Annotated in this window: 48 protein-coding genes and 1 pseudogene (1 of these 49 running past the window's edge); 40 read left to right on the top strand and 9 right to left on the bottom strand. The window is 67.5% G+C overall.

Annotated elements, in window-relative coordinates:
• Both secF and J1902_RS10815 read left to right on the top strand, forming a co-directional pair.
• Positions 1-693, top strand: the 3' portion of a protein-coding gene (gene secF / locus J1902_RS10820) for a protein translocase subunit SecF (RefSeq protein WP_207616263.1). Its footprint begins 312 nt before the window's first position; 693 of the gene's 1005 nt are visible here — the last part of the coding sequence; its start codon lies off the left edge, out of view; its stop codon occupies positions 691-693.
• Positions 694-842: 149 nt separating this feature from the next.
• Entirely contained in the window at positions 843-3236 is a 2394-nt protein-coding gene (locus J1902_RS10815; protein WP_207616262.1) for a RelA/SpoT family protein, read from the top strand.
• A 44-nt stretch (positions 3237-3280) separates the two neighbouring features.
• Here J1902_RS10815 and J1902_RS10810 read toward each other — a convergent pair whose 3' ends face one another.
• The 3 genes from J1902_RS10810 to J1902_RS10800 form a co-directional block, all read right to left on the bottom strand.
• A complete protein-coding gene (locus J1902_RS10810) occupies positions 3281-3871 on the bottom strand; it encodes a hypothetical protein (protein WP_207616261.1) in 591 nt (196 codons plus the stop codon).
• Positions 3872-3998: 127 nt separating this feature from the next.
• Positions 3999-5537, bottom strand: a complete 1539-nt coding sequence (locus tag J1902_RS10805) for a DUF349 domain-containing protein (RefSeq protein ID WP_207616260.1) — start codon at positions 5535-5537, stop codon at positions 3999-4001.
• A 67-nt stretch (positions 5538-5604) separates the two neighbouring features.
• Positions 5605-6393, bottom strand: coding sequence for a peptidylprolyl isomerase (locus J1902_RS10800; protein WP_207616259.1), 789 nt, complete (start codon positions 6391-6393; stop codon positions 5605-5607).
• Between the two features lie 203 nt (positions 6394-6596).
• Between J1902_RS10800 and hisS the strand changes: the two genes are divergently transcribed.
• The 3 genes and pseudogenes from hisS to J1902_RS19815 all read left to right on the top strand — a co-directional run.
• The gene (gene hisS / locus J1902_RS10795; RefSeq protein ID WP_207616258.1) at positions 6597-7946 is read left to right on the top strand and encodes a histidine--tRNA ligase; all 1350 of its coding nucleotides are present in this window, start codon (positions 6597-6599) and stop codon (positions 7944-7946) included.
• A 147-nt stretch (positions 7947-8093) separates the two neighbouring features.
• Positions 8094-9857, top strand: coding sequence for an aspartate--tRNA ligase (aspS, locus tag J1902_RS10790; protein WP_207616257.1), 1764 nt, complete (start codon positions 8094-8096; stop codon positions 9855-9857).
• Positions 9858-10335: 478 nt separating this feature from the next.
• Positions 10336-10614 (top strand): annotated as a pseudogene (locus tag J1902_RS19815) (GNAT family N-acetyltransferase); the annotation flags it as partial.
• A 22-nt stretch (positions 10615-10636) separates the two neighbouring features.
• On the opposite strand, the gene J1902_RS10780 reads toward J1902_RS19815, so the two are convergent.
• The gene (locus J1902_RS10780; RefSeq protein WP_307794429.1) at positions 10637-11317 is read right to left on the bottom strand and encodes an acVLRF1 family peptidyl-tRNA hydrolase; all 681 of its coding nucleotides are present in this window, start codon (positions 11315-11317) and stop codon (positions 10637-10639) included.
• Positions 11318-11359: 42 nt separating this feature from the next.
• Between J1902_RS10780 and J1902_RS10775 the strand changes: the two genes are divergently transcribed.
• The 14 genes from J1902_RS10775 to nusB all read left to right on the top strand — a co-directional run bounded on the left by J1902_RS10775 (position 11360) and on the right by nusB (position 24874).
• Positions 11360-12805 (top strand): replication-associated recombination protein A, encoded by a 1446-nt coding sequence (locus J1902_RS10775; RefSeq protein ID WP_207616255.1) that lies wholly within the window; start codon positions 11360-11362, stop codon positions 12803-12805.
• A gap of 211 nt (positions 12806-13016) precedes the next feature.
• Positions 13017-13637, top strand: a complete 621-nt coding sequence (gene rpsD, locus J1902_RS10770; protein ID WP_207616254.1) for a 30S ribosomal protein S4 — start codon at positions 13017-13019, stop codon at positions 13635-13637.
• A 141-nt stretch (positions 13638-13778) separates the two neighbouring features.
• Positions 13779-14153: a DUF948 domain-containing protein gene (locus tag J1902_RS10765; RefSeq protein ID WP_207616277.1), complete on the top strand. Its 375-nt coding sequence runs from the start codon at positions 13779-13781 to the stop codon at positions 14151-14153.
• Between the two features lie 40 nt (positions 14154-14193).
• Positions 14194-14406, top strand: a complete 213-nt coding sequence (locus J1902_RS10760; RefSeq protein ID WP_207616276.1) for a hypothetical protein — start codon at positions 14194-14196, stop codon at positions 14404-14406.
• Positions 14407-14522: 116 nt separating this feature from the next.
• Entirely contained in the window at positions 14523-17201 is a 2679-nt protein-coding gene (gene alaS / locus J1902_RS10755) for an alanine--tRNA ligase (protein WP_207616253.1), read from the top strand.
• A gap of 14 nt (positions 17202-17215) precedes the next feature.
• A complete protein-coding gene (ruvX, locus tag J1902_RS10750) occupies positions 17216-17794 on the top strand; it encodes a Holliday junction resolvase RuvX (RefSeq protein ID WP_242701876.1) in 579 nt (192 codons plus the stop codon).
• Complete coding sequence (gene mltG, locus J1902_RS10745) at positions 17791-19473, top strand: endolytic transglycosylase MltG (RefSeq protein WP_207616251.1); 1683 nt, start codon at positions 17791-17793, stop codon at positions 19471-19473. Before ruvX ends, mltG begins: the two co-directional genes overlap by 4 nt.
• Positions 19470-20324 (top strand): shikimate dehydrogenase, encoded by an 855-nt coding sequence (locus J1902_RS10740; protein WP_207616275.1) that lies wholly within the window; start codon positions 19470-19472, stop codon positions 20322-20324. The genes mltG and J1902_RS10740 overlap by 4 nt, the downstream gene beginning before the upstream one ends.
• A gap of 27 nt (positions 20325-20351) precedes the next feature.
• Positions 20352-21551, top strand: coding sequence for a chorismate synthase (aroC, locus tag J1902_RS10735; RefSeq protein WP_207616250.1), 1200 nt, complete (start codon positions 20352-20354; stop codon positions 21549-21551).
• Positions 21551-22117: a shikimate kinase gene (locus tag J1902_RS10730; RefSeq protein WP_372434462.1), complete on the top strand. Its 567-nt coding sequence runs from the start codon at positions 21551-21553 to the stop codon at positions 22115-22117. The genes aroC and J1902_RS10730 overlap by 1 nt, the downstream gene beginning before the upstream one ends.
• Entirely contained in the window at positions 22114-23205 is a 1092-nt protein-coding gene (aroB, locus tag J1902_RS10725) for a 3-dehydroquinate synthase (protein ID WP_207616248.1), read from the top strand. The genes J1902_RS10730 and aroB overlap by 4 nt, the downstream gene beginning before the upstream one ends.
• Entirely contained in the window at positions 23202-23723 is a 522-nt protein-coding gene (locus J1902_RS10720) for a tetratricopeptide repeat protein (RefSeq protein WP_207616247.1), read from the top strand. The genes aroB and J1902_RS10720 overlap by 4 nt, the downstream gene beginning before the upstream one ends.
• Positions 23724-23900: 177 nt before the next feature.
• A complete protein-coding gene (efp, locus tag J1902_RS10715; protein WP_207616246.1) occupies positions 23901-24464 on the top strand; it encodes an elongation factor P in 564 nt (187 codons plus the stop codon).
• Positions 24464-24874: a transcription antitermination factor NusB gene (gene nusB, locus J1902_RS10710; RefSeq protein ID WP_207616245.1), complete on the top strand. Its 411-nt coding sequence runs from the start codon at positions 24464-24466 to the stop codon at positions 24872-24874. Before efp ends, nusB begins: the two co-directional genes overlap by 1 nt.
• A 146-nt stretch (positions 24875-25020) precedes the next feature.
• Here the strand turns inward: nusB and J1902_RS10705 are convergent, their stop codons facing one another.
• Positions 25021-26277 (bottom strand): PrsW family intramembrane metalloprotease, encoded by a 1257-nt coding sequence (locus J1902_RS10705; RefSeq protein ID WP_207616244.1) that lies wholly within the window; start codon positions 26275-26277, stop codon positions 25021-25023.
• A 203-nt stretch (positions 26278-26480) separates the two neighbouring features.
• Between J1902_RS10705 and pyrR the strand changes: the two genes are divergently transcribed.
• The 13 genes from pyrR to J1902_RS10640 all read left to right on the top strand — a co-directional run bounded on the left by pyrR (position 26481) and on the right by J1902_RS10640 (position 41622).
• Positions 26481-27065: a bifunctional pyr operon transcriptional regulator/uracil phosphoribosyltransferase PyrR gene (gene pyrR / locus J1902_RS10700; protein WP_207616243.1), complete on the top strand. Its 585-nt coding sequence runs from the start codon at positions 26481-26483 to the stop codon at positions 27063-27065.
• Positions 27062-28075 carry an aspartate carbamoyltransferase catalytic subunit gene (locus tag J1902_RS10695; protein WP_207616242.1) on the top strand — a complete coding sequence of 338 codons (1014 nt, stop codon included), beginning with the start codon at positions 27062-27064 and terminating at the stop codon, positions 28073-28075. Before pyrR ends, J1902_RS10695 begins: the two co-directional genes overlap by 4 nt.
• The gene (locus tag J1902_RS10690; RefSeq protein WP_207616241.1) at positions 28075-29442 is read left to right on the top strand and encodes a dihydroorotase; all 1368 of its coding nucleotides are present in this window, start codon (positions 28075-28077) and stop codon (positions 29440-29442) included. The genes J1902_RS10695 and J1902_RS10690 overlap by 1 nt, the downstream gene beginning before the upstream one ends.
• Positions 29442-29960, top strand: a complete 519-nt coding sequence (locus J1902_RS10685; protein WP_207616240.1) for a PH-like domain-containing protein — start codon at positions 29442-29444, stop codon at positions 29958-29960. The genes J1902_RS10690 and J1902_RS10685 overlap by 1 nt, the downstream gene beginning before the upstream one ends.
• Positions 29941-31182 (top strand): glutamine-hydrolyzing carbamoyl-phosphate synthase small subunit, encoded by a 1242-nt coding sequence (gene carA / locus J1902_RS10680; RefSeq protein WP_207616239.1) that lies wholly within the window; start codon positions 29941-29943, stop codon positions 31180-31182. The genes J1902_RS10685 and carA overlap by 20 nt, the downstream gene beginning before the upstream one ends.
• A complete protein-coding gene (gene carB / locus J1902_RS10675) occupies positions 31182-34511 on the top strand; it encodes a carbamoyl-phosphate synthase large subunit (RefSeq protein WP_207616238.1) in 3330 nt (1109 codons plus the stop codon). Before carA ends, carB begins: the two co-directional genes overlap by 1 nt.
• Positions 34504-35370 (top strand): orotidine-5'-phosphate decarboxylase, encoded by an 867-nt coding sequence (gene pyrF, locus J1902_RS10670; protein ID WP_207616237.1) that lies wholly within the window; start codon positions 34504-34506, stop codon positions 35368-35370. The genes carB and pyrF overlap by 8 nt, the downstream gene beginning before the upstream one ends.
• Positions 35371-35546: 176 nt before the next feature.
• Positions 35547-35864 carry an integration host factor, actinobacterial type gene (mihF, locus tag J1902_RS10665; RefSeq protein ID WP_207616236.1) on the top strand — a complete coding sequence of 106 codons (318 nt, stop codon included), beginning with the start codon at positions 35547-35549 and terminating at the stop codon, positions 35862-35864.
• A 30-nt stretch (positions 35865-35894) separates the two neighbouring features.
• Complete coding sequence (gmk, locus tag J1902_RS10660) at positions 35895-36467, top strand: guanylate kinase (RefSeq protein ID WP_207616235.1); 573 nt, start codon at positions 35895-35897, stop codon at positions 36465-36467.
• Positions 36468-36507: 40 nt separating this feature from the next.
• Positions 36508-36768: a DNA-directed RNA polymerase subunit omega gene (rpoZ, locus tag J1902_RS10655; RefSeq protein WP_207616234.1), complete on the top strand. Its 261-nt coding sequence runs from the start codon at positions 36508-36510 to the stop codon at positions 36766-36768.
• 26 nt (positions 36769-36794) lie between these two features.
• Complete coding sequence (gene coaBC, locus J1902_RS10650) at positions 36795-38066, top strand: bifunctional phosphopantothenoylcysteine decarboxylase/phosphopantothenate--cysteine ligase CoaBC (RefSeq protein WP_207616233.1); 1272 nt, start codon at positions 36795-36797, stop codon at positions 38064-38066.
• A 77-nt stretch (positions 38067-38143) separates the two neighbouring features.
• Positions 38144-39370, top strand: coding sequence for a methionine adenosyltransferase (metK, locus tag J1902_RS10645; protein WP_207616232.1), 1227 nt, complete (start codon positions 38144-38146; stop codon positions 39368-39370).
• 152 nt (positions 39371-39522) lie between these two features.
• Complete coding sequence (locus tag J1902_RS10640; RefSeq protein WP_242701874.1) at positions 39523-41622, top strand: primosomal protein N'; 2100 nt, start codon at positions 39523-39525, stop codon at positions 41620-41622.
• 12 nt (positions 41623-41634) lie between these two features.
• On the opposite strand, the gene J1902_RS10635 is transcribed toward J1902_RS10640, so the two are convergent.
• From J1902_RS10635 to J1902_RS10620, 4 genes are read right to left on the bottom strand one after another with little or no spacing between them, the layout of a single operon-like run.
• Positions 41635-42729, bottom strand: a complete 1095-nt coding sequence (locus J1902_RS10635) for a glycosyltransferase family 4 protein (protein ID WP_207616230.1) — start codon at positions 42727-42729, stop codon at positions 41635-41637.
• Entirely contained in the window at positions 42726-43673 is a 948-nt protein-coding gene (locus J1902_RS10630; RefSeq protein ID WP_207616229.1) for an alpha/beta fold hydrolase, read from the bottom strand. Before J1902_RS10630 ends, J1902_RS10635 begins: the two co-directional genes overlap by 4 nt.
• A 26-nt stretch (positions 43674-43699) precedes the next feature.
• Positions 43700-44581 (bottom strand): aldo/keto reductase, encoded by an 882-nt coding sequence (locus J1902_RS10625; protein WP_207616228.1) that lies wholly within the window; start codon positions 44579-44581, stop codon positions 43700-43702.
• Positions 44582-44614: 33 nt separating this feature from the next.
• A complete protein-coding gene (locus tag J1902_RS10620; protein WP_207616227.1) occupies positions 44615-45577 on the bottom strand; it encodes a sugar-binding transcriptional regulator in 963 nt (320 codons plus the stop codon).
• Positions 45578-45702: 125 nt separating this feature from the next.
• Between J1902_RS10620 and J1902_RS10615 the strand changes: the two genes are divergently transcribed.
• The 8 genes from J1902_RS10615 (at position 45703) to holA (ending at position 57631) form a co-directional block, all read left to right on the top strand.
• Positions 45703-47499 carry a glycerol-3-phosphate dehydrogenase/oxidase gene (locus J1902_RS10615; RefSeq protein ID WP_207616274.1) on the top strand — a complete coding sequence of 599 codons (1797 nt, stop codon included), beginning with the start codon at positions 45703-45705 and terminating at the stop codon, positions 47497-47499.
• A gap of 172 nt (positions 47500-47671) precedes the next feature.
• Positions 47672-48421, top strand: a complete 750-nt coding sequence (locus J1902_RS10610) for an MIP/aquaporin family protein (RefSeq protein ID WP_207616226.1) — start codon at positions 47672-47674, stop codon at positions 48419-48421.
• Between the two features lie 51 nt (positions 48422-48472).
• Entirely contained in the window at positions 48473-49987 is a 1515-nt protein-coding gene (gene glpK / locus J1902_RS10605) for a glycerol kinase GlpK (RefSeq protein WP_207616225.1), read from the top strand.
• 285 nt (positions 49988-50272) lie between these two features.
• The gene (gene leuS / locus J1902_RS10600; protein WP_207616273.1) at positions 50273-52801 is read left to right on the top strand and encodes a leucine--tRNA ligase; all 2529 of its coding nucleotides are present in this window, start codon (positions 50273-50275) and stop codon (positions 52799-52801) included.
• 57 nt (positions 52802-52858) lie between these two features.
• Positions 52859-53965 carry a DegV family protein gene (locus J1902_RS10595; RefSeq protein WP_207616224.1) on the top strand — a complete coding sequence of 369 codons (1107 nt, stop codon included), beginning with the start codon at positions 52859-52861 and terminating at the stop codon, positions 53963-53965.
• A gap of 49 nt (positions 53966-54014) precedes the next feature.
• Positions 54015-54893: a ComEA family DNA-binding protein gene (locus tag J1902_RS10590; protein WP_207616223.1), complete on the top strand. Its 879-nt coding sequence runs from the start codon at positions 54015-54017 to the stop codon at positions 54891-54893.
• Positions 54894-56696, top strand: coding sequence for a ComEC/Rec2 family competence protein (locus tag J1902_RS10585; protein ID WP_207616222.1), 1803 nt, complete (start codon positions 54894-54896; stop codon positions 56694-56696).
• A complete protein-coding gene (holA, locus tag J1902_RS10580; RefSeq protein ID WP_207616221.1) occupies positions 56615-57631 on the top strand; it encodes a DNA polymerase III subunit delta in 1017 nt (338 codons plus the stop codon). The genes J1902_RS10585 and holA overlap by 82 nt, the downstream gene beginning before the upstream one ends.
• Positions 57632-57671: the final 40 nt, after the last annotated feature.

Below are 57671 nucleotides of genomic sequence, written 5' to 3'. Positions count from 1 at the left end.
AGCGAGGACGAGACCATCCGGGTCAAGGAAGGCCTCACCAGCGCCTACGGCGTCACCGACAACGAGGTCACCTCGACCTTCATCGGACCCACCTGGGGACAGGACGTGACCAAGCAGGCCCTGATCGGCCTGATGGTCTTTGTCGGCCTCGCCGCCGTGCTCATGGCCCTGTACTTCCGGACCTGGAAGATGTCGCTTTCCGCCCTCGTGGGCATGCTCGTCACGATGTTCACCACGGCCGGCGTCTACGCCCTCAGCGACTTCGAAGTGACGCCGTCGGCGATCATCGGCTTCCTGACCGTCCTGAGCTACTCGCTGTACGACACCGTGGTGGTCTTCGACAAGATCCGCGAGAACACTGCGGACGTCACCACCTCCAGCCGGCGCACCTTCGCCGAAGAAGTCAACCTCGCCGTCAACCAGACGCTGGTCCGGTCCATCAACACCATGATGGTCGCCGTCCTGCCGGTTGCCGCGATCCTCTTCATCGGAGCCGGACTCCTCGGCGCCGGCACCCTGCGTGACCTCTCGCTGGCACTGTTTGTGGGCATCCTGATCGGCACCGCCGCCACGATCTTCATCGCGGCCCCGCTCTACGCCTGGCTGCGGCAGGGCGAGCCGGAGCTGGTCAAGCAGGCCAAGAAGGTGGCCCAGCGCCGTGCGGATGCTGCCTCCGAGGCAGCCACCGTCTAGCGGACACCGCAATGCAAGGGCCGGCCCCCGCCACCACGGCGGGGCCGGCCCTTGCCGTTGGCGCGTTCGTCATGGTGCCGTCCGGTTGTTGGAGTGTTAACCTGCGGGAATAGACTGGAAGAATTAAGTCAGTCGTGAGGGGTGCTTCTGTGGAAGAACGTGCGACGTCGGCGCCACCGGCGGGCGGGGATGACGGTTACAGCAGTGTGCCCGGTACGGGGTCAATGGACACGGGCCACGCCTCCGGCGCGGTGCCCTTGGATAGTCCTGGCGTGCGCCCCACCTTCCCCGGACGCCGTGAACGCACCCGTTCGCGGCTCGCCAGGCTCACAGGCCGTGGCGTGACGCCCTATTCGCCGATCCTTGAGCCGCTGCTGCGGACGGTACGTGCCAACAACCCCCGGGAAGATCTGGAGCTGATCCAGCGGGCGTTCACCGTCGCCGAACGCAGCCATCAGGGGCAGAAGCGCAAGAGCGGCGATCCCTACATCACCCACCCCGTTGCCGTCGCCACCATCCTGGCGGAACTGGGGATGACGGGGACCACCCTGGCGGCGGCCCTGTTGCACGACACCGTCGAGGACACGCCCTACACGCTGGCAAACCTGACGGCGGACTTCGGCCCGGAAGTGGCCATGCTGGTGGACGGCGTGACCAAGCTCGACAAGGTCAGCTTCGGCGAGGCAGCGCAGTCCGAGACCGTGCGCAAGATGGTTGTGGCCATGGCCAAGGACATCCGCGTGCTGATGATCAAGCTCGCCGACCGTCTCCACAACGCGCGCACCTGGCGCTTCGTTTCGGCCGAGTCCTCGTCCCGCAAGGCCCGCGAAACCCTGGAAATCTTCGCCCCGCTGGCCCACCGCCTCGGCATGAACACCGTCAAGTGGGAGCTCGAGGACCTTTCCTTCGCAGCCCTGTACCCCAAGGTGTACGAGGAAATCGTCCGCATGGTGGGGGACAGGACGCCCGAGCGCGAAAAGAGCCTCAGCGTCATCCGCAACCAAATCGCGGACGACCTGCGCGCCTCCCGCATCAAGGCCACCATCACGGGCCGGCCCAAGCACTACTACTCGATCTACCAGAAGATGATCGTCCGGGACAAGGACTTCGACGACATCAACGACCTCATGGGCGTGCGCGTCCTGGTGGATTCCGTCCGCGACTGTTACGCGGCCCTCGGCACCCTGCATTCGCGCTGGAACCCCCTGCCCGGGCGGTTCAAGGACTACATAGCCATGCCGAAGTTCAACATGTACCAGTCCCTGCACACCACAGTCATCGGTCCGGGCGGCAAGCCCGTGGAGATCCAGATCCGCACCCACGAAATGCACCGCCGGGCCGAATACGGTGTGGCGGCGCACTGGAAGTACAAGGACCAGCCGAACCGCACCGCGGTGGGTCCCGGCAGCCCGCGCGACGGCGACATGGGCTGGCTGCGTTCCCTGGTGGACTGGCAGCAGGAAACCTCCGATCCCGGGGAATTCCTGGACTCGCTCCGCTACGAGATCAACGCCCGCGAGGTGTTCGTGTTCACGCCCAAGGGTGAGGTCATGGCCCTGCCCGCGGGTTCGACCCCCGTGGACTTTGCCTACGCAGTCCACACCGAAGTGGGCCACAGGACCATCGGTGCCCGGGTCAACGGCAAACTGGTCCCGCTCAACAGCGAACTCAACCACGGCGACTGGGTGGAGATCTTCACCTCCAAGGCCGAGGGTGCAGGCCCCAGCCAGGACTGGCAGCATTTCGTCAAGTCCGCGCGTGCACGCAACAAGATCCGGCAATGGTTCACCAAGGAACGCCGCGAGGAAGCGATCGACCGCGGCAAGGAAATGCTGACGCGCGGGATGCGCAAGCACAACCTTCCGCTGCAGAAGCTCATGACGCATGACGCCCTGTCCAAGGTGGCGGAGGATTTCCACTACGTCGACATTTCCGGGCTCTACGCCGGCGTCGGCGATAACCACACCTCCGTACAGTCCGTGATGGAAAAGCTCATGGAGCATCTCGGCAGCAAGGAGACTCCGGACGAGGACCTCGACGAGGTCAGCATCCCCACCCAGGTGGCGAAGTCCAAATTCGCCGACTCCGGTGTGGTGGTCCGCGGCGTTGACGACGTGTGGGTGAAGCTGGCCCGTTGCTGCACGCCCGTCCCGCCCGACCCCATCCTGGGTTTCGTCACCCGTGGCGCCGGCGTGTCCGTGCACCGCACGGACTGCACCAACGTTTCCGAACTGCGGGACCAGCCGGACAGGATCGTGGAAGTCGAGTGGGCGCCCACGCAGTCCAGCGTCTTCCTGGTTGAGATACAGGTCGAAGCCCTGGACCGGAAGTCGCTGCTTTCGGACGTCACCCGGGTGCTGTCCGAAAACCACGTCAACATCCTGGCCGCCTCGGTGCACACCTCCAGCGACCGCGTGGCGATCTCCAAGTTCGCCTTCGAAATGGGCGACCCCAAGTACCTGCACCACGTGCTCAGCGCGGTGCGCAGGATCGACGGCGTGTTCGACGTCTACCGCACCACCGGGAACCGCCGGCGCGGCTAGGCACAGCCTTCCTCGCAGACGCACGTCCTGCGAGGCAACACGCATCAGGCGAGTACTTTCAGCTTGGCCAGGGCCGCCTTCTTGTGGGGCACCCTGGGGGAGGCCTCGACGGCCAGGGTCAGCAGGCGCAGCCGCACGCCCAGGTCTTCGTGCGCAAGCAGCAGTCGCAGGACGGGCAGGGCGCGTTCGGCTTCCACATGCAGGGCCACATCCACGGCCGTGCGCAGCGGGCTGGTGACGAGCATTCCGCCCATGCTCACGACGTCGAACTTGCCAAGCTTGACTTCATGGAGCATGCAGCCGCGCGTGGAGCGCAGGCTGGAGATCCGGTGCTTGGCATCCACCAGCAGAGACAGCCGGTCCGGTGGCTCACCGCAGCCGTAGATCCACGCCGCCGTCATGCGGCCGGCCACCACCTTGGTCCGGATCTTCTCCGGCACCGTCAGGGCCGCAGCACGGGCACGCAGCCGCGGTGTCACGCTGACGCCCGGGGCGGTGAAGCTGCGGCCGTACAGGGGCTGCAGCACGCCGTCGGCAGCCATTGACTGCAGTTCCGCCCAGCTGAACAGCGGACTCGGAGCGTAGAGCTCCAGGCATTGGGCTTCCTGCTGTTGCGGCGGGGACTCGTTGACCATTCAGCCATCTTTTCCTGCCTGCCCCAACGAGTACAGGCCCCGTCGCGGTTATGTGGATAACCGCGACGGGGCCTGTACGTGAAGAGCAACGCCTCAGAAGGAAGCCTTCAGCGGCGGGTGGTCCGGCCTAGGCGAGGTCACTGGCCGAACGCTGGATCTGGTCGAGCCAGGATTCGCGGGCTTCGAGTGCTTCGCGGGCTGCCTTGATGCGGCGCTGGTCGCCGGCCTTTTCGGCCTTCTCCAGGTCGTCCCGGAGTCCGGCGATGGCCGATTCCAGCTGTGACAGCGCGCTGTTGGTGCGGGCCTTGGTCTCCGGGTTGCTCCGGCGCCACTTGTCGTCCTCGGCCTCGCGTACGGCGTCCTCCACCTTGCGCAGGCCGGCTTCGATGCGTCCCATGTCTGCACGCGGGACCTTGCCGGCTTCTTCCCAGCGTTCACGGATGGACTGCAGGGCCTTCTTGGCGGCGTTGAGGTCCGTGACCGGCAGCAGGGCCTGGGCCTCAACCACGAGCTGTTCCTTGACGGAAAGGTTGGCCGTGTACTGCTGGTCGATCTCGTCATTGGCAGCCTGGCGGTTGCTGAAGAAGACATCCTGGGCGGCACGGAACCGGGTCCACAGGGCATCGTCATCCTTGCGGCTGGCGCGCGGGGTGGCCTTCCACTGGTCCATGAGGCGGCGGTATTCGCCGGCCGCATAGCCCCAGTCAGTGGAGGATGAGAGCGCCTCGGCCTCGGCGATCAGGTTCTCCTTGGCCGACTTCGCAGCCGTGTTGGTGCTGTCCAGCTGGGAGAAATAGGCGCGGCGGTGACGGTCGAACACGGTCCGTGCGGAACGGAACCGCTTCCACAGGGCGTCCTCGTTGCTGCGGCCCAGGCGGATGCCGCTCTTCTGGGCGACCTTCCAGGTCTCGAAGAGCTCGTTCATCCGGGCGCTGGACGTCTTCCACTGGATCTGGGAAGGATCCTGGGCGGAGATGGCTTCAGCCTCGGCCACAATGGCCTCGCGTGCTGCCAGCTCGGTGGCACGGACGGCGTCGTGGGCAGCCTTCTCGGACTTCTCCAGTTCGGCGATCCTGACGGACAGCGACTCAAGGCGGGCCTCGGCGGAGCGGATGTCGCCCACCATGCTGCCCTCGGCCAGCTGATCGCGCAGATGGGCCACGGTCTTCTGCATGTCGGTGGCAGGAGCCTTTGACTCCACCCGGTGCTCCATGAGGACAACCTGGGCGATGACGTCGTCGAACTTCCGGGCGAAGTAGCCCAGGGCTTCCTCGGGGCTGACCCCGGGGTACTGGCCCACGGGCCGTTCGGCGCCGTCGATGGTCAGAAAGACGTGCCCATCGCCTTCGGCGCGCCCCCACTTGGCGGCCTCGGCCAGCGAGGCTGCCGATACTGCCGGGGCGGCGGGAACAACACCAGCTGCGGCCTTGGGCCGGGCGGCGAAAGCCGAAGGGGAGGGGGCCGGTCGCGGCGCTGCCGGAGTCGCGGGGCTTGCCTCCGGAGCCGCCGGGGGCTCTGCCGCCGGGCTTTCCGCGGGTGCTTCCGTCCCGGTGCCGTTCTCCTCGGGAGCCGTTGCCGGGGTCCCGGGCGCTGCTGCCTCGGGGGCCTCGACTGCTTCATCGTTGGCCACTACTGCTGTTTCGTCGGATTTCTGACTGTCTGTCACCGCTAAAAGTCTTTCGCTTGGAGGGACTGCTAAGGCAATGCGCCGCGGACCGTGGGCCCGGAGCAAGTTACTTCAGAGAGAACGAGTCTATCGTGACAGGTGCCACAGGGGCGCCGTCGGAAGGGCTGTCGCCGGGAGTGATGCCTGCTGCGGCGATCGTGGTGATGACGTCCAGTCCGCTGGTGACCTTGCCGACCACTGAGTAGCCGCCGGCCTGGTCGGCCGGGATGACAGTGTCCTTGTAGACGATGAAGAACTGGTGGCCGTTGCCGTAGGCATTCCCGGAGGTGCGCGCCACGGCGATGGTTCCGGCCGCGTATTTGTTGTCCGCCGGGGTGTTCTCCAGGGGTCCCCAGCGGTAGGCGGGATCGTCCGAGCCGTCCGGATTCCTGGCCCCGCACTGCAGCAGCCCGAAGGTATCCCCGGTGGTCAGGCGGTGGCAGTTGGCCCCGGTGTAGTAGCCGGCGTCGCTCAGCGACTTGTAGACGGCCGCCGCCTGGGGCGCCGTGTTTCCGTCAAGTTCGACGCCAACCACGCTGCCGTTGAGCTTGAGCTCGCCGGTGAAGGTCTTTCCTGCCGCGGTGTCCGGCGCGGGAATGTCCGGTCCGTTGGAGGGCGACGGCGACGGCGACTTCAGTCCCGCTTCGGTCGCGGCGAACTCCTCTTCCGTGGGGTTGGAGCTGAAGACTGTCAGTTGCAGGACGACGGCGAGAACCACCGCAATGGCACCGGCACCCGCTGCCAGGATGTTGTCACGGCGGCGCCGCTTCCCCTGTTCCTGCCGCAGTTCGCGCTTGGCTTCCATCTGCCGGATGCGCCGTCTGGCTTCGCGGTCATCCCGCGACCTTGTTGCCAAGAGTCCTCCTGATTGTGTGGACGTATTCCATCGCCGGCAGCAGAACGCGGGCACGGCCCATTAGATGTGCACGCGCCGAAAGCATAAACTGGCTGCCGCACATAGTTTATGCATGACTGGCTGGACGCCCGCCCACAAACGCCACCGGCGTCGAGCGCGGCGCGATTGTCCGGGCCGCGCAATCTTGAGGAGAAAATTCCACCATGGCACGTACCGCCTCCTTGTCCGGATTCCCCGAGTGGCTTCCCCAGGAACGGTTGGTGGAGCTGCACGTGCTGGACACGCTGCGGAAGACCTTTGAACTGCACGGATTCTCCTCGATTGAAACGCGCGCCGTGGAGACCGTCGGACAGCTGCTGCGCAAGGGCGAAATCGACAAAGAGGTCTACGGCTTGAGCCGCCTGCAGGATGACGAGGCCCCGGACGCCAGCACCTTAGACAAGCACGACCCCCACGCCCTGGCCCTGCACTTCGACCTCACCGTGCCGTTTGCCCGCTACGTGGTGGAAAACGCCGGATACCTCGCGTTTCCGTTCCGCCGTTACCAGATCCAGAAGGTCTGGCGCGGGGAGCGCCCGCAGGAAGGCCGCGCCCGGGAATTCACCCAGGCGGACATCGACGTCGTGGGCGACGGCGAGCTGCCGTTCCGCTACGACGTCGAGATCGCCCTCGTCATCGCCGAAGCGCTCAGCGCTCTCCCCATCCCGGACTTCCGCCTGCGGATCAACAACCGCAAGCTCGCCGAAGGCTTCTACCGCGGCATCGGCCTCACGGACACGGCAGGTGTCCTGCGCAGCATCGACAAGCTCGAGAAGATCGGCGCTGCAAAGGTCGCCGAACTTCTCAAGAGCGAGCTCGGCGCCAGCGATGAACAGGCCGCCCTGGCCCTCCAGCTGGCAAGCATCCGCACTGAGGACACCTCCTTCGTGGCCCAGGTCCGCGCCCTGGGCGTCAGCGATGACCTTCTCGAGGAAGGCCTCAGCGAACTCGAACAGGTCATCGAAGCCGCCGTGCACCGCGCGCCGGGCAAGGTCATCGCCGACCTCAGCATCGCGCGCGGCCTGGACTACTACACCGGCACAGTCGTCGAAACCGTCCTGGTGGGCCACGAGCAGCTCGGCTCCATCTGCTCCGGCGGCCGCTACGACGCCCTGGCCAGCAAGGGCAACCGCACGTTCCCCGGCGTCGGCCTGTCCATCGGCGTGACCCGCCTGGTCTCGCGCATCCTGAGCCAGGAACTCGCCACGGCGTCCCGCTCGGTGCCCACCGCAGTTCTGGTGGCCCTGAACGATGACCAAAGCTGGTCAGCAGCGCAGGACGTCGCGGCGCAGCTGCGCGGACGCGGCATCGCCACCGAAGTGGCTGCCAAGGCCGAGAAGTTCGGCAAGCAGATCAAGTTCGCCGACCGCCGCGGCATCCCCTTTGTCTGGTTCACGGACGACGACGGCAAGCACCAGGTGAAGGACATCCGCTCCGGCGAGCAGGTGGACGCCGACCCGGCCAGCTGGGCGCCGTCCGCGGAAGACCTGCACGTCCGCGTCACCACGACCTGAACCGCGACCTGTGCCAGGGCCTGAACCGCGGGCCCGGCAGGGGCACGGACCCCGTCCAGTGGCGGCGAGCCGCTGCGGGGGCGGGTAAACTCGGACGGGATCGTTTTTTGCAATGGTCCTATGAAACTTCATGCTGAAAGGAATGCTGTGCTGCGCACACATGACCTCGGATCACTTCGCTCCGAGCACATTGGACAGACCGTTACCCTGGCCGGCTGGGTGGGCCGCCGCCGCGATCACGGTGGTGTCGCATTCGTTGACCTGCGTGACGCCTCCGGTGTGTCCCAGGTGGTTGTCCGCGAGGAAGAGGTCTTCCACGGACTGCGGAACGAGTACGTGCTGCAGGTGACGGGCACCGTCAGCAAGCGTCCTGAAGGCAATGAGAACGCCGCCCTCGCCACCGGCGAGATCGAGGTCATTGCCGAGAAGGTCGTCATCCTCAACACTGCGGAACCCCTGCCGTTCCAGATCGATGAGCACGTCGAAGTGGGCGAGGAAGCCCGCCTCAAGCACCGCTACCTGGACCTGCGCCGCCCCGGCCCGGCCCGCAACCTGCGCCTGCGCTCCGAGGCCAACCGCGTGGCCCGCGAGCTGCTCCACCAGCGGGGCTATGTGGAAATCGAAACCCCCACGCTGACCCGCTCTACCCCGGAAGGCGCCCGCGACTTCGTCGTTCCCGCCCGCCTGGCTCCCGGCTCCTGGTACGCCTTGCCCCAGTCCCCGCAGCTGTTCAAGCAGCTGCTGCAGGTTGGCGGTTTCGAGAAGTACTACCAGATCGCCCGCTGCTACCGTGACGAGGACTTCCGCGCCGACCGCCAGCCGGAATTCACCCAGCTCGACATCGAGGCCAGCTTTGTGGAGCAGGACGACATCATCGAGCTCGGCGAGAGCATCGTGAAGGCACTGTGGCAGCTGATCGGCGTCGAGATCCCGACGCCAATCCGCCGTATGACCTACTTCGACGCCATGGCCAAGTACGGCTCGGACAAGCCGGACCTCCGCTTCGGCCTCGAACTGACCGAACTGACCGAGTTCTTCAAGGACACCAACTTCGGCGTCTTCAAGGCTCCCTATGTTGGCGCCGTTGTCATGCCCGGCGGCGCCTCGCAGGCCCGCCGTGCGCTGGATGCCTGGCAGGAATGGGCCAAGCAGCGCGGCGCCAAGGGTCTCGCCTACGTCCTGTTCAAGGAAGACGGCGAGCTGGCCGGTCCGGTTGCCAAGAACCTGACCGACGAAGAGCGTGCAGGCCTGGCGGACGCCGTGGGTGCCAAGCCGGGCGACTGCATCTTCTTCGCCGCCGGCGAGAAGTCCCCGTCCCGTGCCCTGCTGGGCGCAGCCCGTGTGGAAATCGGCCACCGCACCGGCCTGATCGACCCCAAGGACTGGGCCTTCGTCTGGATCGTGGACGCGCCCATGTTCGAACCGGCTGCCGCGGCCGTCGCTTCCGGCGACGTCGCAGTGGGTGGCGGCCAGTGGACTGCCGTCCACCACGCCTTCACCTCGCCCAAGCCTGAGTTCCTTGACACCTTCGACAAGGACCCCGAGTCCGCGCTGTCCTACGCCTACGACATCGTCTGCAACGGAAATGAAATCGGTGGCGGTTCCATCCGTATCCATGAGCGTGACGTCCAGGAGCGCGTTTTCGAGCTCATGGGCCTCGACAAGCAGGACGCCCAAACCAAATTCGGCTTCCTCCTCGAAGGATTCAAGTACGGCGCCCCGCCGCACGGCGGCATGGCCCTCGGCTGGGACCGTGTGGTGGCGCTGCTGGCTGGCGTGGACTCCATCCGCGACGTCATCGCGTTCCCGAAGACTGGCGCCGGCTACGACCCGCTGACCGCTGCACCTGCGTCCATCACCGCGCAGCAGCGCAAGGAAGCCGGCGTCGACTTCAAGCCCGAGGCGAAGTAGCAGGCCGCGCCTGCAGCCAAGTCCGAGTAGCAGCACCGCCCGAAGGCCCCCGTTCCGGCGGGGGCCTTCGGCGTACCATGGCGGCGTCACCCAGCGTGCCAATTCGGTGTGCCCAAGAGCCAGTCAGATGACCCTGAAGCAGCTGTCCGGGCCGCCTCCCTGTGGTACCGCTCCCGGCGCCTGCTGTTGATCTTCCAGGTCTTCGACAACCAGCGCAGTGCGGCCCTGAACTCCTTGCTCGATGCCCAGCGCTTCACGCGGCAGTCCGAAACCTTGGTCATGGTCCGGGATGCTGAGAACCTGCCGGAAAGCCGGCCAGCCGGCGTCGAACTCTCGGAAGAACCCTCGGCGGAGTGGTTGCAGTCGTGGTGGTCCGTGGACGGGCGCGGCGGCGACGCCGAACGCGTGACCGCCCGCCGCATTCTCGCGGGCTGCCCCTCGCTGTACGCGCTGGTGCGGGACGACGACGGCGTCCCCGCCGCCGTCGGGCCTCGCTATTCCCGACGGCGGGGCAGAAGGCTGGGGCGGGCTCTACGGCATGGCAACCGCTGCGACGCAGCGGCGTCGCAGCTATGGAACGCGTGTGCTGGATGCCTTGATGCTGGAAGGCGCAGCCCGCGGTCTGGAAGGCTTTTGGCTGCTCGTCACGGCTGCCAACCATGGCGCCCAGGGACTTTACCGGCGTGCGGGCTTCGCCGGTAAGGGGCGCTATCTCTACCGCCAAGCGCCCTTGAAGCGGGCTCCCGGCGGCTGCTAGCAAGCAGCGGGACATCCTGGGGTCAGGCCGGCGGGTCCGTCACCAGGATCCGGACGGAGCACGCGTCCGCGGCCGCTTTGGCGAGGGCTGTGGCCTTGGGCCCGGGGATGTCCAGGAACGCCAGCCGGGAACGCACAGCGAACTGCTTCATGGCGGGCTGCTCCAGGACCTGCTCCACCAGGAGCCTGTCACCGCCGGGTACCAGGTATTCCACGCGGTGGGCCCCGAATACCTGTGCCGCGTGTTCGGCCGCGGACTCGACCAGGGCGTCGGCCTGGTTGCCGCGCCGCCGGGCATAGCGTTGCTGGGACTGGCCGCCGGCGGCAGTCCGCGACTGCACGTAGCGGGTGCCCGTCTTGGATGCGAGGACTGTGCCCCCGCTGGCCGCGGCCACGGCGAAACCGCCGCGCCGCACCAGCAGCAGCCCCAGACCGCGTTCCTGGGCGGCCAGGGAAGCCAGCCGTTCAAGCAGGTCCGCGCCCGTGCCGGGCCGCCCGTCCACGGGCCAGGGGGCCTTCAAGAGTGCAGTGGCGCCGTCCGCGGCCTGCAGCAGGATGCCGCCGTCGACCTGCGTCTCGGCAAGCCGCCCGTGGCTCGCGGCGAACCGCTCCACCCAGCCGGACAGCCGTGCGCCCTGGACGAAGGCGGTGCGGCTCACGGGCCGGGCCTCTGCGGCCTGCTGGCCGGTGTGTGGGCGCTCCACGTCGATGTCTCCTTTGTCAGATGTACTGAGTAGCCTATCCATGTGGATGATCTCTTTGGTGCGGGCACAGACGGCGACGACGAGTCCGACGACGACTCCGGCGTGACCGGCCGTCCGGACGCCGGGCGGGCACAGTCCCAGCGCAGCCCCCTCGCCGTCCGGATGCGGCCGCGTTCGCTTGACGAAGTAGTGGGCCAGCAGCACCTGCTCGGCCAAGGATCGCCGTTGCGCCAGCTCGCCGCTGGCGTCGATGCCACCGGCCCCGCGGGGCCGAGTTCCCTGATTCTCTGGGGCCCTCCGGGCACCGGCAAGACCACGCTCGCCCATGTGATCGCCCGCGGCCCGGGCCGGAAGTTCGTGGAACTGTCTGCGATCACCGCCGGCGTCAAGGACGTGCGGCGGGTCATGGACGATGCCCTGACCGCGCGGGACCTGTACAAGACCACCACCGTGCTGTTTCTCGACGAGATCCACCGCTTCAACAAGGCCCAGCAGGACGCGCTGCTTCCGGGCGTCGAAAACCGCTGGGTGGTCCTCGTCGCCGCGACCACCGAGAACCCGTCATTCTCCGTGGTGTCGCCCCTGCTCTCGCGTTCGCTCCTGCTGACCCTGAAGCCCCTGGAGGACAGCGACATCGAGGGCCTCCTGCAGCGCGCCGTCGCCGACGCCCGCGGGCTCGGCGGCCGCGTCGAGCTGGGAGCCGAAGCACTCGAGCACCTCGTCCGCCTTTCCGGCGGCGATGCCCGGCGGGCCCTGACGGCGCTCGAGGCCGCCGCCGGCGTCGCCTTCGGGGATGTTCCGCCCGACGACGGCGAACCCGGGCTCGCGGACGACGGCGCACCGGCGGCGCCGGTCGTCGTCGAGCTCCGCCACACCGAACGGGCGCTGGATGTTGCCGCGGTCCGCTATGACCGCGCGGGCGACCAGCACTACGACGTCGCCAGCGCCTTCATCAAGTCGATCCGCGGCTCCGACGTCGACGCCGCCCTGCACTACCTGGCCCGGATGCTGGAAGCCGGCGAGGACCCGCGGTTCGTGGCCCGCCGGATCGTGATCTCCGCCGCCGAGGACGTGGGCATGGCCGATCCGACGGCCCTGCAGACGGCCGTTGCCGCCGCTCAGGCCGTGCAGTTGATCGGCATGCCGGAGGGCCGGATTGTGCTGGCCGAAGCCGTGGTCCACCTGGCCACCGCGCCCAAGTCCAACGCCGCCTACATGGGCATCAACAAGGCGATCGCCGACGTCCGCGCCGGCCTGGGAACCGGCATCCCGGCGCACCTGCGCGACGCACACTATCCCGGGGCCAAGCAGCTGGGCCACGGCCAAAGCTACAAATACGCCCACGACGCACCCCACGGCGTGGCCACGCAGCAGTACCCTCCCGACGACCTGGTGGGCAAGGACTATTACGAGCCCACCGCAAACGGCGCCGAACGCGACATTGCGGCACGGCTCGAACGGCTGCGCAGGATCGTCCGCGGGGAGTAGCCCGCCGCCAGCGGTCGGCGGTGCCCGGCGCCGGAGGCCGGGCCCGTGGTAGGATGGTTGCTTGTCTGGCAAGGCCCGGCGCACAATCCCTTGAATTTCGGTTCGACAGGTCTGTGCCCTGCGCCCAGTAGCAAAAGGCAGCGGTTGGCCGATGCTCTCCATCGTGGAGGCCAGTAACACTGACACACCGCAGTTATTTGGAAGGACACAAGTGGCTAACAACACTCGTGCTCGCCGTACCGCACGCCTTTCGCGTGCACTCGGCATCGCTCTGACCCCCAAGGCCGCCAAGTACATGGAGCGCCGCCCGTACGGCCCCGGTGAGCACGGCCGTGCCCGCAAGAAGCAGGACTCCGACTACGCCGTACGTCTGCGCGAAAAGCAGCGTCTGCGCGCCCAGTACGGCATCCGCGAGGCCCAGATGACCCGTGCCTTCGAAGAAGCACGCCGCACCAAGGGCCTGACCGGTGAAAACCTGGTTGAACTGCTCGAAATGCGCCTCGACGCCCTGGTCCTGCGTGCCGGCTTCGCCCGCACCATCGCCCAGGCCCGCCAGCTGGTTGTGCACCGCCACATCCTGGTTGACGGCATCCGCGTTGACCGCCCGTCCTTCCGCGTCGGCGAAGGCCAGCTCATCCACGTTCACAGCCGCAGCGAAGTCATGCCGCCGTTCCAGGTCGCAGCAGCCGGTGCACACGTTCTGAACACGGTTCCGGCCTACCTGGACGTCAAGATCGACGCCCTCCAGGCTCGCCTGGTCCGCCGCCCGAAGCGCTCCGAGGTCCCCGTGACCTGCGAAGAGCAGCTCGTCGTCGAATTCTACGCTCGCTAAATTCCAGCAGCGCATACAAAGAAGCCCGTGGCACACGCCACGGGCTTCTTTGTATGTAAGGTACTTGGGGAAGCCTTGACGGGAGCAGAACGCAACGGCCGGGCACCAGTGCACCGCAACGATCCAAGGGAGATGAGTGACATGTCTGGTGGCGATATTGCCGGCCTGATCGCGGCAGGAGTGTTTGCGCTCCTTGTGCTGCTGCTGGCCGTGCCCATCCTGAAGCTCGGCGGCGTCCTGGACGAAGTGCGCCAGTCGATCCGTAGCATCAGCGACGGCGCCACGCCGCTCATGGACGAGGTCACGGCCACCGTCTCCACTACCAACCAGCAGTTGAAGAAGGTGGACGGCATCGCTTCGAACGTCTCCGACGCCTCGGCCAACATTTCCGCGTTATCCTCGCTCGTGGCCGCAACCGTCGGTTCCCCGCTCATCAAGGTCGCCGCGTTCAGCTATGGTGTCCGCTCCGCCCTCGCAGGCCGGCGGACCCCGTCCCGCGGCCGCCGCAGCCGCTGAATCCGCCGGAAGGCCAACAACCGTGAAAAGAATTGTCTGGATGGGAATCGGCGTCGCCATCGGCGTCATCGCCTTCCGAAAGATCACCGAAGCCCAGGCCAACATCGGCCCCGACGGACTCAACCGCGCCGTCGGCCGGCTTGCCGACGGGTTCCACGATTTCGCCGATGCCGTGCGCGCCGGAATGCGCGAACGCGAAGGGGACCTGCGGTCCGCCCTGGGGATCAACGAGCCCGACGCCGGCGCACGCTAGCCGCCGCGGTTCGCCCCCGCGCCCGGAACAGGGCAGAATTAGAAGCTGCGGAACGGCAACGGCCGGTTCCGCGCACAAACTCATGCAGTGAATTGAGAAGGGTAAGTAATCAGCTAATGAAGTCGCAGGAGATCACCAAACGCTGGGTGGACTTTTTTGTCAGCAAGGGCCACACCGCCGTTCCCTCCGCGTCGCTCGTATCCAGCGACCCGTCCCTGCTCTTCACTGTGGCCGGCATGGTGCCCTTCATCCCTTACCTGACCGCGCGGGAAGAACCGCCTTTCAAGCGTGCCACGAGCATCCAGAAGTGCATCCGCACCGGTGACATCGAGGAGGTGGGTAAGACCGCCCGCCACGGCACCTTCTTCCAGATGTGCGGCAACTTCTCCTTCGGCGACTACTTCAAGGAAGACGCCATCAAGTTCGCCTTTGAGCTGCTGACCACCGGCGTGGATGACGGCGGCTACGGCCTGCCCGCCGAACGCCTCTGGGTCACGGTCTACGAAGAAGATGACGAAGCCAAGGAACTGTGGCTGAAGAACACCGGCATCCCCGCCGAGCGCATCCAGCGCATGGGCAAGGCTGACAACTACTGGTCCACGGGCCAGCCCGGCCCCGCAGGCCCTTGCTCCGAGATCTACTACGACCGCGGCCCTGCCTACGGCATCGAAGGCGGCCCGCTGGCCGACGAAACCCGGTACATCGAAATCTGGAACCTCGTGTTCATGCAGTACCAGATCGAGAACGTCCGCTCCAAGGTGGACTTCGACATTGCCGGCGAACTGCCCCAGAAGAACATCGACACCGGCCTGGGCATGGAACGCCTCGCAATGATCCTGCAGGGCGTCGAGAACATGTACGAGACCGACCAGGTCCGTCCGGTGATCGACAAGGCAGCTGCGCTCTCCGGCAAGGAATACACTTCAGCCGAATCCGCCGAGGACCCTCACCACACGGACGATGTCCGCATGCGCGTTGTGGGCGACCACATCCGCTCCGCACTCATGCTGATCGCCGACGGCGTGTCCCCGTCCAACGAGGGCCGTGGCTACGTGCTGCGCCGCCTCATCCGCCGCGCGGTCCGCGCCATGCGCCTGCTGGGTGTCGAGACTGCCTGCCTGCCCGAGCTCCTGCCGGCCTCGCGCGACGCCATGAAGGGCGTTTACCCCGTGGTGGAGACCGACTTCGACCGCATCAGCCGCATCGCCTACGCCGAGGAGAGGGCGTTCCTGCGCACCATCGCCTCCGGCACCGCGCGCCTCGAGGATGCCGTGGCCGAGTCCAAGGCCGCAGGCGTCCAGCTCTCCGGCGCCGACGCGTTCGCCCTGCACGACACCTACGGCTTCCCGATCGACCTCACCCTGGAAATGGCCGAAGAAGCCGGACTCAAGGTGGATGAGGCCGGCTTCCGCGCCCTCATGCTCGAACAGCGCCAGCGCGCCCAGGCCGATGCCAAGGGCAAGAAGGGCGGCCACGCCGACCTCAGCGCCTACCAGGAGCTGCTCGGCGAGGGCGAGACCGTCTTCACCGGCTACGGCGAGCTCGACGGCGAATCCCGCGTCCGCGGCATCGTCAGCGGCGGCCAGCGCGTCGCCCACGCCTCCACCGGCGACGAGATCGAGCTCGTCCTCAACGAGACCCCGTTCTACGCCGAGGCCGGCGGCCAGTCCGCCGACACCGGCCTCATCACCGGCGACGGCTTCGTCGTCGAGGTCCTCGACGTCCAGCGCCCCGTCAAGGGCCTGAGCGTGCACAAGGCGATCGTCCGCGAAGGCGAGATCTCCTCGGACGCCCTGGTGCGCGCCGCCGTCGACCGCGAACGCCGCCACGCCGCCGAGCAGGCCCACACCGGCACGCACATCGTGCACGCGGCCCTGCACCAGATCCTCGGCCCGGAAGCCACGCAGCGCGGCTCCTACAACAAGGCCGGCTACCTGCGCTTCGACTTCGCCTGGGGCGAAGGCCTGAGCACGGCCACGAGGTCCGAGATTGAAGAGGTCTCGAACATCGCCATCCGCAACAACTTCCGCGTCGACACGAAGGTCATGGGCCTGGCCGAGGCCAAGGCCCTGGGCGCCATGGCGCTGTTCGGCGAGAACTACGGCAGCGAAGTGCGTGTTGTGGAGATCGACGGCGCGTGGTCCCGTGAGCTCTGCGGCGGCACCCACGTTGCCAACACCTCGCTGATCGGCAGCCTTTCGCTGCTGGGCGAGCAGTCCGTCGGCTCCGGAAACCGTCGTGTGGAGGCCTTCGTGGGCCTCGACGCTTTCCGCCACCTGGCCGCCGAGCGCGCCCTGGTCACCGAGCTCACCGAAATGCTCAAGGTTCCGTCCGGCCAGCTGGCCGAACGCATCGCCGGCACGCTGAACAAGCTGAAGGCAACGGAGAAGGAACTCGACCGACTGCGCAAGGAACAGCTCACCGCGGCCGCCGCCACGCTTGTCGGCACGGCCCAGGATGCTGCCGGCGTCCGGGTCATCGCGCACGACGCCGGCCAGATCGGCGGCGCCGACGACGTCCGCAACCTTGCCCTGGACCTGCGCAACCGCCTCGGTTCGGAAGCTTCCACCGTGGCCGTGGCCGGTGTCAGCAACGACCGTCCGGTCATCCTGGTAGCCACCAACGAGGCGGCCCGGGAAGCCGGCGTCAAGGCCGGCGCACTGGTGCGGCTGGCCGCCGGAATCCTCGGCGGCGGCGGCGGCGGCAAGGACGACGTCGCCCAGGGCGGCGGCACGGACGCTGCGAAGGTCCCCGCGGCCCTCGCCGCCGTCGTGGATGCGATCGCCAAGCGCTGACGGTGGATTCCACGTTGAGCAACGACGTCTACCCCCGCGGCATCAAGCTGGGGGTAGACGTCGGTACCGTCCGGGTCGGGCTTGCGATCTGCGACCCGGACGGCATCCTCGCCACGCCGTTCAAAACGGTGAGCCGGGACGCCAAGAAGAACTCCGACGTCCGGGTCATTGTGAAGCAGGCAGCCGAGCGCGGCGCGGTGCAGATCATTGTGGGGCTGCCACGCACCATGAAGGGCGAAGAGCACGCCTCGGCACGGATGGCCAGGGACTACGCGGACCTTCTGGTGGCGGAGTTGCAGCGTGCCGGACTCGACGTTCCCGTGAACCTCGTCGATGAGCGCCTGACGACCGTGACGGCGCACCGTAACCTGCACGAAGCTGGCATGAGCAGCAAAGACCATCGTAAAGTGGTGGATCAGGTTGCTGCTGCCGGAATACTGCAGCATGCGATCGACATGCAAAAAGCCAGGGGATCGGACGCTGGCCGCCGTGTACATGCACCGGCGCCATCCGAACCAGCCACCAGTGCCCCAACACTGCAGGCTGCCCCCGGCTCTGACCCGCACTCTTCTACGAGGGGAAGTCAATTGTGAGCCCGGTCAACAGCGACCCCTCAAACCAGGCGTCCTCAGGCGGCGGCATGCCCCTGACCCGCAAGGAACTCCGCGCCAGGGAACGGTTCCTGGCAACGCAGAACCAGGACATCGTCGAGGTTCCCGATTTCGTTCCGGAGGAAGTGACGGTGCCCGCCCCGGTTGCGGCCGCCGCCGTCTTGCCGGCGCCTATCTCCGCGGCCCGTCGTTTCTCCGCCCCGGAAGCACCGGAAGCACCGGCCGCCGCGCCCCAGGCCGCTTCTGTGCCGGCGGCTGTGCCCGAAACGGTGCCCGAGCCTGTGCAGCATGTTGATGTCCGGCAGGGCGACGCCGGCCGGCAGGGCGACGCCGCTGTGGCCGAACTCCACGGCGATGCGGAGCCGCGCCACGACGTCCACGGCTACGCCGACGTCCACCTGGACGGGCATGCGGACGTCCACTACGACGATCACGCGTACCTTGAACACCACGAACATGACGAACATGGCTATGACGAACACGGTTACGTCGAACACGATGAGCATGCCGCGCATGAGTACGATTCCCACCACGGCTACGAGGCGTATGAAGGGCATGGCCACGAGGTCCTCGACAGCCCGGCCGCTGCCAAGGCGCCGTCCAAGAAGGTCCGCCACCGTCGCCGCGTCGTCGCACTGCTGATCACCCTGGGTGTCTTCGTTGCCGCCATTTCCATCGGGGCGCAGTTCCTCCGGCCGATCCTGGGCATGGACAGGCTGAGTGACTACCCGGGGCCGGGCACCGGATCGGTGACGGTCACCGTCCCCGCCGGCTCGGGACCCAAAGCGATCGCCGGCGAGCTCGAGGAAAAGCACGTCGTGGCCAATGCGGACACGTTCCTCAAGGCGTTCATCGCCGCGGGCGGCGAGTTGTCGCCAGGTGACTTCCAATTCAGGACTGAAATGACGAACGCCGACGCCGTGGCCGTGCTGCAGAACCAGGACGCCTCCAAGGTCATCTATTTCGCCCTCAGCGCAGGCCTGCGGATCAACGAATCCCTCGAGGCGATTTCCAAGGGTTCGGGCATTCCGGTGCAGCAGCTCAAGGCACTCAGCGATGCCCCCGCCCAGTTCGGCGCACCGGCCAAGGCCAAGAACCTTGAAGGCTTCCTGGCGCCGGGGGAGTACCGCTTCCCCCTGGGTACTGCCGGCAAGGACATCATGCAGAAGCTGGTCAGCACCACGCTGGACGAGCTCAAGGCGCAGGGGATCACCGACCCCGCCAAGCAGTTCGACACCGTGATCATCGCCAGCATCGTACAGGCCGAAGGCGGCCAGGCTGACTACGGGAACGTGGCCGGCGCCATCTACAACCGCCTGAAGCCGGGCAACAGCGAGACCAACGGGCTGATCCAGTCCGACGCCGCGGTGACCTACGGGCTTGGCACCAAGAGCTTCAACTTCACCGAGGAGCAACGGCTGGACAAGGCCAACCCGTACAACACCTACGCCATTGCCGGACTTCCAGTCGGCCCCATCGGTTCGCCCGGAAAGTCGGCCATCGACGCGGCGGCCAAGCCCACCGCCAACGAGTACCTCTACTGGGTGACCATCAATCTGGACACCAAGGAGACCAAGTTCTCCAAGACGCTGGCCGAACACAACGTCTACGTTGCGCAGTACAACGCGTGGTGTGCGGCGAACGCCGGCCGATGCGTGTGAGAAGGCGCGCAGCGGTCCTCGGACACCCCATCTCGCACTCGAAGTCTCCGGCACTGCACCTGGCCGCCTACGCCAAGCTCGGCGTCGACATCGAATACACGGCCATCGACGTCACCGTTGAGGGGCTGCCCGCCTTCATGGCCGAGGTACGTTCCGACGATTCCTGGTGCGGGCTGTCCGTCACGATGCCGCTGAAATCGGCGATGGTCGCGGAAGTCGATGAGATCCGCGGCGCAGGGGCCAGCCTCGGCGTCATCAACACCGTGGCCTTCGAGCGGGACGGCAAGGGTGTCCGGCGCATCGGCTACAACACCGACGTCGCGGGCATTGTCGAAGCCGTGCGCCATGCCGGGGCAGTGTCCCGGCCGCGGGCGGCCATCCTGGGCGGCGGAGGCACCTCTGCCGCCGCCATTGCCGCCCTGCACGAACTGGGCTCCAGCCACGTTGACGTGTTCGTCCGCGATGCGTCACGTGCGGGAGATGCCCAGGCGGCCGCGGCCGCCGTCGGGATCTCGCTTGCCCTGCGCCCCCTCAGCGAGGTGGCCACGGCACTGGCCGGAGCGGAACTGGCCATCTCCACGCTGCCGCCGCGTGCGGCGGACGGCATTGCCGCGGAACTCGCCGGACTTCCGGCCACGGCGGCGGGAGTCCTGCTCGACGTGGCCTACGATCCGTGGCCCAGCCGCCTTGCCGAGGTATGGCAAGGGCATGGCGGTGCCGTGGTACCGGGCCTGGAGATGCTGATGTACCAGGCCGTGGAGCAGATTCGGTTCTTTACCGGCGGCGAGGTAACCGCCGGTGTCATAGATGTGATGTGTGACTCAGTCGGGCTTCCCCGGCGGGTGTTCTAGTGGCCTTACATGGCAGGATTGGTTCTTATGTTGCGTTGGTTGACTGCCGGTGAATCCCATGGTCCGGCTCTGATCGGAATTATTGAAGGCGTCCCCGCCGGTGTGGAACTCACCAGCGGGCAGATCCGTGATGCCCTGGCGCGCCGCCGCCTCGGCTACGGCCGTGGTGCCCGGATGAAGTTCGAGCAGGACGAGGTCACGGTCATGGGCGGTGTCCGCCACGGGCTGACCCAGGGCGGCCCCGTTGCCATCCAGGTGGGCAACACCGAATGGCCCAAGTGGGAGCAGATCATGTCTGCCGACCCCGTGGAGCCCGAACTCCTCGCCGACCAGGCCCGCAACGCCCCCCTGACGCGTCCGCGCCCCGGCCACGCCGACTTCACCGGCATGCAGAAGTACGGCTTCGACGAAGCCCGTCCCGTCCTGGAGCGGGCCAGCGCCCGCGAAACCGCCACCCGCGTGGCACTGGGCACCGTCGCCTCGCAGTTCCTCAAGCAGCTCGGCATCGAACTCGTCAGCCACACGGTCTCCATCGCCAGCGTCGCGGTCCCCGAAGGCCGCCCTCTGCCGATTCCCTCGGACGTGCTGGCCCTCGACGCCGATCCCTTGCGCTGCCTTGACCGCGAAACCTCGGACGCCATGGTGGCCGAGGTGGACGCGGCCCACAAGGAAGGCGAAACCCTGGGCGGCGTCGTCGAGGTCCTTGCCTACGGCCTCCCGCCGGGTCTCGGCAGCTACGTGCACTGGGACCGCCGCTTGGACTCCCGCCTTGCCGCCGCCCTGATGGGCATCCAGGCCATCAAGGGCGTGGAGGTCGGTGACGGCTTCCTGACGGCCGCCCGCCGTGGTTCGGCTGCCCACGACGAGATCCTCAGGGACGAGACCGGCCGGATCATCCGCAAGACCAACCGCGCCGGCGGCATCGAAGGCGGCATGAGCATCGGCGAGGTCCTCCGGGTCCGCGCCGCCATGAAGCCCATCGCCACGGTGCCCCGCGCCCTGCGCACCATCGACGTCAGCACCGGCGAGGCCGCCAAGGCGCACCACCAGCGTTCGGACGTCTGTGCCGTCCCGGCTGCCGGCGTGGTGGCCGAAGCCATGGTGGCACTTGTCCTGGCCGAGGCCGTGGCCGAGAAGTTCGGCGGCGACTCCGTGGCCGAGACTTCCCGCAACCTGCAGAGCTACCTGGCCAGCATCCCGGCAGCCCTGGACTCGGTCGGCCACTAGTGGTCCGTGTTGCCCCGGCTGGCACTCCCGGCTGGCCTGTGGTGCTGGTGGGGCCCATGGCCGTCGGCAAATCGGCCATCGGCCAGCAGCTGTCCCAGCAGTTGGGCGTACCGTTCGTGGACACGGATGCCGTGATCGTGGAAGGCCACGGCAGCATCGCCGACATCTTCGCGGGACGCGGCGAGCATGCATTCCGCGAGATTGAGGCCCGCACCGTTGCCCGTGCCATTGAAACCGGCAAAAGCAACGGTTCCGTGATTTCCCTCGGCGGCGGGGCTGTCCTTGATTCGGGAACGCAGCAGCTCCTGGGGGAGTGCACTGTGGTGTACCTCGAATGCGATGCCTCAACCGTGGCCGAGCGCATCGCCCGAAACACCGGCCGGCCCCTGCTGGCCGGCGATGCCATGTCACGCTGGGAGGCACTGTTCGCGGCACGCCGTCCGGTGTACGAGCGCCTGGCAAACATCATTCTCGACGTCCGGTCCGGAACCGTGGCGGAAATTGGCCTCCACTTGGAGGAAAGGCTGCGCCAGCATGCGGCCTTGACGAAGGAAGTTGAAAAGTGAGCAACGAAGCAACCGTCATCAAGGTGACCGGCCAGTCCGCCAACGAGAACTACGACGTCGTGGTGGGCAATGGCCTGCTCGGCAGCCTTCCAGCCGCGCTGGGCGAGCGCGTACGCCGCGTGCTGGTCATTCACCCGCGCGCCCTGCGCCTGACCGGCGACACCGTCCGCGACGAGCTCGAAGCGGCCGGCTTCACGGCACTGACCGCCGAAATCCCGGATGCCGAGGAAGGCAAGCACATCCAGGTGGCGGCCTTCTGTTGGCAGGTCCTGGGGCAGAACGACTTCACCCGTTCCGATGCGATCGTGGCAGTGGGCGGCGGCGCCGTCACCGACCTCGCCGGCTTCGTTGCAGCAACATGGCTGCGTGGCGTCAAGGTCATCCACATGCCCACCAGCCTGCTCGGCATGGTGGACGCTTCCGTGGGCGGCAAGACCGGCATCAACACCGCGGAAGGCAAGAACCTCGTCGGTTCCTTCCACCCGCCCGCGGCCGTGCTCGCGGACCTGGACACGCTCCAGACCCTGCCGAAGAACGAACTGATTTCCGGCATGGCCGAAGTCATCAAGTGCGGCTTCATCGCCGACCCGGCCATCCTTGACCTGGTTGAACAGAACCCGGACGCCGTCACGGATCCGGGCTCCGCCGTCGTGCGTGAACTGATCGAGCGCGCCATTGCCGTCAAGGCAAAGGTGGTCTCTGAGGACCTCAAGGAATCCGGCCTGCGCGAGATCCTCAACTACGGCCACACCCTTGGCCACGCCATCGAACTCGTGGAGCGGTACTCCTGGCGCCACGGCGCGGCAGTGTCCGTCGGCATGATGTTCGCCGCCGAACTGTCCCGCAGCGTGGGGCGCCTTTCCGACGCCGACGCCGACCGGCACCGCACGATCCTCGAGGGCCTCGGGCTTCCCGTCACCTACCGGCGCGACCGCTGGCAGGGCCTGCTGGACGGCATGCGCCGCGACAAGAAGTCCCGCGGCGACCTGCTGCGCTTTGTGGTGCTCGACGGCGTCGCGAAGCCCGGAATCCTCGACGTTCCGGACACCTCGCTGCTCTTCGCCGCCTACCAGGAGATCGCATCATGACCGCTGTTTGCAACGAGTCCATCAGCGACTGGCCCACCGCCGGCTTCCCCGGTGTGCGGATGAACCCGGACACGCTGCTGCCGGTAGTGGTCGACGAAGACGTGCTGGAAGCAGCCCTGGCCGATTCCGTGGACCCGGCGGACCGCATCATGGCCCTGCTCCTGGAAGGCCAGGCAAAGGAAGCCGCCGAACTGTTGGCCGAGGCGCGCTACAAGGACCCCGAATCCTTCAGGCTCCGGATCTTCGAAGCCGAAGTGCACCGGGCCACCAACCGCTTCGACCGCGCCACGCAGCTGCTCCGGCACCTCATCAGCGAGGTGCAGGGAACACACCGCGAAGCGATCGTGCACCAGTACCTGGGCCGAGCCTACTTTGTCAGCGGCAACGCCGTGGCCGCGGCAGAGTCGTTTACCAAGGCCCTGGATCTTCGCGTGGCTTTCGCCGCCGACGCCTCCCTCATTTATTCGTCTGCGGTGGCCCTGCAGCGTGCGCGGAACGTGCTCGAACTCGCCTCCTGACAGGCCTCTTGAACGCCTCCTGAAGAGCCTTCGGCGGCCGCATCGCAGGCCACTGCCCATTTGCCGGTAGAATAGTTCTTGGATTTTTGATAAATACGCGCTGGCGGGCCGTTTGGCATGCTTGCTTGGCATAAACAGCTGGCAGCTAGAACCAGTGAGAGAAACCTGAGGATACGAGTGGCAACCACAAACGACATCAAGAATGGAACCGTCCTTAAGCTTGAGGGCCAGCTCTGGAACATCATCGAGTTCCAGCACGTGAAGCCTGGCAAGGGCGGCGCCTTCGTTCGCACCAAGATGCGCAACGTCATGTCCGGCAAGGTAGTCGACAAGACCTTCAACGCCGGCCTCAAGATCGAGACCGCCACGGTTGACCGCCGCGACTACCAGTACCTGTACCAGGATGGCGAAGACTTCGTCTTCATGGACACCCAGGATTACGACCAGATCCACGTTTCGGGTGCAACGGTCGGCGATGCCACCAACTTCATGCTCGAAAACCAGATGGTCAACATCGCCATCCACGAGGGCATCCCGCTCTACATCGAACTGCCGGCAAGCGTTGTCTTGGAAATCACCTACACGGAGCCGGGCCTGCAGGGTGACCGTTCCTCGGCCGGCACCAAGCCTGCCACCGTTGAAACCGGCTACGAGATCCAGGTTCCGCTGTTCGTTGAGCAGGGCACCAAGGTCAAGGTCGACACCCGCGACGGCAGTTACCTGGGCCGGGTCAACGACTAGTGAGTGCCCGCGGTAAGGCCCGTAGCCGGGCCCTTGAAGTTCTTTTCGAGGCGGAGCAGCGCTCCGTCTCGGCTTTCGATGCGCTCAGGGCGCGCCGGGAGAAGACGGATCTGGTGATCAACCCCTACACGGTGGAAATCGTTGAAGGTGTTGTGTCCAGGCAGGCCACCATCGACGAATTCCTCCAGACCTATGCCCAGGGCTGGACCTTGGACCGCATGCCGTCCGTTGACCGGATCATCCTGCGCATCGGCACCTGGGAACTTCTCTACAATGACGAGGTTCCGGACGGCGTGGCTGTCAGCGAAGCGGTGGCACTGGCCAAGACCATGTCCACGGACGAGTCGCCGGCCTTCATCAACGGCCTCCTTGGCCGTCTGCAGAAGCTCAAGCCGTCCCTGCTCGCGTAGGCATCGGTACAGCACAGGCGAAAACACGACGCTGATACCGCAAGAGGGCCCGTGGCCGCAGGAAACTGCAGCCACGGGCCCTCTTTGCGTTTCCGGGCGGGCGGGCGGGGCCGGGTGGCCGCCGCCCCGGAACTCAGGCCAGGACTTCAGGCCAGGACGGCAGCCCGCAATTGCGGGACGCCGGCCAGTTGGCCGAGCTCGTCCTGCTGGTGGACCGGCACGTCGCGCCCGCTCAGGATCCGCTGCCGGGTGCAGGCCAGGGCTGTGGCAGCCTTGATGAAGGCGCGCATCTGGGCGGCACGGCCGCTTGATGCGGCCCAGCGGATGGCGGCCTTGCGGCCCCGGGCCGTGGCCAGCATGTCCACCTCGGCGGGTGTGAACCAGCCCGCCCTGGCATACTCCAGCAGCCGCTGCCGGGTGAGCTTGCCCTCAGCGAGGCGCAGGAACACGATGCCCAGTGCAGCCATCAGGAAGATGGGAACCTGCACCACGAAGTACTCCACCAGGAAGTCCCCACCCATGCTGTTCCATCGGTTGTGCAGGAACATGGCGGGTAGCAGGCCGATGAAGAAGGCCAGCACCGAATAGCCGGGGTGCCACCGCCGCGCCGCAAACCCCATGATGAGCCCGGTGGTGCTCGTGAACAGCGCATGCGCGAACGGCGACATGACGCCGCGCAGGATGAAGATCCTGACAAGGTCCGTGCCGGGATCGCTGGATTCGGCAATTTCCCGGCCGAAATAGAGGATGTTCTCCGTGAACGCGAAACCGCCAGCAATCGTGAAGGCGAAGACCACGCCGTCCACGGGCCCGTCGAAGTACTTCCGGGCCCCCAGCAGCAGGAGCAGCAGACCCAGCGCTTTCGTGAATTCCTCAACGATCGGTGCTTGCACGGTGGCCATGAAGTATTGGAACTCGGCTTTGTCCGCGGTGGGTGCCGCCAGGACGAAGAGCGGCTGGATCAGCAGTGTTCCGGCGATGGAGACGGCCGCACCCCAGCTGAAGGCGAACCACAGCAGCCGTTTGGGCTCGGGTTCCCAGCGGTCAATGAGGAATACGGTCAGCAGTACGGCGGACAAGGGGACCAGTGAGGCGATGAATCCGATGACGAAGCCCGCCACGCCCGTGCTGCCCAGCAGGAACGGAACCACCAGCAGGAGGCTGAGGAATGCGAGCACGCCCCCGGTCACCAGCAGGGGCAGGGTGCTCGACGCCGGGAAGCGCCGCCGCGCGGCCTCCGGACCTGGCCAGACGGGCTGGGGGAGCGCTGCCGGGTTGCCGGGCGCCGGCTGGTAGTTCCGGGGGTCCACGCGGCCCATCCAGGTTGGATTCGCACCGGGCTCCAGGTAGGGGCGGGGGTAGGGCCGCGGACCACCGTGATGCCCGGGTTGGTTCATCGTCATGGCCACGAGCCTATGCGGGGCAACCCCCGGATCCAAGGCGGCGCGGCCCTGGCGCCGGGCCCGGGGAGCCGCCGGGGATGTGACCTTAAGCGCAGTGCCCAGGGCGGGCTTCCGGGCTTCCCCGGACGGCCATTGTGGTAGTTTTGTGGGGCAATGTCCTTTTTTAATTCCGTCCCGTGAGGCGGGGAAAGGGGAGACGAGCGATGACTGAAGTCACTTCAGCGCAGCTGCCGTCGCGGGTTGTCCTCAACCAGGCCGACATCGACCGTGCGCTGACTCGTATCGCCCATGAGATCCTCGAGTCCAACAAGGGCTCCCAGGACCTGGTCCTGCTGGGCATCCCGCGCCGCGGCTATCCGCTCGCCGTGCGCCTCGCCAACAAGATCGCCGCCGCAGACCCTTCGGTCGACGCTGCCGTGATCGTCGGCCAGCTCGATGTCACCATGTTCCGTGACGACCTCTCGCACCAGCCCACGCGGCCCCTGCACCGCACCCGGCTGCCGTTGTCCGGCATCGACAACAAGGTTGTTGTCCTGATTGACGACGTCCTGTACTCCGGGCGCACCATCCGTGCGGCCCTTGACGCCCTGGTGGACATCGGGCGCCCCCGGATCGTGCGCCTCGCCGTCCTGGTTGACCGCGGCCACCGCGAACTGCCCATCCGCGCAGACCACGTGGGCAAGAACCTGCCCACCTCCTCCTCGGAAAAGGTCCGCGTCCACCTTGAGGAGCTCGACTCCGTGGACGGCGTCCCCGTCAACGAAGTAGTCATCGAGGCCGGCGCATGAAACACCTGCTCTCCACCGAAGACCTCAGCGCCGTCGACGCCATCAGGATCCTCGACACCGCTGAGGAAATGTCCGCCGTCGGCGACCGCGAGGTCAAAAAGCTGCCCGCCCTGCGCGGCCGCACCGTGGTGAACCTCTTCTTCGAAGACTCCACCCGCACCCGCATCTCCTTCGAAGCCGCGGCCAAGCGCCTCTCCGCGGACGTCATCAACTTTGCTGCCAAGGGCTCCTCGGTCTCCAAGGGCGAGTCGCTCAAGGACACCGCCCAGACCCTCGCGGCCATGGGCGCCGACGCCGTCGTCATCCGGCACTGGGCCTCCGGTGCCCCGTACCGCCTGGCAGCCACGGACTGGATCGACGCCGCCGTCATCAACGCCGGCGACGGCACGCACGAACACCCTACCCAGGCCCTCCTGGACGCCTTCACCATGCGCCGCCACTGGTCGCAGCTCCACGGCACGGCGTCCACCGGCGTGGACCTGCGGGGCATGCGCGTGGCGATCGCCGGCGATGTCCTGCACTCCCGCGTGGCGCGCTCCAATGTCTGGCTGCTCCGCACCCTCGGTGCGGACGTCACACTCGTTGCCCCGCCCACGCTCCTGCCGGTCGGCGTCGAGCACTGGCCCTGCAAGGTCAGCTACAACCTGGACGAAACCCTCGCCGCGGGCGTGGACGCGATGATGATGCTGCGGGTCCAGGGGGAGCGCATGAACGCCTCCTTCTTCCCGTCCACCCGCGAATACTCGCGCCGCTGGGGCTTCGATGACGCCCGCCTGCGGGCCCTGGATGACCTTGGCCTCAAGGACACCATCATCATGCACCCCGGCCCCATGAACCGCGGGCTCGAGATTTCCTCGGCCGCCGCGGACTCGCCCCGGTCCACCGTCCTGGCGCAGGTGCGCAACGGTGTGTCGGTCCGCATGGCCGCCCTGTACCTGCTGCTCTCCGGGGACTCCCGCGAAGCAGCCACCACCAATGCTGCAAACCAGCCCAGCAAGGAGAGCCACTGATGGCAGAGAACACTTACCTGATCCGTGGAGCAGCCATTCTTGGCGGTGCCGCCGAGGACCTGCTGATCAGTGCCGGAGTCATCGTCGAACGCGGCACCGGAGCAGCCACCCACAGCGCCGCCGCAGGCGCCACCGTGATCGAGGCCGCCGGCCTGGTGGCCCTGCCCGGCATGGTGGACGTGCACACCCACCTGCGCGAACCCGGCCGCGAAGACGCCGAAACCGTAGAGACCGGTACCCGCGCCGCAGCACTGGGCGGCTTCACCGCAGTCCACGCCATGGCCAACAGCAACCCTGTCGCGGACACCGCCGGCGTGGTGGAGCAGGTCCACAGCCTGGGCCGCGCCGCCGGCTGGGTGGACGTCCGTCCCGTCGGTGCCGTCACCGTGGGGCTGGCCGGCGAGCAGCTCGCAGAGCTCGGCGCCATGGCCGACTCCCGCGCCCAGGTGCGCATGTTCTCCGACGACGGGATCTGCGTCCACGACCCCGTGCTGATGCGCCGCGCCCTGGAGTACGTCAAGGCGTTCGACGGCGTCGTAGCCCAGCACGCGCAGGAACCCCGCCTCACCGCCGGGGCCCAGATGAACGAAGGCGCCGTCTCCGCTGTGCTCGGCCTCGCCGGCTGGCCGGCCGTCGCTGAGGAAAGCATCATCGCCCGCGACGTCCTGCTCGCCCAGCATGTCGACTCGCGCCTGCACGTCTGCCACGTGTCCACCGCCGGATCGGTCGAGATCATCCGCTGGGCCAAGGCGCGGGGCATCAACGTCACCGCCGAGGTCACCCCGCACCACCTGCTGCTCACCGACGACCTCGTCCGCAGCTACGACCCCGTCTACAAGGTCAACCCGCCGCTGCGCACCGACGCCGATGTCCAGGCCCTGCGCGCCGGCCTCGCCGACGGCACCATCGACGTCGTGGGCACCGACCACGCCCCGCACCCGAGCGAGCACAAGGAATGTGAGTGGGCGCAGGCCGCCATGGGCATGACGGGGCTGGAGACCGCGCTGTCCGTGGTCCAGGCAACCATGATCGAAACCGGACTCATGGGCTGGGACGACTTCGCCCGGGTCACCTCCATCGCCCCGGCCGTCATCGGCCGGGTGGCAGACCAGGGCCGCCCGCTTGAGGCCGGCGAGCCCGCCAACCTCATCCTCGTGGACCCGGCTGCCCGTTGGACCGTGGATCCCCATAAGATGGCGACCATGGGCCGAAATTCACCGTTCAAGGGCAAGGAGTTGCCCGGCGCCGTCGTGGCCACCTTCTTCAGGGGCCACCCCACCGTCCTGGACGGCAAGCTCAACGCCCCCTACCGCTACCCGGCATACCAGGAAACAACCGGTGCCGCCGGGGCAGTCAGCGGGAACTGATGGACAAAATCCTCCCCGGCCTGCTCGTCCTGTCGGTCATCGTCATCGCCTTCGCGCTCGTCGCGGCGGGGTGGCGGAACCGGCTCAGGCGGCAGTCCGACGTCGAACGCCTCCCGGAGGTGCCGGCACAACTGAGCCCGGCCGCCGTCGTCGTGGACGGCCAGTACGTGGCCACCACCACGGCGGGCGACTGGCTTGACCGGATCGCCGTGCAGGGACTCGGGATCCGCAGCAATGCGGAGGTGAGCATCCACGCCGAGGGCGTGCTGTTCGACCGCCCGCGTGCCGCGCCGGTGTTCATCCCGCGTGCAGCCCTCGAGGGCAGCCGCGAGGACAACGGCATGGCCGGCAAGTTCGTCGAGAAGGATGGGCTGGTGGTCATCAGCTGGAAGCTGGGCGGCCGCGGGCTGGACACCGGCTTCCGGGCCCGGCACGCCGCCGACAAACAGCCCCTCCTCGACGCCCTCCAAGAATTGATCTCCGCAGCCCCTCAGGCAGATGCCGATAGTGGAAAGTAACAAAGTGACGGATAGTAACGCAGTGACCACACCCACCTCCACAGCAGCCGTTCTGGTTCTGGAAGACGGCCGCATGTTCCGCGGACGCAGCTACGGTGCGCAGGGCACCGCCCTCGGTGAGGCGGTCTTCGCCACCGGCATGACCGGCTACCAGGAGACCATCACCGACCCCTCCTACGCCCGCCAGCTCGTGGTGCAGACCGCACCGCACATCGGCAACACCGGCGTCAACAGCGAAGACGCTGAATCCCGCCGCATCTGGGTTGCCGGCTACATCGTGCGCGACGCCGCCCGCCGCCCCTCCAACTGGCGCTCCGAATGCAGCCTCGACGAGGAACTCGTCGAGCAGGGCATCGTGGGCATCCAGGGCGTCGACACCCGTGCCATCACCCGCCACCTGCGCGAGCACAAGACCATGCGCGCCGGCATCTTCTCCGGCGACGCCGCCACCGCCACGGACAAGGAACTACTGGACATCGTCCTGGCCAGCGCCCCCATGGAAGGCGCCAGACTTGCCGAGGAAGTCAGCGTGGACGAGGCCTACATCGTTGAGCCGAAGGACCACGGTTGGGACGGTGAGCCCGCGTTCACTATCGCCGCCATCGACCTCGGCATCAAGGCCATGACGCCCATCCGCTTCGCCGAACGCGGCGTCCGCGTCCACGTCCTGCCGGCCACCGCCACCCTGGACGAGGTCAAGGCAGTGAACCCGGATGGCTTCTTCATGTCCAATGGACCCGGCGACCCCGCCACGGCCGACCGCCAGGTCTCGCTGCTCCGCTCGGTGCTGGACGAGAAGCTGCCGTATTTCGGCATCTGCTTCGGGAACCAGATCCTGGGCCGTGCCTTGGGCTACGGCACCTACAAGCTGCGCTACGGCCACCGCGGCATCAACCAGCCGGTCATGGACCGCCGCACGGGCAAGGTGGAGATCACCTCCCAGAACCACGGCTTTGCCGTGGACGCCCCGATGAACGGCGCCACCGTGGCCCCCGAGGAGCGGTACGGCCGCGTCGAGGTCAGCCACGTCAGCCTGAACGACGACGTCGTTGAGGGCCTCGCCTGCCTCGACATCCCCGCCTTCTCGGTCCAGTACCACCCCGAGGCCGCGGCCGGCCCGCACGATGCCGCGTACCTTTTCGACCGCTTCATCGCGCTCATGGCCGAGACGAAGTCCGGCGCCGCAAACACCACCGAAACCAAGACTGAGGACACGAAGTAATGCCCAAGCGTACAGATCTCAAGAGCGTCCTTGTCATCGGTTCCGGCCCGATCGTCATCGGCCAGGCAGCCGAGTTCGACTACTCCGGCACCCAGGCGCTGCGCGTCCTCAAGGAGGAGGGCCTGCGCGTCATCCTCGTGAACTCCAACCCGGCCACCATCATGACCGACCCCGAGTTCGCCGACGCCACCTACGTCGAGCCGATCACCCCCGAGGTCGTCGAAAAGATCATCGCCAAGGAACGCCCGGACGCACTCCTGCCGACCCTGGGCGGCCAGACGGCCCTCAACACGGCCATCGCCCTGGACAAGAACGGTGTGCTGGAGAAGTACAACGTGGAGCTCATCGGCGCCAACATCGCCGCCATCGAACTCGGCGAAGACCGCGAGAAGTTCAAGGGCGTCGTGGAACGCTGCGGTGCAGAGTCGGCCCGCAGCCACATCATCCACACCATGGACGAGGCCCTCAAGGCCGCTGAGGACCTTGGCTACCCGATGGTGGTCCGCCCTTCCTTCACCATGGGCGGCCTGGGCTCCGGCCTGGCGTACAACGAAGAGGACCTGCGCCGCATCGTCGGCCAGGGCCTGCAGTACAGCCCGACCTCCGAGGTCCTGCTCGAAGAGAGCATCCTCGGCTGGAAGGAATACGAGCTCGAGATGATGCGCGACAAGAACGACAACGTCGTTGTGGTCTGCTCCATCGAAAACTTCGACCCCGTAGGCGTCCACACCGGCGACTCCATCACCGTTGCCCCGGCGCTGACCCTGACGGACCGCGAATACCAGCGCCTGCGCGACATCTCCATCGCCGTCATCCGCGAGGTGGGTGTGGACACCGGCGGCTGCAACATCCAGTTCGCCATCGAACCGGACACCGGCCGCGTCGTCGTCATCGAGATGAACCCGCGTGTTTCGCGCTCCTCGGCCCTGGCATCGAAGGCCACCGGCTTCGCCATCGCCAAGATCGCCACCAAGCTCTCCTTGGGCTACACCCTGGACGAGATCCCCAACGACATCACCCAGAAGACGCCGGCCTCCTTCGAGCCGACGCTCGACTACGTCGTGGTCAAGGTTCCGCGCTTCGCCTTCGAGAAGTTCCCGGCTGCGGACCCCACGCTGACCACCACCATGAAGTCCGTGGGCGAAGCCATGGCCATGGGCCGCAACTTCACCGAAGCGCTGCAGAAGGCCCTCCGCTCCCTGGAACAGAAGGGCTCCCAGTTCGACTTCAGCCCGGTACCGGAATACGACGTCGCCGAGCTCATCGAGAAGGCCAAGCGGCCCACCACCGAGCGCCTCTACCAGGTGCAGCGGGCCCTGCTGGGCGGCGCCACCGCCGAGGAGCTCTACGCCGCCACCAAGATCGACCCGTGGTTCCTTGACCAGCTGCAGCTGCTCAACGAAACCGCCCAGGAGATCCGCGGATCCAAGACCCTGACGCAGGACATGCTGAAGAACGCCAAGCGCCACGGCTTCTCGGACGAGCAGATCGGTGCCCTGACGCACAACTCCGAGGCCGTGGTCCGCGGAGTCCGCCAGGCCCTGGGGATCCGTCCCGTCTACAAGACAGTGGACACCTGCGCCGCCGAATTCGCCGCGTACACGCCGTACCACTACTCCTCCTATGACGAGGAGGACGAGGTGGCGCTGCACGCCAAGCCGTCCATCCTGATCCTCGGCTCCGGCCCCAACCGCATCGGCCAGGGCATCGAGTTCGACTACTCCTGCGTCCACGCCTCCATGGCGCTGCGCAAGGCCGGCTACGAGACCGTCATGGTCAACTGCAACCCGGAAACCGTCTCCACGGACTACGACGTCTCCACGCGCCTGTACTTCGAACCGCTGACCCTTGAGGACGTCCTCGAGGTCATCGCGGCCGAAGAACGCACCGGCGGCGTCATGGGCGTCTTCGTGCAGCTCGGCGGCCAGACCCCGCTCAAGCTCGCCCAGCAGCTGGCCGACGCCGGCGTGCCGATCCTGGGCACCTCGCCCGAGGCCATCGACCTCGCCGAGCACCGCGGCGAATTCTCCCGCGTGCTGGACAACGCCGGGTTGATCGCCCCGAAGAACGGCACCGCCGTCTCCTTCGAGGACGCCAAGAAGATCGCCGACGAAATCGGCTACCCCGTCCTGGTCCGCCCGTCCTACGTGCTCGGCGGCCGCGGCATGGAAATCGTCTACGACGAGGCCAACCTGTCCCGCTACATCGCCAACGCCACGGAGATCACTCCGGACCACCCGGTGCTGATCGACCGTTTCCTGGAGGACGCCGTCGAAATCGACGTCGATGCGCTCTTCGACGGCACGGACATGTACCTCGGCGGCATCATGGAACACATCGAGGAAGCCGGCATCCACTCCGGCGACTCCGCTTGTGTCCTGCCCCCGATCACGCTGGGCAACAACGTGATCGAACGTGTCCGCACGGCAACCCGCGCCATCGCCGAGGGCGTGGGCGTCCGCGGCCTCATCAACATCCAGTTCGCGCTGGCCTCCGATGTGCTCTACGTTCTGGAAGCCAACCCGCGCGCCTCCCGCACCGTGCCGTTTGTCTCCAAGGCCACCGGTGTCCAGATGGCGAAGGCCGCGGCCCTCATCGGCACCGGCGTGACCATCCACCAGCTCCGCACCGCCTACAAGATGCTGCCGGAAACGGGCGACGGTTCCACCCTGCCGCTGGACGCCCCGGTCTCCGTCAAGGAAGCCGTGCTGCCGTTCAGCCGCTTCCGCACCCCGGAAGGCAAGGTCGTGGACTCCCTGCTCGGCCCGGAAATGCGCTCCACCGGTGAAGTCATGGGCATCGACAAGCACTTCGATACCGCCTTCGCCAAGAGCCAGGCCGCCGCGAACAACGCCCTGCCCACGGAAGGCAAGATCTTCGTCTCCGTGGCCAACCGTGACAAGCGTGCGGTCATCATGGCCGTCAAGCGCCTCTCGGACCTCGGCTTCGAGATCGTCTCCACCGGCGGCACCGCCGAGGTCCTGCGCCGCAACGGCATCCAGGCCAGCACGGTCCGCAAGGTGGCAGAGGGCAGCAGCGCCGAGGGCGAAGGCACCATCGCCGACCTCGTCATTGCCGGCGAGATCGACATGGTCTTCAACACCCCCTCCGGTGGCGAGGCCCGCAGTGACGGCTACGCCCTGCGCGCCGCAGCCACGTCCATCGGCATCCCCTGCATCACCACGGTGGCCGAGTTCAACGCGGCTGTACAGGCCATCGAGGCCATGCGCACCTACGAATGGTCCGTCACCAGCCTGCAGGAGCACGCGGCCAACCTGGCGGCCTCGCAGAGTGCAGTCTCACAGAATGCAGCCGCGCAGAATGCCTGAGGGCGCAGCTGCCCAGCGGCCGGCCCGGGAGGCGTTCGGCTCCCGGCTGGCCGCGGCCATGGCCGCAAGGGGTCCCTTGTGTGTGGGCATTGACCCGCACCCGGGCCTCCTGGCGGACTGGGGACTGAACGACGACGTCGCCGCGCTGGAGCGCTTTTCGCTCACGGTCGTGGAGGCTGTGGCTTCGCTCGCTGCCGCGGTGAAGCCGCAGGTGGCCCTCTACGAACGGCATGGCTCCGCCGGCATGGCCGTGCTCGAGCGCACCCTGGCGGCGGCTGCCGACGCCGGTGTGCTGAGCATCGCCGACGCCAAGCGCGGCGACATCGGCTCCACCATGGCGGCCTATGCCGACGCGTGGCTGCGCGATGGTTCGGCCTTGGCCGCGGACTCGGTCACGCTGAGCCCGTACCTGGGCTTTGAGTCCCTGCGCCCTGCCCTGGACCTCGCCGCTGAATATGGCCGTGGAGTCTTTGTGCTGGCGCTGACGTCCAACCCGGAGGGCAAGTCTGTGCAGCATGTTGGCGGCGCGGATTCCGTGGCCCGCCGGATCGCGGCAGCGGCCGCCGTGGAGAACCAGCGGTACGCCGGCAGCCTGGGCTCGGTGGGGCTCGTGGTCGGTGCGACCATCGGCAGCGCGCTGCAGGATCTCGACGTCGATCTCGGCGCCGTCCGCGGTCCGCTCCTGGCCCCGGGGCTTGGTGCCCAGGGCGCCACGCCGGCGGATCTGCGGGCGACCTTCGGGAACGCCTACCCATCAGTGCTGGCCACGTCCAGCCGCGGCATCCTGGCTGCCGGGCCGTCCTTGGCCGGTCTCCGTGCGGCGACGCAGGAAACGCTGGACGGATTGCTCGCAGCCTGACACCTCCTGCAACGCGGGGTCGCTTACGGCCCATCCGGGGCGCCCACATGGGCCGTAGGTGACCCGGCGTTGATTCATCCCGGGCCATTTTCATTGCGCTGCATGTGGCTAGGCGGTAGCTTCGGGAGCAGTCCATATTGCCGGGCCCGGCGTCCGACCGGAGGGGGAAGTGTTCCGTGAGTCTGAAGGCATTGACACCGCAGGAGCGTTCCGACGCCCTGGAGAAGGCCGCCAAGGCCCGGGCCGCCCGTGCGGCGGCCAAGGAACGCCTCAAGCGCGGGGAACTGAGTGTCGCCGAGCTGATCCGGAGCGGCGCCAGCGACGAAGCTATTGCCCGCATGCGCATCATCGAGCTTCTGGAAGCCCTTCCGGGCATCGGCCCGGTCCGGGCGGCCGCCATCATGGCCGACATCGGAATCGCCGCCTCGCGCCGCGTCAGGGGCTTGGGAATCCACCAGGCCCGGGCGCTGGTAGATTTTATGGATACCCAGTAAAGCGTTTGACGCATCTCCCCGAAGGATTTTGTGAGCAAGAAACCGGGACTGACAGTCCTCGCAGGCCCCACTGCCGTTGGCAAGGGAACCGTATCCACGTACATCCGTGACACCTACCCCGAGGTCTGGCTGTCCGTTTCGGCGACCACCCGTGCGGCGCGCCCGGGCGAACAGGACGGTGTCCACTACTTCTTCAAGTCGGCCGAAGAGTTCGATTCCCTCGTGGCCGATGGCCAGATGCTCGAATGGGCAGTTGTCCACGGCAGGAACCGCTACGGCACGCTGCGCAGCAGCGTGGACGCAGCCATCGCCGAGGGCAAGTCCGTGCTGCTGGAGATCGACCTGCAGGGCGCGCGCCAGGTCAAGGCTGCCGTCCCGGACGCCACGTTTGTGTTCCTGGCACCGCCCACGTGGGAGGAAATGGTCCGCAGGCTCGTTGGACGCGGCACGGAAACTCCCGAAGAACAGCAGCGCAGGCTGGAAACCGCTAAACTGGAACTTGCCGCTGAACCGGAGTTTGACCACACCGTCATCAATGACGACGTACGCCGGGCAGCGGACGAGCTTGTTTCACTCATGGGTCTTACCCCGCACGGGCGCTAAAGCGCCTGCACTTGTCGGACCGCTAGAATTTGGAGATTTCGTGTCCACGAACCTTGAAGGCATCATCAACCCGCCGATCGATTCGCTGCTTGAGGCTGCCGATTCCAAGTACGGTCTGGTGATTTTCGGCGCCAAGCGTGCGCGCCAGATCAACGCGTACTACGCCCAGTTGCACGAGGGCCTGTTCGAATACGTCGGCCCGCTGGTCGACACCAAGCTGAACGAAAAGTCGCTCTCCATCGCCCTGCGCGAGATCAACGAGGGCATGCTGGTTTCCACCCCGATCGAACCCGCAGAATAAGCAGACTGCCTGCTGACGGAGGTCACGTGCGCATAGTCCTCGGAGTCGGGGGAGGGATCGCAGCCTACAAGGTTGCATCGCTCCTCCGGCTTTTTACTGAAGCCGGCCACAAGGTGACGGTCATCCCCACGGAGGCGGCCACCCGTTTCGTCGGTGTCGCCACCTGGGAAGCCCTCTCCGGAAACCCCGTCAGCAACAGCGTCTTTGACGACGTCGAGAAGGTCAACCATGTCCGTCTGGGGCATGAGGCCGATCTCATTGTCGTGGCTCCGGCGACGGCGGACCTGCTGGCGAAGGCGGCCACCGGCCAAGCCGGGGACCTGCTCACCAATACCTTGCTCATGGCGCACGGGCCGGTGCTCTTTGCGCCGGCCATGCACACCGAGATGTGGCAGCACCCCGCCACCCAGGCCAATGTCGAGACCCTGCGGAGCCGCGGCGTCACGGTGCTGGAACCCGCCGTCGGCCGCCTGACGGGCACCGATTCCGGTCCTGGCCGCCTGCCCGAACCGGAGGCGATCTTCGCGGCGGCGTTGGCCCTGGCCGGCCCGGCTGTGGGCCCCCGTGCTGTGGACTCCCGGCCTGTGGAGCCGCCCGCAGGAGCCGGGCCGCTGGCCGGCTGCACGGTAACGATTTCCGCAGGCGGAACACGCGAGGCCCTGGATCCCGTACGTTTCCTGGGCAACCGCTCCTCCGGCAAGCAGGGCGCCGCGCTGGCCGCTGCCGCCCTTGCAGCCGGTGCGCATGTCAGGTTCCTGGCTGCACACATGGACGTCCAGCCGCCTGCCGGCGTCGAACTTGTCCGCGTTGAGTCCGCCCTGGAACTGCGGGAGGCGGCACTGCAGGCTGCGGCGGGCTCCGACGTCGTGATCATGGCTGCCGCCGTGGCGGACTTCCGCCCGGCGGAAGTCTCGCACACGAAGATCAAGAAGTCCGACGGCGAGGACGCACCTGTGGTGCGCCTGGTCCGGAACCCGGACATCCTGCACGAGCTGGTGGAACGCCGGAACGCCGACAGCGGCAAGCAGCTGATCGTCGGCTTCGCCGCCGAGACCGGCGATGAGCACGGCAATGTCCTCGAACACGCCGCGGCCAAGCTCAAGCGCAAGGGCTGCGACCTTCTCGTGGTGAACCACGTCGGCGTCGGCCGCGTGTTCGGCCAGGACGAGAACTCGGTGGTCATACTCTCCGGCCACGGTGTGGAACCGCAGTCGGCGTCGGGCTCCAAATCCGATGTTGCCGCGGCGGTCATTGACCGCATCGGCGACGAATTGAGTCGTGTCTTCCCGGCGCCGTAGGCCCGGATGCAACACGGTTTCTTAGCACAGGGACACACGGCAGAAGCTGCCGGCCCGCAACCCAGTAAGGTAGTCGAGTGACTTTACCCCTGCACCATCCCCACCCGCCGCAGTCCAAGCTCCGCCTCTTCACGTCCGAGTCGGTCACTGAAGGGCACCCGGACAAGATCTGCGACCAGATCAGCGATGCCATCCTGGACGCGCTGCTGGCCGCCGACCCCGAGTCCCGCGTCGCCGTGGAGACCATGGCCACCACCGGGCTGGTGCATGTGGCAGGTGAAGTCACCACGGACGCCTACGTGGAGATCCCGCAGATTGTCCGCGAGACGATCCTGGGCATCGGTTACGACTCTTCCGCCAACGGCTTCGACGGCGCACGCTGCGGCGTGTCCGTCTCGATCGGCCAGCAGTCCCAGGAAATTGCCGGCGGCGTCTTCAATTCCCTCGAAGCCCGTGAAGGCCGTGAGGAGGACGACTACGACCTCCAGGGCGCGGGCGACCAGGGCATGATGTTCGGCTACGCCAGCGACGAAACTCCGTCCTACATGCCCACCCCGATCTGGATTGCACACCGACTCTCCGAGCGGCTCACCGAAGTCCGCAAGAGCGGCGAACTGGACTACCTCCGTCCGGACGGCAAGACCCAGGTCACGGTGGGATACGACGGCGACCGCCCCGTGTCCGTGGAGACGGTTGTCATTTCCAGCCAGCATGCCGAAGGCACCCACCTCGACCGGCTGCGCGCCGATCTGGCAGCGCACGTCATCGACCCCGTTCTGGCGATCTCCAACCTGGACATCTCCCGGACCGCCAACATCCTGAACCCCGCCGGACCCTTCGTCATCGGCGGACCCGTCGGCGACGCCGGCCTGACCGGCCGCAAGATCATTGTTGACACTTACGGCGGCTTCTCCCGCCACGGTGGCGGAGCTTTCTCCGGCAAGGACCCGTCCAAGGTGGACCGTTCCGCAGCCTACGCCATGCGCTGGGTTGCCAAGAACGTCGTGGCTGCAGGACTCGCCAAGCGCGCCGAAATCCAGGTCGCCTACGCCATCGGCCAGGCACGCCCCGTGGGCACATACGTTGAAACCTTCGGTACGGAAACCGTTGACCCGGCCATGATCAGCGAGGCCATCGCGGAGATCTTCGACCTCCGTCCCCGCGCCATCATCGACGCCCTGGACCTCAAGCGCCCCATCTATACCAAGACGGCGGCGCACGGCCACTTCGGCCGCGACGAGCCCGACTTCACGTGGGAGCGCCTGGACCGCGTCGCGGAGCTCAAGGAATTCTTCAACGCCTGATCCGCCAGGTTCCGCAGCGAGCCTAAATTGTCGGCGGCATGTGCTTTTCTTGAATCAAGAATCCCGCAGCGGGACTGGCCCGATATCGGAGCTCAGCCCGCTGCGGGGGCTCAGCCCGTCCCATGACGCCGACAGCCCCGGGAGGTGAATCCATGGCAGAGCCCGTCCTGCAGCCCTCCCTCCTCCTGGGTTTTCCCGAGCCGCAACGGCCTACCGCCGGACCGCCCCTGGCCACCAGCGACCCCGTGGCCCGCGTGCTGCTGGAGTCCCCGTTGCCGCACCTGGACCGGCCCTTCGACTACAGCGTTCCGGCCGAGCTTGCCACGGCGGCGGCAGCGGGCGTCCGCGTCAGGGTGAAGTTCAACGGCCAGGAACTCAACGGCTACATTCTTGAACGCCGTGGGTCCTCCGACGCCGGCCACCCCCTCACACCGCTCCACAAGGTCGTCTCGCCCGTGCAGGTCCTGACGCCGGGCCTTGCCGCCCTTGCAGGCGCGGTGGCAGCCCGCTACGCGGGAACCCTGAGCGACGTCCTGCGCAGCGCCATCCCGCCGCGCGTCGCCAAGGTGGAGAAGGAACTCCTGGGCGGGGACCTCGCCGCCGAAGCCTCCGGGCCCGGCCCTGTGCCCCACGTCCCGGATGCCTCAGCCTGGGCCATGTACGGCAACGGGGCGGCGTTCCTGCAGCACCTCGCCGCGGGCGGCTCTCCCAAAGCCGTCATGACCGCCCTGCAGGGATTCGGCCCGGCCGCATGGCCGGCGCTGGTGGCGTCCGCCGTGGCCGCCGTCCGCTCCTCCGGGCGCGGCGCCGTCGTGGTGGTGCCGGACTACCGGGACCTCGGCCAGGTGGAAGCGGCACTCTGCGCCGTCCTGCCGGCTGGCGACGTCGCGCGCCTGAGCGCCGACGACGGCCAGACGCCGCGCTACCGCAGCTACCTGCGGCTGCTCAGCGGCGAGGCCAGGGTGGCCGTCGGCACCAGATCCGCTGCCTACGCACCCGTGCAGGACCTCGGCCTGGTGGTCTGCTGGGACGACGGCGACGACCTCCACATCGAACAGCGGGCACCCTACGCCCACGCCCGCGAGGTGCTGTTGCTCCGCGCCGGGCAGGACAACGCCGCCTGCCTCATGGCCGCCCACAGCCGGAGTACCGAGCTGCAGCGGCTCGTCGAGAGCGCCTGGGCCGTGCCGATCGAGGCTCCGCGCAGCGTGCTGCGTTCCACCGTCCCGCGGGTACTCAACACCGCGGACAGCTTCGAACAGGAACGCGATCCGCTCGCCCGGATTGCCCGTCTTCCCGGCGCGGCATGGAAGGCCGCTCAGCAAGGCCTGGAACGGGGGCCCGTGCTGGTCCAGGTGGCCCGTTCGGGGTACGCACCCTCGCTGGTCTGCGAGACATGCCGGGAACCGGCCCGCTGCAACGCCTGCACCGGCCCCCTGGCCATCTCCGGACCGGCCGGGTCCTCCGCCGTGCCGCAATGCCGTTGGTGCTCCACACCCGCCCCGCAATGGCGCTGCAGCCACTGCAACGGTGTCCGCCTGCGCCGCGGTGCCGCGGGCGTCCTGCGCACCGCTGAGGAGCTCGGCAGGGCGTTTCCGGGCAAGGCCGTGGTCACCTCGTCCGGGGACCACGTCAAGGCCACCGTGCCGGATGCCGCCGCGCTCGTGGTCGCCACGGTCGGCGCGGAACCCGTCGCCCCCAACGGCTACGCCGCGGCGCTGCTGCTGGACGGCAACTCGCTGCTGCGGCGCGAAAACCTCAGGGCCGGAGAAGACACGGTCCGGCGCTGGTTCAACGCGGCTTCGCTGGTCCGTCCGGCCGCCGACGGCGGCCTGGTGGTCATCACGGCGGACGACACCACTGCGACGGGTGCCCTGCTGCGCTGGGACGCTCCCGGCTACGCCTCGCGCGAGCTGGCCCTGCGCCGGGACCTGCAGCTTCCGCCGTCCGTGCGGGTGGCCTCCGTGACGGGCAGCCCCGCCGACGTCGCGCACTTCACGGAGGCGCTGGCCGCCACCGTCACGCTGCGTACCGCCGGTCCGGCCCCCGTGCTGATGTATTCGGCGCCGGCCGCGGCAACGGGCCTGGCCACGACCTCAACTGCCGACGCCGAGGTCCGTACCCTGTTCTTCATTCCCTACGCCGAGGCCGCTGAGGCCACCCGGGCCATGCGTGCGGTCAAGGCGGCAAACGCCGCCAAGCGGACGTCCGGTCCCGTGCAGTTGCGGCTCGACGGCGTCGACATCCTTTAGCCGCAGGGTCCTCTAGGCTGCCTGGCTGCGGGTGCGCCTGCGCAGCGCCACGACTTCTTCGGCCGCCGCCAGCAGCTGCCGGGCCGATTCGTCCCAGTTGAAGTCTGCTGCACGTTCCACCGAGCGGCGCGAGCGGGCCTGCCACAGCTGCTCGTCGCCCAGCTCCCGGACGGCGGCGCTGAAGGACGCCGGTGACTCCGGATCCACGTAAGTGACGGCGTCGGCGCCGACTTCCCGGAAGATCGGGATGTCGCTGGCGATCACCGGGGTGCCCAGGGACATGGCTTCCACCAGCGGCAGCCCGTAGCCTTCGGCCCGGGACAGGCTGATCAGCGCCGTGGAGCGGAGCAGCAACTCCGCATACTCGGCGTCGGTCACGCCGTTGTGGAACTGCACCTTGGCGCCGGGCGGGACCATGGGCTCGAGTTCGGCGCGCCGTTCCGGGGTGATGCGGCTCAGCAGGTGCAGCGTGAAGTCCGGCAGGCCGGCCATGCCCCGGATCATGGTTTCGACGTTCTTGTACGGCATGAACGATCCCATGTAGAGCAGCGACCTTTCAGCCCCGGCTGCGGGATCGCGGGGTTGCTGGGCCGGCTGCGGGGCATTGCCGACGATCCGGACCGGGCGCCGTGTCAGCCGGTATTTGGCGATGAGGGACTCGGTGGTCCGGCTGATCGTGGCCACGACGTCGGCGCGGTTCAGCAGCAGGCGCTGAGGCCAGTACGCCTTGTGGTACAGCCGCCACAGCAGCCGGACGGGGCCCGGCAGGAAACCGGGCGGGGCGGGGTGTTCGTAGTAGATGAGGTCGTGCAGGGTCAGGATCAGGCCGTAGTTGCGTCCCCACGTGCCCATGGTCTGCATCGGGGACACCACCACGTCGGCGCCGAGCGGGTTGACCTTCCGCGCCACGAAGAGTTCCAGCGGGGACAGCGGGCTGTTGGCCATGACGTAGGGCACGTCCGGAAGCAGGGCGAGCTGGCGTTTGTCGCTGATGAGCATGGTCACATCGGCGATCCGGGAAGTTGCCGCAATGAGGCTGGAGCCGTAGCGGCTGATGCCATCGTGGTGGTCCGTCCGGGTGAAGCGGGCGTCGATGACAATTTTCACGCGGGGTGTTCCTCAAGGAAGGTGCGGATGGCGGCGGCGGCCGGGGCCGGCGTCTCGTAGTGGATCAGATGCCCGACGCCGGGGATGACTTCCAGCGTGCCGTCGGGCAGCCGGTCCAGCAGTTTGTGCTGGTCCGGGAGTGTGGCGATCTCGTCTTTTTCGCCGGCGATCAACAGTACGGGGAGCGTGAGCTGTTCGGCGATCTCGGCCACGTTGCCGGAGACGGAAGCGCGGAAGGACTCGAGCAGGCTCTTGCGGTCGGCAAAGGCACTGAAATAGGCGTCGTGCTGTCCGTGCACGAAGGCCCGCAGCTGCTTGTCCTGGGTCTTGGCCATGGTGACGCTCATGATGCGCACAATGGCACGGTTGCGCAGCACCGCCAGCCCGAGGCGGCGGGGAAGCTTCGCGGAAACCTGGTAGTAGAGGACCGCCAGCCTGGTCATGAGGCCCTTTGGGCCCTCCAGTGCCGGAGCGGCGATCGGGTTGACCAGGATCAACGGGTGGACGGCCCCGGGATGCGTGGCCGTGAAGTGGCCGGCGATGATCGAACCGAAGGAATGGCCCAGCAGGACGGTGTCCGGGCCCAGCCCGAGGGCTGCCATGAAGGCCGAAATGAACCTGCCGTAGCGTTCCACGGTGTGTTCGTCCCGGAGGAACGGCTCGGAGCTGCCGAAGGCCGGGAGGTCCGGCATGATGATGCGCATTTCCGGCAGCTGGTCCACCACGCGCAGCAGGCCATGGTGGTCGCCCCGGAAGCCGTGGATGACCAGGATGGTGCGGGTCTGTGCCGTGGGGTTCACCGGCTCGTAGGACCAGTAGGCAACGTTGCTGCCGTCGAGATCCAGGTCCGAGGCGCGGGTGCGCGCCGGCAGGGAGCTGCTGAAGAACCCCATGGCCGGGGCCTGTGCGGGCTCGGGGGAGTGTGCGGTGTCCACGTGTTCCATTCGAAGGATCCTAGTTCACCCGGATCCTAGTTCACATTGTCCGGGTGCGAGCCCGTGCGGTGGTGCCGTTCCAGTCCCGCGATGCCGTCCATGTCCCCGGCGTCCAATTCGAAATCAAAGACGTCGAAGTTCTCCTTGATGCGCCCGGCCGAACTGGCCTTGGGAATCACCACGTTGCCCACCTGGAGGTGCCAGCGGATGATGATCTGCGCCGGAGTGCGGCCGTGCTTCTCCGCGAGTGCGCCGATGGCCGGATCGGTCAGGACGTGTCCCCGGCCCAGGGGGCTCCAGGCCTCCGTGCGGATGCCCAGCTGTTCGTGGAGCGTGCGCAGTGCAGTTTGCTGGAGCCAGGGGTGGAGTTCGATCTGGTTGACCGCGGGGACTACCTCGGCCTTGTGCATGAGCTGCTCGAGATGGCCGGGCTGGAAATTCGAGACGCCGATGGCCCGGACACGGCCTTCGCGGTAGAGCGTTTCCATGGCGCGGTACGTTTCCAGGAACAACCCCCGCCCGGCACAGGGCCAGTGGATGAGGTAGAGGTCCACGTAGTCCAGCCCCAGATTGGCCATGGAGGTATCAAAGGCGCGCAGGGTGGCGTCGTAGCCGTGGTCGTCGTTCCAGACCTTGGTGGTGACGAAGATGTCCTGGCGTTCCAGGGAATGCACGCCCTCCCCCGAGCCGCCCGTTCCGCCATCCGAGGCCATGGACGTGCCAATGGCACCGCCGATGCCGCGGCCGACTCCGGTCTCGTTGCCGTACATGGCCGCGGTGTCGAAATGCCGGTAGCCCTCGCCGAGCGCCGTGGCCACCAGCGCGGCGGCATCCTGGGGAGGCACCTTGTACAGCCCGAATCCCAGTTGGTCGATGTGTACGCCGTTGTTGAGAGCCGGCCGGGGCGAGGGTTTCATAGCAACGACTTTACCCATTCCGGGCTGAATGGTTCAGGACTGCGCGCCGAAACTTACCAGGCGCCGTGCGGAGGCCTCGTCAAGGATCAGCTCCGTGGCAAGGCCTGCCGCCAAAGCTCCCTGCAAGCCGTTGATCTTCGAAGCCCCGGAGACCACGCAGATGCGGCGGCGGACCTGCCTGAGCTGATCGTGGCTGGGGCCGGTGGAGCGTTCGTTCAGGGTGATTCCGTCCGAGGATCCGTCGCTGCGGAAAAAAACGGTGGCCACGTCGCCCACCACGTCATCGGCCGCCAGCAGGCTGAGCTCGCGTTCATCCAGGTAGCCGCCGGCGTAGACGTGGCTCGGATAGTCGGAATCCACGGAGCCGACGCCGAAGATGGCGATGCTCATGCGGGCCTGCAGGGCCAGGATGCGCTGCACGCTGCGCTCATTCCACATGGCCGTCTTGGTTGCGGCGTGGTCGAAGAATGCGGGCACGGGGAACTGTTCCACGCGTGCACCATAGGCGCTGCCGAAGCGGCGCATGATGTCGCTGGCGTAGGTGATGCCCGTGGTCTGCATGTTTCCCGCGCCGTTGAGCTGGACCACGATGCTGTCATGGGTGATCTTGCGCGTCAGGTGCCGGCTCACGGCGCTGAGCGTGGCGCCCCAGGCCACGCCGATGATGGCGTTCGAATCCACCAGGGGGCCGATGGTCCTGGCCGCCTGCATGGCCACCCGGTCCAGTGTTTCCGCCTCATTCAGGGTGTCCAGGACCGGCACAACGTGCACATCCACGCCGTATTGGCTGCGGATCATCCCCTCAAGTTCCGGTGCCGTGTCGAGGGGACTGCGGATCTGGATCTGCACCAGCCCGGTGTCCCGGGCCGAGGAGAGCAGCCGGGACACGGTGGAACGGGAGGTCCTCAGCTCCCGGGCGATGGCGTCCATGGTGAGGTCCTGCAGGTAGTACATCTGGGCTGCCCGGAGGGCGTCCGAGTGGCGTGATCGTGGCATCTCACTTCCGTTCTGCACGTTTGTGCAATTGGCTTGACTCCATTTTCCACTGTTTCAAACAATTGAGGTGAACGGTGCGGCGGCCAGTGGCGGCAACACACAACACCAAGCCCAAGGGAGCAGTTTTGGGACACAACAGGAATTCCGGCCCGTCGGCGGCGCGTCGGCGCGAATCGGCTGCGGCCCTCCGCGAACGGCCCAGTGCGAAGGTGCTGATCATCGGGGGCGGCATCAACGGCGTCGGGACCTTCCGCGAGCTGGCATTGCAGGGTGTTGACGTGGCGCTCGTGGAGCGCGGCGACTACTGCCAGGGCGCCAGCGGCGCGTCCTCCCACATGATCCACGGCGGCATCCGCTACCTGGAAAACGGTGAGTTCCGCCTCGTGCAGGAATCCGTGGTCGAGCGCAACAGGCTCCTGCGGATCGCCCCCCACTACGTGAAGCCGCTGCAGACCACCATTCCGATCTTCAGCACCTTCTCGGGCATCCTGTCCGCCCCCATGCGCTTCCTGACGCACAAGCAGGGCAAGCCGCAGGAGCGCGGCGCTTTCCTGATCAAGCTCGGCCTGAGCATGTACGACTTCTTCTCCCGGGACGGCGGCAGCGTTCCCCGCCACCAGTTCCGCGGCCGCACCAAGGCCCTCGCGGAACTGCCCAGGCTGCACCCCGGCATCAAGTACGCCGCCACCTACTTCGACGCGTCGGTCCACAACCCGGAGCGGCTCACCCTGGACGTCCTGCAGGACGGCGAGAAGGCAGGCATCGGCGGCGGGCTGCCGGGCGGCACCGCCCGCGCCAGCAACTACGTATCCCTCGTCTCCATGGACGCCGCCGCAGGCGCAGCCGGAACCGTGCGGCTCCGCGATGAGCTCACGGGAGTGGAGTTCGATTTCCAGGCGGACGTCATCGTCAACACCACCGGCGCCTGGGTGGACCTCACCAACGAGGCCATGGGCGCGGCAAGCACTTTCATGGGCGGCACCAAGGGCTCGCACATCGTGCTGGACCACCCGGAGCTTCTCGCAGCGTGCAACGGCCGGGAAATCTTCTTCGAACACACCGACGGCAGAATCGTCCTGATCTATCCGATGGGAGACCGCGTCCTGGTGGGCACCACGGACGTGGACGCCGACATGTCCCAGGACGCAGTCTGCACCGAGGAGGAGGTGGACTACTTCTTCGACCTCGTGGGCCACGTCTTCCCGAGCATCACCATGGACCGCAGCCAGATCGTCTACAGCTTCTCCGGGGTGCGCCCGCTGCCTCGCCACGATGCCACCCAGCCGGGCTTTGTCTCCCGCGACTACCGGATCGAACGCAGCGAACGCCCCGCGGCCGGTGCCGCAGGCATCCCCGGCGGCAAGACCGCCGTCGTGCTCAGCCTGGTCGGCGGCAAATGGACCACCTTCCGGGCGCTCGCAGAGCACCTGGGCAACGACGTCCTGCGCGAACTGGGGATGGAGCGGAAGGTCTCGACGGCGAAGCTCGCCATCGGCGGCGGAGCCGGCTTCCCGGCCACCGAGGAGGGCGTGCAGGACTGGATCAAGATGCACATGGGCCCCGGACTTGACGCAGCACGCGTCGCCGGGCTGCTCACCCGCTATGGCACCCGGGCCGAAGCTGTCATTGCCTACCTGAATGCCGGCCACGACACCGCGTTGCGGTCCACGCGTGAACTGAGCATCCGGGAACTGGAGTTCATGGCAGAAAACGAGCAGATCGGACACCTGGTGGATGTGCTCATCCGCCGCACGTCGCTGGCTTTCCGCGGCCTGGTCACCGGCGAGCTGCTGAATGAAATCGCAGCAGCGCTCGCCGGGCCTCTCGACTGGGATGCCGCGGCATGCGAGGCCGAGATCCGGCACGCCCAGGAAGTTCTCCGCCGCTTCCACGGTGTGACTGTTCACAGTCTCGTCGCGTGAAGGTAGCCTGCGTCACAAGAGCTTGACCGTCCGGGCCATGGCCCGGACACAAGGGCTGCGGCGTTCCCTCCGGTGACGGGGCGCCGCGGCCGGGCCCGCGCTGAAAGCAGCGCCGCCCACACGGCCCTCAGACCCGCGGGGGCCGACAACAGAAGAAAATGAGGAGTCAAAGATGTCTCTTGGAATTGTTTTCCTTTCCGAAGTATTCGGAACCGCGATGCTGACCCTGTTGGGTTGCGGTGTCGTGGCCAACGTTGCGCTCAAGGGGACCAAGGGCAACAACGGAGGGTTCCTGATGGTGAACTGGGGCTGGGGTATCGCCGTCTTCGCGGGCGTCTTCGTCGCGGCCAAGTCGGGTGCGCACCTGAACCCGGCCGTGACGCTCGGCCTGCTGATCGAAGGCAAGAGGCCGTACGCGGCCGGTGTCCCCATCGATTTTGCCTCGACGATGACCTATTTCGGCGCGGAAATGCTGGGTGCGTTCCTCGGCGCTGTCGTGTGCTGGGCCGCCTACAAACCGCACTTCGACGCAGAGCCGTTGGCTGCCAGCAAGCTCGCTGTCTTCTCCACCGGCCCGGCCATCCGCTCCACGCCGTGGAACCTCGTCACGGAAGTCATCGGCACTTTCGTGCTGGTCTTCGTGATCCTGGCTTTCGGCGGAACTCCCTCCGGCCTGGGCCCGCTCGCCGTGGCCCTGCTCGTCGTCGGCATCGGCGCGTCCCTCGGCGGACCCACCGGCTACGCCATCAACCCGGCGCGCGATCTTGGCCCGCGCATCGCCCACGCCCTCCTGCCGATCAAGGGCAAGGGCAGCAGCGACTGGGCGTACTCCTGGGTCCCTGTAGTGGGGCCCCTCGTCGGAGGTGTGGTGGCCGGATTTGCGGCCAAGTACCTGCCGATTGTTTTCATTGCCGCAGCCTGACCGCACACCCGCCAGTTGGACCTCAAACCATTCAAGACAAGGACGTCAACCGTGAACCAGTACGTAATCGCCATTGACCAGGGCACCACGAGCTCCCGCGCCATCGTTTTCGATCACGCCGGGAACATCGTTTCCAGCGGCCAGATGGAACACGAGCAGATCTTCCCGCAGGCCGGATGGGTTGAGCACAACCCGGCCGAGATCTGGGACAACACCCGCGAGGTCATCGGCTCCGCCCTCTCCAAGGCGAACCTGACCCGGCACGACATCGCCGCCGTCGGCATCACCAACCAGCGCGAAACCACCGTCGTGTGGGACAAGAACACCGGCGAAGCGGTGTACAACGCCATCGTCTGGCAGGACACCCGCACGCAGGCAATCGTGGACGAACTGGCCCAGGACGGCGGCCCGGAGCGCTTCAAGCAGAAAGTCGGCCTTCCGCTGGCCACCTACTTCTCCGGCACCAAGATCAAGTGGATCCTGGACAACGTGGAAGGCGCCCGTGCCCGGGCCGAGGCCGGAGACCTGCTCTTCGGCAACACCGACTGCTGGGTCCTGTGGAACCTGACGGGCGGCGTGGACGGTGGCGTGCACGTAACGGATGTCACCAACGCCTCCCGCACGCTGTTCATGGATCTCGAGACCCTGCAGTGGGACCAGGAGATCCTGGATGCCTTCGGTGTTCCCGCGTCCATGATGCCCGCCATCAAGTCCTCCTCCGAGGTCTACGGCCACGTCCACACCTCGCAGCTGCTGCGCGAAGTGCCCGTGTCCGGCATCCTTGGTGACCAGCAGGCGGCAACGTTCGGCCAGGCGGCGTTCCAGGCGGGCGAGGCCAAGAACACCTATGGCACGGGCTGCTTCCTGATCTTCAACACGGGCGAGGACATCGTCCACTCGAAGAACGGCCTGCTGACCACGCTCGGTTACAAGCTCGGCGACGACAAGCCCCACTATGCGCTGGAGGGCTCCATTGCCGTCACCGGTTCGCTCATCCAGTGGCTGCGCGATAACCTGGGCATGATCAGCTCCGCCCCCGAGGTGGAGGAGCTGGCAGCGGGTGTGGAGGACAACGGCGGCGTGTACATCGTGCCGGCCTTCTCGGGCCTGTTCGCGCCGTACTGGCGTGCGGACGCCCGCGGCGCGATCGTCGGCCTGACCCGCTTCGCCAACAAGGGCCACGTCGCCCGGGCGGCGCTGGAGGCCACGGCCTTCCAGACCCGTGAAGTGCTCGACGCCGTGAACGCGGATTCGGGTGTCCCGCTGACCGAACTGAAGGTCGACGGCGGCATGGTCGCCAACGAGGCGCTCATGCAGTTCCAGGCCGACATCCTGGGTGTCCCTGTTGTTCGTCCGAAGGTCGTGGAGACCACGGCTCTGGGCGCAGCGTACGCGGCGGGTCTCGCCGTCGGCTTCTGGAAGGACCTTGGTGAACTCACAGCAAACTGGGGCGAGGACAAGCGCTGGGAACCGAAGCTGCCGGCCGAGGAGCAGGAACGGCAGCTGCGCCTGTGGAAGAAGGCAGTGACCAAATCCATGGATTGGGTCGACGAGGACGTGAAATAGGCCGGGCGAAACGACGCCCTGGCTGTTGAGGGGGTCCGAAGCCGCTCCCGGGCCTCCTCAACAGCACGTCATCTCCGGGCCCGCCATATTCGGCCGCTCGCACGTGGGGATATGAAGGTGCGCTAGAGTAGAACCATGCGTGCGATCCTTCTGCTTAGCTAGCCGCCCGGCAACCAACAGCCGAGCGGCCGCCCCTCCATTGTCGAGGGGCTTTTGTGTGTCCGGGGCCTTCCGGGACCCGCAGCAGGAGGCAATACCGTGATGGAAGAACAGAAGAGGGCAGCAGTGAGCGTTCAGCCGGAGACAGAGACCGGAGCAGCACAGACAGCCGGGGCCGAGGCGCCCGAAGAGGGCGTCTACAGTTTCGCGGCCATGGAGGCCAAGTGGCCGCAGGTCTGGGAAGACCTCGAGGTCTTCACCCCGGCCGACGACGGCTCGCGCGAACGCCGCTACGTGCTGGACATGTTCCCGTACCCCTCGGGCGACCTCCACATGGGCCACGCCGAGGCATTCGCCATGGGCGACGTGGTTGCGCGCTACCTGCGCCAGAAGGGCTTCGACGTCCTGCACCCGATCGGCTGGGACTCCTTCGGCCTGCCCGCCGAAAATGCCGCCATCAAGCGCAACGCCCACCCGAGCGAGTGGACCTACGCCAACATCGACACCCAGGCGGCCTCGTTCAAGCGCTACGCCATCTCGGCCGACTGGTCGCGCCGCCTGCACACGTCCGACCCCGAGTACTACCGCTGGACCCAGTGGCTGTTCAAGCGCTTCTACGAGCGTGGCCTGGCCTACCGCAAGGACTCACCCGTCAACTGGTGCCCGAAGGACCTCACGGTCCTGGCCAACGAGCAGGTCGTCAACGGTGCCTGCGAACGCTGCGGCACTCCGGTGACCAAGAAATCGCTGAACCAGTGGTACTTCAAGATCACCGAATACGCGGACCGGCTGCTGGACGACATGTCCGAGCTGCGCGGGCACTGGCCCGAGCGCGTGCTGGCCATGCAGCGCAACTGGATCGGCCGCTCCGAGGGCGCGCACGTGCGGTTCGCGATCGAAGCGTCGGACGGCCGTGCCGAGCGCGAAGTCACCGTTTTCACCACGCGCCCGGACACCCTGTACGGCGCCACCTTCTTCGTCGTGGCCGCGGACGCGCATCTGACCCTGGATCTGGTCACCCCCGAACACCACGACGCCCTGATGGCCTACCGTGAAAAGGTCAAGGCCCTTTCGGACATCGAACGCCAGTCCACCGAGCGCGAAAAGACCGGTGTGTTCACCGGCCGCTACGCCATCAACCCGCTCAACGGTGAAAAACTGCCCGTCTGGGCTGCCGACTACGTCCTGGCCGACTACGGCACGGGCGCCATCATGGCCGTGCCCGCGCACGACCAGCGCGACCTCGACTTCGCCAAGGCGTTCGGGCTGCCCGTCCGGGCCGTCCTGGACACGGGCGAGGAAGACCCCGCAGAGACCGGCACGGCCACCGCCGGCGAAGGCACCCTGATGAACTCCGGCGAGCTGGACGGACTGTCCAAGGCCGAGGCCATCCCGGCCGCCATCGAGATCCTCGAAAAACTCGGCACCGGCGAGAAGTTCGTGAACTTCCGGCTGCGCGACTGGCTGCTGAGCCGCCAGCGCTTCTGGGGCACGCCCATCCCGATCATCCACTGCGCCGAATGCGGCGAGGTGCCGGTCCCGGACGAGCAGCTGCCGGTTACCCTGCCCGAGGACCTGCGGGGCGAGGCTTTGGCGCCGAAGGGCACCTCCCCGCTGGCCGCGGCCGTCGAATGGGTCAACGTCGAGTGCCCCAACTGCGGACGGGCCGCCATGCGGGACACGGACACCATGGACACGTTCGTGGACTCCTCGTGGTACTTCCTGCGGTTTGTCTCCCCGGACTACACCGAAGGCCCCTTCGATCCCGCAAAGATCAACGAATGGATGCCCGTGGGACAGTACGTTGGCGGCGTCGAGCACGCCATCCTGCACCTGCTCTACGCCCGCTTCTTCACCAAGGTCATCCACGACATGGGCCTGCTGGCGGCGGACGAGCCCTTCAGCGCCCTGCTCAACCAGGGCCAGGTGCTCAACGGCGGCAAGGCCATGAGCAAGTCGCTCGGCAACGGCGTGGACCTCGGTGAGCAGCTGGACAAGTTCGGCGTGGACGCCGTCCGCCTGACCATGATCTTCGCGTCCCCGCCCGAGGACGACGTCGACTGGGCCGATGTTTCGCCGTCCGGCTCGGCGAAGTTCCTGGCCCGCGCCTGGCGCCTGGGCCAGGACGTCAGCAGCGAACCCGGTACCGACGCCTCCACCGGAGACAGGGCCCTGCGCGTCGTCACGCACAAGACCATCGCCGACGCCGCCGAACTCCTGGACAACAACAAGTTCAACGTTGTTGTTGCCCGCCTCATGGAGCTCGTCAATGCGACCCGCAAGACGATCGACTCCGGTGCCGGCGGCGCCGACCCCGCCGTCCGCGAAGCCGTCGAGGCCGTGGCCGTGATCCTGAGCCTCTTCGCCCCGTACACGGCCGAAGACCTGTGGAACACGCTGGGCCACCCGGCGTCCGTCGTGAATGCGGGCTGGCCTGCGCACGAAGCATCCCTGCTCGTCCACGACACCGTCACCGCCGTGGTCCAGGTCCAGGGCAAGGTCCGCGACCGCCTTGAGGTGTCCCCGGACATCAGCGAGGACGAACTGCGCGAGCTGGCCCTGGCCAGCGAAAACGTCCAGCGCGCCATGGACGGCCGCGGCATCCGCACTGTGATTGTGCGGGCGCCTAAACTGGTCAACATCGTCCCGGCCTAGCCGGACATCCGGCCGCCGGCACCAGCCGGCGGCCGGCCACGACCGCTGGAGGTACCGTTGCCGGACCGCGAACCGCCCGCCTGGGTGTGGCTCAAGGAAAGACTCGCCCGCCTCCGCCAAAGCACGACGCCGGTCCCCGCCGCCGGGGAAGCGGCCCCCGCCGTCGTGCGTACCGCCGTCGTCACCGACTCCGCCGCCGCCCTGCCGGCCGCCTGGGTCACGGATTTTGCCGCGGACGGACGGCTTGCCGTGGTGCCGATGCCCGTGATGGTGGGCGAGGAAATCTACGGCGAGGGCGAAGACGACATCATGGAGACGCTCGCCCTGGCGCTGGCCTCGGGCTCCTCTGTCAAGACCTCGAGGCCTTCCCCCGGGCAGTTTGAGCAGGCGTACATCGCCGCACAGCGCCGCGGCTTCGAGGCCGTCGTCTCCATCCATATCTCCTCCGAACTATCGGGCACCGCGGACGCCGCACGGCTTGCCGCGGCCCGGGTGGACATTCCCGTAGACGTCGTCGATTCACGCACCGTGGGCATGGCGCAGGGGATGGGCGTGCAGAGCGCGCTCGTGGCGGCGGCCGATGGGCGTTCCGCTGCTGAGGTCCACGCTTTCGCCGAGGAACGCATGGCACGGACCAAGGTCTATTTCTATGTGCCCAGCCTCGAACAGCTCCGCCGCGGCGGCCGCATCGGTGCGGCGGCGTCCCTGCTCGGCACGGTGCTCGCCATCAAGCCGATTCTCGCCGTCGACGACGGCAGGATTGTGCCGCTGGAGAAGGTCCGCTCGGCGGCGCGGGCCATTGCCCGCCTCGAGGAGATCGTCGCGGCCGACGTCGCCTCCCGCACGGCCGGCCAGCAGCGTCTGGCGGTCCACCACTTTGGCAATCTGGCAGAGGCAGAACTGCTCGCCGCCCGGCTCGCCGAGAAATGCCCCGGATGCCCGCCCGCCCAGATCAGCGCCCTTCCGGCCGTGCTGGCCGCCCATGCGGGACTTGGGGTCCTGGCTGTGATTGTGGGGGAAAGCAGCACGCCTGCCCCGTCCGGACCGGATTCGGCTGGCCCGGTGGACCTTGCGGTACCTGCGGCCCCATCGGACGCAGAACCTGCTCCCGCAGCGGGGCGACTGATCCTCCACAACCGCCCCAGGGGCGGTCTATCCACATAGGCCCTCGGCGGGGCTGTGTCCGGCGTCCGGAAATCCTAGGCTCAATCACATGCCACGCTGGAACCGGGATGACTCAGCCGATGCGGCTGCTCGTGCTGTCCGGCATCGCTTCACGGCGCGGCTGGGTGCCCCGGGTGGCCAGGAACCGCTGCTGCCCCTGGGCAATACCGAAGACCCGCCCGTCTCCGGGGAAGGTGACCCCGGCGACGGCATCGCCGGGGACGAAGGCGGCTCCGAGCAGCGGCCCGCCCGCGTCCGCTGGCGGACACCGGGCCGCGTGGCCGTGCTGCTGGCCCTTGCCGCCATCGTCCTGCTTGGCTTCCTTGCCTGGCGCGCCGCGGCCCAGACAACCACCTTCGAGCCGCTGAACCATGTCACGCCGTCAGGGGGCAGCAGCTCCGGGGCCGAAGGGGCTGACGGAACCGGCGATGCGGCCGCTGGCGGCGGCACTGCCGGCGCCGGCGGGGCGGATTCCAGGCAGATCGTGCTGCATGTTGCCGGAGCGGTGCAGCATCCCGGCGTGGTCCGCCTCCCGGAGGGCAGCAGGGTCTTCGAGGCCATCGCGGCGGCCGGCGGCGCCACGCCTTCGGCCGAGCTGAACGGCCTCAATCTCGCCGCGGTGGTTCAGGACGGCACCAAGGTCCATGTACCCGCCGTGGGCGAGGCACCTTCTGGTGCTGTTGCCGGGGACGGAATGATGGGTGCGGACGCGGGCGGCAGCGGTGTCGGCAGTGGTGGAAAGGTGAACCTGAACAGCGCTTCCGTGGAAGAACTGGGCACGCTTCCACGCGTCGGCCCCGTGATGGCCCAACGGATCGTGGACTGGCGCCGGGAACACGGGCCTTTCGCCTCCGTCGAAGAGCTCGACGCCGTTGACGGTGTCGGCCCCAAATTGATGGAATCGCTCAAGGACCTGGTGACGGTCTGAATGGCACTCATAGGAGAGCGCAGGCCAGTGCCGGAGGGCAGCCCCGCCGGAAGCGGCGCGGCCCGCCGCCGGGCCGACCTGCGGCTCGTTCCGGCCGCCCTGTGCCCCTGGGCAGTTGCCGTGGCCGGGGCCTTCCTGCCAGCCTTCTGGACCCTGCTCCTGAGTGCCGGGCTGGCCCTCGCCGCGGTGCTGTTGCTTGCCAGGCGCCGGAAGATGCCATGCCGGAGCATTCCGGCCACTGTGGGGCTCGCGTGCATCCTTGGTGTGGTGGTGGGAGCCCATTCGGCCCTGTCCGGATCCCAGCGCGACGGCGCCCTGGCGGATGCCGTGGCCGAGGGCGATGGCGTTGTGGTCCAGTTGCTGGTGGCCGGCGAGCCCAGGGAGGCCTCCCTGCCCGGCGCCGCAGGGGACCGCGAACGTTGGTCGGTCCCCGCGGACGTCATCGAAGTGACGGCCAACAGCATGCTGGTCCGGGGCTCGGCAAGGATCGTCGTTGTGGGCGGCGAAGCCTGGCGCCACACCGCCCCCGGCCAGCGGATCAGGACCACGGGAAAGCTCAAACCCGCCAAGCCCGGCCAGCCCGAAGCCGGCATTCTGTCTGCAAGCTCCCGGCCCACGGTGCTGGAGCCAGGCTCCGGTTTCCTGCAGGCGCCGGGCGAGCTGCGCGAACAGTTCCGGCTGGCCGCCGGCTGGCTTCCGGCCGACGCCGCCGGGCTCCTCCCCGGCATGGTCACCGGCGACACTGCCTCGCTCGATGAAGGCCTCGAAGCGGACATGAAGACCACAGGCATGACCCACCTGACCGCCGTCAGCGGCGCCAACTGCAGCCTCGTGCTGGGCGGTTTCGTGCTGCTGGCGCGCAGCCTCCGGCTGCCCCGTCCAGGCGCGGCACTGCTGGCGCTCGGCGGGCTGGGTGCCTTCGTGTTGATGGTAGGCCCCGACGCCAGCGTGCTGCGTGCCGCCGTCATGGGCGCCGTGGGACTGGCCGCCATCACGGGAGGACGGCAGGGGCGGTCCCTCAGCTTCCTCTGCACCGCCGTCGCCGGGCTGTTGCTGCTTGACCCATCGCTCGGCGTTGAGTTCGGATTCCTGCTGTCCGTCCTCGCCACCCTCGGGATCGTCCTGCTGGCATCCCGGATTGCTGCGTGGCTGCCGGACGCCGTACCGCGCTGGCTTGCGGCCGGCATCGCCGTGCCGTTGTCTGCGCAGCTGCTGTGCGGGCCTGTCATCGTTGCCCTGCAACCGCAGTTCACCAGCTATGCCCTGGTGGCGAACGTGGCTGCGGCGCCCCTGGTGGCGCCTGTGACGATCCTTGGCACCGCGGCCGTGCCGCTGGTGGCCGTGGCACCGGGACTGGCTGCGGTTCCTCTGGGCCTTGCAGGGTTCAGCGCAGGCGGAGTCGCCGGAATCGCCCGCTTCTTCGCCGGCCTTCCGGGTGCGGCGCTGCCCTGGTCAGAGGGAGCCGGGGGCATGGCCGCCATGTTGCTGCTGTCTGCCGTGACCGTCCTGCTGCTCTGGATGGTGCTGCACCCCGCAGCGGTACAGCGTGCGGTGCTGGCACTGCATGCACTTCTTGCCTGGCTGATCGCGGCCTTCGAGGAGGCAGTGCGTCGCGCCCTGCGGCACCGCCTGGGATCCCGCGGCCCAGGCCATGGCGCAGCCCAGCGTCCTGCCCATGGCAGACTTGAAGTCTGCAAAAACCCTCCCGGAAGGAACCAACTGTGGCTGCTGCCCAAACGACGAGGGCCAAGAGTGTCGCGGCGAATACCGCCAGCTGGCGGGACGTTGCGCCGGCCGCCGTAGTCCTCATTACGGGGCCGGAGGACTATCTCGGAATTCGCTCCATGGACCGGATCCGGGCCCAGGTGCGGGCCGCCGCGCCGGAGGTGGAACTCAGTAGGCTCAACGCCTCCAGCTATGAGCCGGGCTCGCTGGCCATGGCCGTGACGCCCTCCCTGTTCGGCGAAGCCAAGCTCATTGAGATCGATGGCCTCGAGGCCATGAATGACGACTTCCTGGCCGACGCCCTGGGCTACCTCGGACACACGGACGCGGACGTGGTCCTGGTCCTCAGGCATGCGGGTGGGGTCCGTGGCAAGAAACTTCTGGACGCCGTCAAAGCGGCGGGCTGGCCGGTCGTTGACTGCCAGCCGATGAAGAAGGACGCGGAGAAGACCGCTTTCGTCATGTCCGAGTTCAAGGCCGGTGGCCGGCGGATCGAGCCGGAGGCCGTGCAGGCCCTGGTCAACGCAGTGGGTTCCAGCCTCTCCGAGCTCGCGGCGGCCTGCAGCCAGCTCATCGCTGACGCCGCCACGGCCGTTGATGCGGCAACCGTGGAGCGGTACTACGGGGGGCGTGTGGAAGCGACGGCCTTCAAAGTGGCGGATGCCGCGATGGCCGGCAACGGGCCGCTTGCCCTGTCCACCCTCCGCCATGCCCTGGCCACCGGAGTCGACCCCGTTCCGCTGGTGGCGGCACTTGCCGCCAAGCTGCGCACCCTGGCCAAGGTGGCCGGCGCGCAGGGATCCTCGGCACAGATCGCCAAGCAGCTGGGCATGCAGCCCTGGCTCGTGGAGCAGGCGCAGCGTGACGTCCGCAAATGGACCCCTGAAGGCCTGATCCGCTCCATCCAGGTCACCGCTGAGGCAGACGCGCAGGTCAAGGGCCTCTCACGGGACCCCGTGTACGCCGTCGAGCACGCCGTGACGGTTATCGCCACCTCGGTCCGCCGCAACTGACGTGGCCGGAGCTGACACGGAAACTGAAGCAGTCCGCTTA

Origin of the sequence: Arthrobacter cavernae (assembly GCF_017368795.1) — a bacterium.
GTDB lineage: Bacteria > Actinomycetota > Actinomycetes > Actinomycetales > Micrococcaceae > Arthrobacter > Arthrobacter cavernae.
Note: the sequence above shows the minus strand (reverse complement) of the source record. Positions and strands in the feature narration are given on the sequence as shown.

What these genes read in the sequence shown, in the direction of transcription:
- J1902_RS10810 (WP_207616261.1), bottom strand. Translation starts at nt 3,871, where the DNA reads ATGGTCAACGAGTCCCCGCCGCAACAGCAGGAAGCCCAATGCCTGGAG.
- J1902_RS10760 (WP_207616276.1), top strand. Translation starts at nt 14,194, where the DNA reads ATGGGAATCGGCGTCGCCATCGGCGTCATCGCCTTCCGAAAGATCACC.
- carA (WP_207616239.1), top strand. Translation starts at nt 29,941, where the DNA reads ATGCCGATAGTGGAAAGTAACAAAGTGACGGATAGTAACGCAGTGACC.
- J1902_RS10695 (WP_207616242.1), top strand. Translation starts at nt 27,062, where the DNA reads ATGAAACACCTGCTCTCCACCGAAGACCTCAGCGCCGTCGACGCCATC.
- J1902_RS10720 (WP_207616247.1), top strand. Translation starts at nt 23,202, where the DNA reads ATGACCGCTGTTTGCAACGAGTCCATCAGCGACTGGCCCACCGCCGGC.
- J1902_RS10765 (WP_207616277.1), top strand. Translation starts at nt 13,779, where the DNA reads ATGTCTGGTGGCGATATTGCCGGCCTGATCGCGGCAGGAGTGTTTGCG.
- J1902_RS10610 (WP_207616226.1), top strand. Translation starts at nt 47,672, where the DNA reads ATGTCTCTTGGAATTGTTTTCCTTTCCGAAGTATTCGGAACCGCGATG.
- J1902_RS10625 (WP_207616228.1), bottom strand. Translation starts at nt 44,581, where the DNA reads ATGAAACCCTCGCCCCGGCCGGCTCTCAACAACGGCGTACACATCGAC.
- J1902_RS10630 (WP_207616229.1), bottom strand. Translation starts at nt 43,673, where the DNA reads ATGGAACACGTGGACACCGCACACTCCCCCGAGCCCGCACAGGCCCCG.
- J1902_RS10620 (WP_207616227.1), bottom strand. Translation starts at nt 45,577, where the DNA reads ATGCCACGATCACGCCACTCGGACGCCCTCCGGGCAGCCCAGATGTAC.
- J1902_RS10690 (WP_207616241.1), top strand. Translation starts at nt 28,075, where the DNA reads ATGGCAGAGAACACTTACCTGATCCGTGGAGCAGCCATTCTTGGCGGT.
- J1902_RS10585 (WP_207616222.1), top strand. Translation starts at nt 54,894, where the DNA reads ATGGCACTCATAGGAGAGCGCAGGCCAGTGCCGGAGGGCAGCCCCGCC.
- pyrR (WP_207616243.1), top strand. Translation starts at nt 26,481, where the DNA reads ATGACTGAAGTCACTTCAGCGCAGCTGCCGTCGCGGGTTGTCCTCAAC.
- J1902_RS10590 (WP_207616223.1), top strand. Translation starts at nt 54,015, where the DNA reads ATGCCACGCTGGAACCGGGATGACTCAGCCGATGCGGCTGCTCGTGCT.
- aroC (WP_207616250.1), top strand. Translation starts at nt 20,352, where the DNA reads ATGTTGCGTTGGTTGACTGCCGGTGAATCCCATGGTCCGGCTCTGATC.
- J1902_RS10705 (WP_207616244.1), bottom strand. Translation starts at nt 26,277, where the DNA reads ATGACGATGAACCAACCCGGGCATCACGGTGGTCCGCGGCCCTACCCC.
- J1902_RS10640 (WP_242701874.1), top strand. Translation starts at nt 39,523, where the DNA reads ATGGCAGAGCCCGTCCTGCAGCCCTCCCTCCTCCTGGGTTTTCCCGAG.
- carB (WP_207616238.1), top strand. Translation starts at nt 31,182, where the DNA reads ATGCCCAAGCGTACAGATCTCAAGAGCGTCCTTGTCATCGGTTCCGGC.
- pyrF (WP_207616237.1), top strand. Translation starts at nt 34,504, where the DNA reads ATGCCTGAGGGCGCAGCTGCCCAGCGGCCGGCCCGGGAGGCGTTCGGC.
- hisS (WP_207616258.1), top strand. Translation starts at nt 6,597, where the DNA reads ATGGCACGTACCGCCTCCTTGTCCGGATTCCCCGAGTGGCTTCCCCAG.
- alaS (WP_207616253.1), top strand. Translation starts at nt 14,523, where the DNA reads ATGAAGTCGCAGGAGATCACCAAACGCTGGGTGGACTTTTTTGTCAGC.
- J1902_RS10685 (WP_207616240.1), top strand. Translation starts at nt 29,442, where the DNA reads ATGGACAAAATCCTCCCCGGCCTGCTCGTCCTGTCGGTCATCGTCATC.